Origin of the sequence: Winslowiella arboricola, from assembly GCF_025527015.1 — a bacterium.
In the GTDB taxonomy this organism is placed as follows: Bacteria; Pseudomonadota; Gammaproteobacteria; order Enterobacterales; family Enterobacteriaceae; genus Erwinia; species Erwinia arboricola.
The window spans coordinates 1,375,516-1,433,186 of the sequence record NZ_JAODIM010000043.1 but is presented as its reverse complement, the minus strand read 5'-3'; the positions used below and the strand labels follow the sequence as shown (position 1 = coordinate 1,433,186).

Here is a 57,671-nt window from a genome sequence, read left to right as displayed (position 1 = left end):
CGCCAACCTTTAAACCGCAAATGACGCCAACCGACGCGCAACGTCAGGGCTATCTGCAGGATATCTGGACGCCGTATCACCAGAAGCTGCAGCAGGAGCTGGCGCGGCTGAAACAGCAGTTTGGCTACGTGCTGCTGTTTGATGCCCACTCCATCGCCTCGGTGATCCCGCGTCTGTTTGATGGCCGTCTGCCGGATCTTAATCTTGGCACCAACAGCGGTGAAAGCTGTCCGCCAGCGATGAGTGCCGCGTTACAGCAGGTTTGTGAAGCGCAGTCACGTTTTAGCTGGATTATAAACGGGCGCTTTAAGGGCGGTTATATTACCCGCGCTTACGGTAAACCGGCAGAGCAGCAGTATGCGCTGCAACTGGAGCTGGCGCAGTGCAACTATATGGATGAGCAACCGCCGTTTGGCTGGCGTGGTGACCGGGCGGCAGAACTGCAACCACTGTTAAAACAGCTGATTGAAGTGATGCTGGCGCAGGGAAGGGGGCTTTAATTGTAGGGGCGGCGTTATCGCCGCCCGTGACCGCCGTGTTTCGGCAGCCGAAAACGGCTCCCCTGCAATAGCCTTCGGTCTTATGTAGGGGCGGCGTTATCGCAGCCCGTGACCGTCGTGTTTCGGCAGCCGACGGATTCAGCTCTGCTGCTGAAAACGGCCAAACATTTTATAACGTGCGCCGGGGTAGAGCAGGCGCGCCGCTGTCACCACCGCTTCATGATGCCAGGTGCGCCGCTGAATTTGCAGGCAGGGCTCGGTGTTATCGATATGCAATAACTGCTGCTCTTCGGCACTGGCATTGACCGCTTCCACCACATGCTCGCCAGCAGTTAGCGGTGCAATCTGCGTCAGGTAAGCAAAGGGCGTACTGCGGGTAAAATCCTGCGCCAGATAGAGCGGCGCCACCCGTGGATTGACCAGTCGATCCTCCAGCTGCACCGGCACATCATTCTCAAAATGCACCATCCGCGAGTGAAACAGCTGCGCACCGGTTTGCAGGCCAAAAGCCTGCGCGGAAGCCGTACTGGCCTGCTCGCTGCGTAACAGCAATACCTGACTGGTATGCCGGTGGCCGCGATTCTCAATCTCATCAGCAATATTGTGTACTTCCAGCATCGGCGTAAAAGCTTTGATCTCGGCGACAAAGGTGCCGACCCCCTGTAAGCGCAACAAATAGCCTTCGCTGGTCAGTTCACGCAGCGCACGGTTAATCGTCATACGGCTGACGCCCAGCTCATTCACCAGGTCGCTCTCCGAAGGCATACGCTGATTCGGCTGCCAGTGGCCGGTGCGAATAAGATTGATAATGCCCAGTTTTAGCTGCTGATAGAGGGGAGCAGGTTCGTCGCTGGCGAGGCGAATCATTTCGGATAATTTTTGCGATTCAGACACTGCGTTAACCTTTTCAGCGGGTTTGTTACAGAGTCTACACCAGATGCGCAGTCTGTATATGTCTATACAACAGCGGCGTGATAAAACATTCAGCGTGATTTATTGTGGGGCAGAACGCCTGTTTCTGCTGCAACGGTAAGCGGGAACGGGCCGTTTTACGGGCAACAGCCAGCTGTCGCGCAACACCCTGCTCAGTCATGCCTGGGGCGATGGTGGCCGATTCGCTGGCGATGGGGCAGGCGCTGGACTTTTATGGTGCCGAAACTGCGCGAGCAGGTAGCGAACTGGCAGGAAGAACGCTGGCTGGCGCCGGAAATCGCTAAGGCGGCAGCGATAATCAAATCCGAACGAATTGAGTAGCAGATCACTTCCCACGGGAGCCCGTTGCGGCTTCCAACCCCTGCATTGCGATCCCCTTCCAGAAACGACGATTTTAACGCTACTCTCTCTTTAAAAATATAAACTGTAGTTTATATTCTGCGTGGTATAAACTACAGTTTATGGAGAATATCGTGGATACATGGAAAGTAGATACCACCGAACATTTTGATCAGTGGTTGGATGAACAGGATGACGACATGATTGATGATGTGCTGGCCAGCCTGAAAGTGCTTGAGCAGTTTGGGCCGATGTTGGGCAGGCCAGATGTTGACCAGGTAAAAGGATCGGAATTTCATCATATGAAGGAACTGAGAGTGCAAAGCAATGGGCGGCCGGTGAGAGCTTTTTTTGCATTCGATCCTGAAAGGCAGGCCATCGTATTATGCGCCGCCGATAAAACCGGCCGTAACCAAAAGCGATTTTACGCTGAGATGATTAAAAAAGCTGATGCGGAATACAGACAACATCTGGAAGGGGTTAAAAAATGAGTAAACTCAATGAGCTGATTGCAAAACGTTCTCCGGCCTCGCAGGCGCGTATTCAGCAAAAAGCGGAGGCGATGATCCTTGAAGTTCGCTTGCGTAAGCTGCGCGAAGAGCTGGCGCTGTCGCAGACCGAGCTGGCGGGGATCATGGGGATCAGTCAGCCTGCGGTTGCCGCTATCGAAGCGCGCGGTGAGGAGATAAAACTGTCCAGCCTCAAAAAATATATTGAGGCGCTGGGTGGCAAACTGAGCCTGAATGTGGAAATGCCGACAGGCTCAGGTCGCATCTATTACATCTGAGTATTATCGTGACCGCGCATCCGGTCGCACCATATCAAAGCGCAGATCTTCACTGATCGCGTAATAGGCGCTCGGGCCACCAGCGCGTAAAATCGGCTGCGCTTTGGCGGTTTGATAGATGCCCTGTTCCAGCAGTTCGCTGTCGATATGAATCGCCACCACTTCGCCCAGTACCAGCCAGGTGGGAATCTCACCGCCATCGGCATCCAGCAACTGAATACACTGGGTTAGTTTGCACTCAAAGTTAACCGGACTTTCCGCCACCATACTGGCTTTGACATAGCTGGCAGCCAGCGGCGTCAGACCGGCAAAGCTGAACTCATCTTCACCATGGGGCAGCGAGGCGGAACTTTCATTCATTGCCTCTGCCAGCGGGCGAGTGGCGAGATTCCAGACAAACTCGCCGGTTTGCGTGATATTTTGCACACTATCCTTCCAGCCACTGCTGGCAAAACCAATAATCGGCGGATGGTAGTTAAAGCAGTTAAAGAAACTGTAGGGCGCCAGATTACGCTCACCGTCTGCACTGACCGAACTGATCCAGCCAATCGGGCGTGGTCCGATAATCGCATTCAGCGGGTCATGCGGCAGCCCGTGACCGGCCCTTGGTTGGTACGAATAACGCTGGCGAGACATAGTATTCCTTGATTAAGAGATATTTTCTTTATCGTAAATGGTTTACGCCTTTTGTCACAACGAGTATCTTACGCGCCGACTAACCTGGGATAAATCGATGAAAAAGCCTGCTGAGAAAAACGTTCTTCACCCGCGCAACCGCCACCGCGGACGCTACGACTTTGACGCGCTGCAAGCGTGCCACCCTGCGCTGGCCCCTTTTGTGCAGGTAAATCAGTATGGCGATGAGTCGGTTGATTTTGCCGATCCGGCGGCAGTAAAGATGCTGAACCAGGCGCTGCTGCATCACTACTATCAGATTGAACACTGGGCGATCCCGGACGGTTTTCTGACCCCGCCAGTACCGGGTCGCGCGGATTATCTGCACCATCTGGCCGATCTGCTGGCCGAAGACCATCAGTCAGTGATCCCGCGCAACAATATTAACGTGCTGGATATTGGCTGCGGCGCAAACTGTATCTATCCGCTGATTGGCCACCGTGAATATGAGTGGCGCTTTACCGGTACCGAGAGCAATGAGCAGGCTATGAAGGCCGCTAATGCGATTATTGAATCTAACCCGGGGCTGAATCGCGGCATTCGTTTGCGTCGCCAGAAAGAGAGCACAGCTATCTTCCGTGGCGTGGTGCATAAAAATGATTTCTACCATGTCAGCATCTGTAATCCGCCGTTCCATGCCTCTGCCAGCGATGCGCGCCAGGGCAGCCAGCGTAAGCTGCGCAATCTCGGTCTGGATCGCAATGGCCCGCTAAACTTTGGTGGCCAGCAGGATGAATTATGGTGTGAAGGCGGCGAGACTGCCTTTATCAGCCAGATGATTAACGAGAGTATCGATTTCGCCCGTCAGTTCGTCTGGTTTACCTCGCTGGTGTCGCGCAAGGAGAATCTCCCCGCGCTGCGTGATGCGCTGGAAGAAGCTGGCGCGGTGCAGGTGCGGATTGTCGATATGGCGCAGGGTCAGAAACAGAGCCGGTTTATCGCCTGGAGCTTTTACGATAAACCGGCGCGCAGCCGTCTGTTAACGAAGTAAGTCATTCAGGGGCGGCTAATGCCTGCATACCCGCCGCGCCGTCAACATCACTGCCGGTTTGCAGTACCTGCACCGTCTGGCGCGGCGGCTGAATACCGGCAGCATCAAAGTGTTTCTTCACCATATCATCCAGTGCAAAGCGCACCGTCCACTGCTTCAGCGGTTGTGTGGTAAAAGAGACGCGCACGGTAAATGACTGATTAGTCAGACCGACCAGCCCGGCAAATGCCGGTTCCCCGATCACCATGCTGCGAATCTCTTTATTCTCCATCAACTCTTTCACTGCCGCCTGTAAAGTGGCGTTAACTTTTTCACTCTCTTCATTGCGATCAACATCGTAGTTGGCGACAAACGAGCCGATGCCACGCACAAAGTTGGCGAAAGTGGTGATCGATGACCACGGGATAATATGATAAGCGCCGGTATCCTGGCGCACCCCGACTGAGCGAATCGACATCCGTTCCACGGTGCCGGTAATCGGGCCGATGGTCACCAGGTCGCCGGTATTCATGCCGTTTTCAAACTGAATAAAGATGCCGGTAATAATATCTTTTACCAGCGTCTGCGAACCAAAGGATACCGCCAGTCCCAGTGCCCCGGCGCCAGCCAGCAGCGGCGCGATATTGACGCCAATTTCCGACAGCAAAATCATAATCGTGATGGTGCTGATCACTACCGCCAGCGCGTTACGGAACAGGGTCAGCAGGGTGCGGGTACGCGCGCTCGGCATGGCGCGACCATGGGAATCCGAAGCGAGCCGGCTCTCAATCAGACTCGCCAGCAGCGTCCAGCCTACCGCTGAGAACAGCAGGATCACCAGAATACGGATCAGAATATCCACCATCTTCTCGCCCGCGCCAACCGTCAGCCAGTGCCATAAGTCGAATAAATTCCATGCGTTAAGCAGCAGCAGGGTAACGGCGAACACCGTGATAATGCGCGCCAGTTTCAGCAGGCCGGAAACCCAGGCATTAACCCGTTTTTGCAGCTCCGGATAGTGTCTGCGTAGCTCCGGCGACAGCACAATAGTTTTCGCAATCCAGCGGCTCAGTGTGCCCGAGATCAGCGCCCCGATGCCGATAATCGCCAGGCTGCGCACTGTTGCCGACATCATAAATTTCAGGCTGTCGCCAGGATTAAACATCGAGAAGAAGAACAGCACGATAAAATAGGCGCAGGCCAGCCAGTGCCAGATTAGCGCAAAAGCGCGGATAAACAGGGCGAAAAACGACATGCTGCGATCGGCGAGCGTCACCAGCTCCTGCTGGATATTGCGTTTATTATGGAAAATCAGATACAGCGCCCACAATGTAATCAGGCTCATCACCACCACATTCACCAGCGCGCCGACCTGTAAATTTACCTGATTACTGACAATCGGCACGATCACCAGCAAACCGTAACCAATCAGGCCGCTTAGCCAGCTAAGGCGGGTGTTCCAGTAGTTGGCGCGGTTATCGGCAATACGAAACGGGCGTAAATCCGGCACCGTGGGGCAGAAGATCAGGCGTAAAATCGCTTTAAAAAACTCAATAAGCGCAAAGGCATTCAGAAACAGTCCCTGCTGGCGTGCGATGGTGCGACTGCCAGCATTCAGATAGTCACTCATAATCTGGCCGGCAAACAGCGCCAGTGCCAGTAGCGCCAGGTCAATAACAAAAGCGGCCATAATCATTGCGGGCAGATGCAGCCAGCTGGAGCGGTCGCGGTTTTTACTGCGGCCCCAGCGCCCCATACGGCGATAAAGCGGCCTTGCCAGCCAGCGAATCAGCCACCAGAAAGCAAACAGCGCTGCAGCCAGCATCAAAAAGTGGCTGACGGCATTGTAAAAGGTGTCCGGATTAAAGGTCTTATGCGGTGCGGAAAAAATATTATGCTGCAGCGTGGAAAAGCGTGAAGCAAAGGCGCCGCCAAACTGGCGGCTGACATCGGTCAGACCCTGCAATACCGTAGTATCTTCCTGCTCTTCATCAGGCGGCGTCAGCACCGGCTGGCCATTCTCCGCCGGAGCCGCAGCGGCATTGCGCAGTTGTTCGATGAGCTCGCCGCGTGACTGGTCATTTTGCAGGATATTAGCCAGCGCCGCATAAGCCGATTTTTTATCTTCCACACTGGGTTGTGTGGTGGCAGGTTCCTCACTGGCCTGGGTTTTTTGGGCCGCCACGGCTGCCGCAGGAAGGGAGACCGCCAGCGCCTGGTGAGTGAATCCGGTAAAAAGGGTGAATACCAGTAACCACCGAAAGATACATCGTCGCGGTAAGGCCAAAGCCAACATCATATTCTCCTGAAGCGACGCGAAATTTGCGTCGATCAGCAAGTATAGACGAACAGAATGACAGGAAAGTGAAAGCGGGGAATTTAGTCGGGGCGGCGTTATCGCCGCCCACAACATCATGAAACGTGTTGTAAAAACTCCTGCAGACGGGCGCTTGGCGGATTGCTGATCAGCGTATGCGGGTCACCATCTTCAGCAATGCGGCCTTTGTCGATAAAGATCAGGCGCGATGCTACTTTCTGCGCGAAGCCCACTTCATGGGTCACGATTACCATGGTCATGCCTTCTTCGGCCAGATCCTGCATCACTTTCAGGACTTCATGGCGCAGTTCCGGATCCAGTGCTGAGGTTGGCTCATCAAACAGCATCAGTTTTGGCTTCACCGCCAGCGCACGGGCAATCGCCACGCGCTGCTGCTGACCACCGGAGAGTTCAGACGGGAAATGGTGTGCGCGTTCAGCAAGACCGACTTTGCCCAGCAGCTCTTTCGCCAGTTTATGCGCCTCGGCTTTCTTCACGCCACGCACGCGAATCGGACCAAAGGCGACGTTATCCAGCGCGTTCATTTGTGGGAACAGATGAAACTGCTGGAACACCATGCCAGCTTCCTGGCGGATCAGGCGCTCATCCACCTTCGGGTCGTTCACTTTCAGGCCATCAACAATCAGCTCACCGCTGGTAATCTCTTCCAGCTTGTTGATGCAGCGCAACAGGGTTGATTTGCCGGAGCCGCTTGGCCCGATAATCACCACCACTTCGCCCTGTTTAATGTTCAGGTCAATATTGTGCAGTACTTGGGTTTGACCAAAATGTTTGGAGACGTTTTTAAATTCAATCACAGGATTTTCATCCTTTTCTCAATGCGACGCAGAACGAAACTCAGCACCAGCGTAATAAACAGATAGATAACCGCAACCGCACTCCAGATCTCCAGCGCACGGAAGTTACCAGCAATAATTTCCTGTCCCTGACGCGTCAGTTCCGCTACGCCAATCACGATAAACAGTGAGGTATCCTTGATGCTGACAATCCACTGGTTACCCAATGGTGGCAGCATACGGCGCAGCGCCAGCGGCATAATCACGTAGCGCAGGGTTTCACGACGCGACAGGCCCAGCGCCAGTCCCGCCTCACGGAAACCGTTATGAATTGACAGTACCGCGCCACGGGTGATCTCGGCGATATAGGCGCCGGAGTTGATGATAATGGTCACCACCGCCGCGCTAAACGGATCGATGCGCAGGTCAGTAAACGCCATCGGCAGGGCGAAGTAGATAAACATCACCTGCACCACAATTGGCGTACCGCGAATCAGCTCAATAAACACCAGCGCGATATTGCTGGAAAGCCAGCCGCCATAGGCGCGGGCAAAACCGGCAATCAGGCCGATAATCAGGCCGCCAACCAGACCGAGGACCGAAATCCACAGCGTCATTTTGGCGCCTTCAAGCAGAATAGGAAGAGCTGGCCAGATGGCGCTCCAGTCGAACTGCATAATACTTTCTCCCGAACGAAAACACTTTTGTTGAAATGGAAAAACGCAGAGACGCAAAGCCGTCTCTGACGTTAATGGTTCTGCATGGTAACGGGCGGCGATAACGCCGCCGCTACGGAATGAAGAACCACGGGATCACAGATGTTTATTATTTAGGTTCGCTGCCGAACCATTTTTTATAAATTGTGTTGTAAGTACCGTTATCACGCAGGGTTTTCAGCGCGCCGTTGATTTTCACGCGCAGGTCATCGCTGCCTTTCGGGAAGGCGATACCATACTGCTGAGCTTCAATCGATTCGCCGACCGCTTTAAACTGACCTTTACCGGCGGTATTGATAAAGTAGAGAATATTTGGCGTGTCGTGCAGCACGGCGTCAGCACGGTTAGTGCCTAACTCCATATAGGCGTTATCGATATTCGGGAACTGACGCAGGTCTTTGGTTTTGATGTGCTGTTTCGCATAATCAACTGAACCGGTGCCGCTTTTCACTGCCACCACTTTACCGTTCAGATCATCAATGCCTTTCACTTCGTCGTTATTCGCTTTGACCATCACCAGCAGGCCGCTTTTGTAGTAGCCGTCGGAGAATTCAATCGCCTTTTTACGCTCTTCGGTAATGGTGATACCTGCCAGCGCGAGGTCAATATTGCGCGTCTGCAGGGCAGGAATGATGCCGCTGAAATCCATTGGCTTCAGGGTATATTCAATGTTCAGCTGTTTAGCGATGGCATCCCACAGATCGATATCAAAACCGACATACTTATCACCCTGTTTAAATTCAAACGGGACGAACGCAGTATCAGTGGCGACGATCAGTTTCTTTTCAGCAGCCGTGGAAGAGACAGCAAATGCCAGCGCCAGCGCGGCAAGGGAAACCTTAAAAATCGACTTCATCATCTTATCCTTATCATTGAATCGGGGAGCTCCCCGTTGTTGTGATGCCCGCTGCCATATGAAAAATCTATGCCAACTTTTCATTTTGTTTAAAAACAGCAGGTTAATCCATCCTTTGGACAACAATTATTTAGCTTTGCGTGCTGCGCACCATGATGGGGCACCAAGATGGTGCGTTGCGATCATTGTGGTGCATCAGCGGACGCTTAACTAAAACATTAAATCGGGTAATCAATGAACAAGATAGTTAGAAATATGTTAACAGGCTCATATTTCTGCATTATAAATTGAAATTAGCGCAGCTGGCTGTCTTTACTGCCACGACGGTTATACAGTGCGGCGCTCTGTTGGTTATCGTGCAACTGCTGACAACTGACGCAATATTGCACGCCGGGCAGGGCAATACGTCGTGCTTCGGGGATGGGCTCGCCACACTCGAGGCAAAATTCTGCACTTGCGCCTGCATGCAGCTGTTTACGCGCCCGCTGCACTGCATCATCAATAGTGGAATCAATTTGCTGTTGAACAGCATCGTCAGATGCCCATCCGCTTGCCATTTTATTTACCTCCACAATGCAAAAAGCGAATGACTCAGAGTCATCCGCTTTCAGGGCTGTTTTAAAGGCGGCAGGGCTGCCGCCGGTAGTCGCTGTTATTCGATATTGGATTCGATAAACCACAGGAATTTATCGAGATCGCGAGATGCGGCGGTAAAGATATCCGCAGTATCTTCGTCTTCAACTTCTGTAATCGCTTTACGTGTATCGTTAGCCACGACCGCGTAACGATCGGCCAGCGCTTTCAGATGGTCCTGTACGCTGTGAATATTCAGCGGATAGCTTTTCAACGGTGTGCGGTCATTAACAATCTGGGTCGTACCCAGCGCCACACCACCCAGCTGCACCACACGCTCGGCAATGGTATCCTGGTGATCGGTAATTGCGGTGCGGAAACCATCCAGCATTTCATGCACACCAATAAAGTTCGCGCCACGCATGTTCCAGTGCGCCTGCTTGGTAATCAACGACAGATCGATAAACTCAGTAACCAGACGATTAAGCACCTCGATGGTGGCTTTTTTGTCATCTTCGGCCACGTCATTACGGGTAAAAATAAGATCTGAAGATTTTGCTTTAACCAGTTTTGCGGTACTCATCATTAATATCCTCTTAATGGGTTTGTCCTGAATCGTATGGCAATAAGTATAGCACCGGTTATTTAGCTTGCAGGAAAGTTACTGCCTGTTAGTCCGATAGCCGCAGCCTGTTGCTTAACAACATTATTATCTGACCTGATAAATATAAATGCTAATGAAGCTGATAATATTTATCATTCGCAATGGGTTGCTTATTGTCATGATTTTACTGGGTTTTTATATTAACAGTTCGCCAGCCAGATGAAGGTTGATTTATTTAATGTTGAATGGTGACAGAATATGACTGCCACCCTAATTTCACTAAACAATAAAGATGATTCATCTTTTTCTGCGCAACTGCTGATTATTCAGCCCCCTCAGCGAGGCTGAGTCAGAATATTCTCAGATAAAGTTATTCCCGCAGTTCGCTTACCGGGTCAATCGGCTTTTTTTGCGGGCGCATGGTGAGGGTGGAGCCTATTGACGCGCCGATAATTGCCAGCAGCGCCAGCCACTGTACCAGCGTCAGCACTTCTCCGAGGAACAGCATGCCGGAGACGGCGGCCATTGCCGGCTCCAGACTCATCATGGTGCCAAAGGTGCGCGCTGGCAGACGCGTCAGCGCCACCATCTCCAGCGAGTAGGGCAGCGCACTCGACAGCACCGCAATCGCCAGCGCCAGCGGAATCAGCGACAGCTGCCAGATGCCGCTGGCGGCGAAACCCAGACCAATCGGCACAAACACGATGGAAGCGATAATTGAACCTACTGCCACTGTCGCCGGGCCATGCTCAGCGCCAGCTTTTTGTCCGGCAAGAATATACAGCGCCCAGCAGGCGCCAGCGCCGACCGCCAGCGCCGCGCCTTGTGGATCAACACTGGAGATATCATGGCCCAGCGGTAATAAAAACCATAAACCCAACACCGCCAGTACTACCCAGACAAAATCCAGCGCCCGGCGTGAGCCAATCAGCGCCAGCGTTAATGGCCCGGTAAACTCCAGGGCGACCGCAATGCCCAGCGGCACCGTGCGTAGCGCAAGATAGAACAGATAATTCATCGCCCCCAGCGCCAGACCATAGACGATCAGCGGACCAAGCTGCTGACGGCTGAAGCGCAGACGCCAGGGTTTAAAGATAGCGCACAGAATAAGCGTGCCCAGCCCGAGACGCAGCGCGGTGATCCCCGGCGCACCCACCAGCGGAAACAGGGTTTTCGCCAGCGCTGCGCCGCCCTGAATCGAGGTCATGGCGATAAGCAAAACGAAAATGGGAAGCCAGACGGGTGACTGCGTCTGCGGTTGAGGTGACGACATCCTGAAAACCTACCTTTAAATCCATTGGTTTAAGCAAATAAGAGCGTCAGTGTAATAGAGCAGACAGATAAAAAATGCGTTGGCGGCGAAAAAAATGTCGGCCGCAGGGGCGAAAACAGGGCCATTTCAGTAAAGAAGTGTCAGGTTTAATTAAGATTTATCTCAATGAACCTTTTTTTACACTGGGGATTAATCCGGGTTATACTGTGATTAATATAAGCAAAAAGAATGACATACGAACACCCATTAACTTTCTGTTACAGCAAACATTCTGTTAGACAACAATTATCAGGCAGAGTTTCTCTCTGTTTTTTGTTATATTTTCAGCGTTGTCAGGAGAGAAGTACTTTCACATTTGAGGTGGTTATGAAAAAAATTGCATGTCTTTCAGCACTGGCTTGTGTACTGGCTGTATCCGCAGGTTCTGCCATGGCGCAGAGCACTGTTACCGGTGGTTACGCACAGAGCGACTACCAGGGTGTGGCTAACAAGGCCAACGGTTTCAACCTGAAATATCGCTACGAAAATGGCAGCGATGCGCTGGGTTGGATCGGTTCTTTCACCTATACCGAAAAAGATACCACTACTGATGGTTTCTATAACAAAGGTCATTACTACGGTGTGACTGCAGGTCCTGCATTCCGTCTGAATGACTGGGCAAGCATCTACGGTGTGGTTGGTGTTGGTTACGGTAAAGTTAACGTTAACGACAAAACCACGCGTAACACTGCTGACGGCAGCGATTACGGCTTCTCCTACGGTGCTGGTCTGCAGTTTAACCCAATCCAGAACGTTGCTCTGGATGTTGGTTACGAGCAGAGCCGTATCCGCAGTGTAGACGTTGGCACCTGGATCGTTGGTGCAGGTTACAGCTTCTAATCGAGCTGAACCTTTCCGGCTCTGACCGGACTGCAAAAAAATCCGCCCCTGTGGCGGATTTTTTTATGGGCGCAATTAAGCATGGCAAGGTCATCCTCGCTTTGCCGAAAGGCGCTCAATCGTAAATCAGTTTGCGGTAAGGCGGGAGATAAATTTAACGCAGCGGCGAACAGGCAGGATCAGGAAGCCTTATTTTCAGGTTTCTTTGGTGCGGTCAGCATCTCCAGCAGCATCAGGCGCAGAGTAAATGGTGAACGACAAAACAGCCGTAATAGTAAGGGCGCTTTCATGGTGGTGACCTCCTGTGACGGCCAGACGTGCATCACTTTATTACTGATATGCATACCGGTTCCTCAGGCTTAACGGCGGCTGAACAGCAGACAGAGTCCAGCGACGAACAGCAGAAACATCATTAACAGCAGGAAGGGTTCATTCATGATATTGACCTCCACAGTGAGCTGATGACATGGTTGCTTTATAGACAGGTATAGCACAGGCTATACCCCATAGCCAGTGCTATTTATCGGAATATTTGTGCTTCTTTGAGCTTCGTTTACAATGTGGCACCAACAGACCTGCACGGCAGTCAAAAACGCAGGCTAATAAGAAGAGGAAGTTTATGAGTCGTCGCGCCAAACCCACAGTTGCCACCCTTAACGGGCCGCTGAAAGATATCGAAGAACATGTCGAAGGCTTTCGTCAGGTTCGCGAGGCGCATCGCCGCGAGCTGATTGATGACTATGTTGAATTGATCTCCGATCTGATCCGCGAGTTTGGTGAAGCACGCCAGGTTGATATGGCGGCGCGTCTCGGCGTGTCGCAGCCGACGGTGGCGAAAATGCTGAAGCGCCTGGCTACTGGCGGACTGGTGGAACAGGTACCTTATCGCGGCGTATTCCTGACCGCAGAGGGCGAGAAGCTGGCGGAAGAGAGTCGTCAACGTCACCATATTGTCGAAACCTTTTTACTGGCGCTGGGCATCAGTCCTGACACCGCGCGCCGGGATGCGGAAGGTATTGAGCATCATGTCAGCGATGAAACGCTGGCGATTTTTCAGCAATTTTACCAAAACCGGGGTTAATTCCCGTTACCCCTGAACTGTGAGCCGCTATGGCAATATTGCTGAAGCCGTTTCTGCACGACCGTTTTCTTCATCTGTTAGTGGTTCTTGGGGCGGTGTTAGCCTGTTTCGCCCCGTTTAAACTGCATCAGCTGCCGCAGGCGGTCGACTGGAATACCATTATTACGCTGTGTGGCTTGCTGATGCTGACCAAAGGCATCGAAGCCAGCGGCTATTTCGAGGTACTGGGTCGTCGTCTGATCCATCGTTTTCAGCATGAGCGCACGCTGGCGCTGTTTATGGTGGCGGGCGCGGCGCTGTTGTCGACCTTTCTGACCAATGATGTGGCGCTGTTTATCCTTGTGCCGCTGACACTGACGTTACGTAAATTCTCCAGCCTGCCGATTTCACGGCTGATTATCTTTGAAGCGCTGGCGGTGAATGCCGGCTCGTTATTAACCCCGATCGGTAATCCGCAAAATATCCTGTTATGGAGCCATGGCGAAGCCAGCTTCGGCGGTTTTATTCTGCAGATGTTGCCGCTGGCGTTGCTGCTGACCGGCAGCTTACTGCTACTGACCTGGTTCAGCTTTAGCAAAAAGAAGATCCAGCGCCATGCTGAAGATCAGGTTAACGGCTGGCAGCGGCGGCTGCTGTTTAGCGCGCTGGCGCTGTATGTGCTGTTTGTTTTGGCGCTGGAGTTAAAGCTGGCGATCTGGGGATTGCTGCTGGTGCTGGTGGCATTTCTGTTTCTCGCCCGCCGGATACTGCTGACCATCGACTGGAGCTTGCTGGCGGTGTTTATCGCCATGTTTATCGATGTGTTTCTGATCACCCGCTTACCGGTGTTGCAGGCGCCGCTGCACCATATCTCGCAGTTGGGCGAGGGCGGCACTTATTTGCTGGCGATGGGTCTGTCGCAGGTGATCAGCAATGTGCCAGCGACCATTCTGCTGCTGAATACCTTGCCCGCCAGTACGCTATTTGCCTGGGCAGTCAATATCGGCGGTTTTGGTCTGTTGCCCGGTTCACTGGCGAATCTGATCGCGCTGCGCATGGCGAAAGACCGCAGGATCTGGTGGCGCTTCCATCTGTTTTCCGTACCGATGTTATTGTGGTCTGCGCTGCTCGGTTGGGGGCTTTTTTTGCTTATCAATGCGATCTAGTCTCAGGCTAATCCGGAAGTGTCAATAAATCCTGGCATTTGTCAGTTTTCTTTCTATTGTTAGTAGCAGTTGGTCTTAACGGGCTCGGCTTGAGCCTGCGGTAAACTGTGAGAACTATGACAACTTCAGAGAACAATCCGTCAGAAAATGACGCGCGTCAGCCGGATGACAGTCAGCATTCCCCCTCCGATACGCAAGATAATGAGCCAGCGCGTAAGCGTCCAGGCAAAAAGCCACTGATTATTCTGGCAATAGTGGTAGTGGTGATGCTGATTGTCGCACTGTGGTTCTGGCTGGCCAATCGCAATATCGAAACCACCGATGACGCCTTTACCGAAGGCAACGCCGTGACTATCGCGCCCAAAGCCTCCGGTTACGTGGTCAAATTACTGGTCAATGACAACCAGCGAGTGAAGAAAGGCGACCTGCTGGCGCAGATTGATCCTCGTGACAGTACGGCGCAGCGCGACCAGGCGAAAGCGCAGTTAGGGCTGGCCACCGCGCAACTGCACCAGTCGCAGGCGCAGCTGGAGCTGTCGCGGGTACAATATCCGGCGCAGCGCGATCAGGCGCTGGCCGACCAGGCGAAAGCCGAAGCCAATCTGCTGAATGCCCAGGCGGAATATCGTCGTTTACGCGGCGTCGATCCGCGTGCCACCTCACAACGTAATATTGATAGCGCCAGTGCTCAGCTGCGTGCCGCACAGGCGCAGTTGCAGAGCGCCAAAGCTCAGGTGGAAGTGGCCTCGCAGGTGCAGTTACAGGTGCGTCAGCAGGAAACCAATGTAGAAGCACGCCAGCAGCAGGTTGAGCAGGCGCGGGCGCAGCTGGCGACCGCTGAACTGAATCTCTCGTGGAGTGATGTGCGCGCACCTTATGATGGTTTTGTCACCAAACGTAATGTGCAGCTGGGTACGCTGGTGCAGGCGGGCAGTGCGCTGTTCTCGCTGGTCTCCAGCGATGTCTGGGTCAACGCCAACTTTAAAGAGTCACAGCTGGAACGGATGCGGCCGGGTAACCGGGTAGAGATCTCGATTGACGCCTGGCCGGATATAAAGCTGGAAGGGCATGTCGACAGCGTGCAGATGGGCTCCGGCTCGCGCTTCTCCACCTTCCCGGCGGAAAATGCCACCGGCAACTTTGTGAAAATTGTGCAGCGCGTCCCGGTGAAAATCGTGATCGACAAAGGTCTGGATGCTAACCGACCGCTGCCGCTGGGTCTGTCTGTTGAGCCGAAGGTTCATCTGGAATGAGTCAGAGCGAAAGCTGGAAACCGGCCAGTAATCCCTGGCTGGTAGCCATTACCGTCACCCTGGCGGTATTTATGGAGATCCTCGACACCACCATTGTCAATGTGGCGCTGCCGCACGTCGCCGGGTCGCTCTCCTCCAGCTACAGCGAATCGACCTGGGTGCTGACCTCCTATCTGGTGGCGAACGGCATTGTGCTGCCGATCTCGGCATTTCTCAGCCGGGTGTTTGGCCGCAAGCAGTTCTTTCTGATCTGCATCGTGATGTTTACCCTCTGCTCCTTCCTGTGCGGTATTGCGACCGAGCTGTGGCAAATCATTCTGTTCCGCGTATTGCAGGGCTTTTTTGGCGGTGGTTTGCAGCCGGTGCAGCAGTCGGTGCTGCTGGACTATTTTAAAGCGGAAGATCGCGGTAAAGCCTTTGGTCTGTCGTCGATTGCGATTATTGTCGCGCCGATTGTCGGCCCGACGCTGGGCGGCTGGATCACCGATAACTACAGCTGGCGCTGGGTGTTCTTTATCAATATTCCGGTCGGTATCCTGACGGTGCTGGCGATCTACCAGCTGCTGGAAGATCCGCCGTGGGAACGCAAATGGGCGAAAGGCAAACTGCGTATCGACTATATCGGCATCAGTCTGATTACGCTGGGTCTCGGCTGTCTGCAGGTAATGCTCGATCGCGGTGAAGACGATGACTGGTTCTCCTCGGGCTTTATCCAGCTGTTCGCCGTGCTGACTGCGATTGGTCTGGTCGGCGCGATTTACTGGCTGATATATGCGAAGAAACCCGTGGTAGATATCCATTGCCTGAAAGATCGTAACTTTGCTATCTCCTGTCTGCTGATGGCGGGGATGGCGATGATTCTGTACGGCAGTTCAGTGGTTCTGCCGCAGCTGGCGCAGCAGGATTTAGGCTATACCGCCACCTGGTCGGGACTGGTGCTGTCACCCGGCGCGGTGCTGGTGGTGATGACCATTCCGCTGGTGCTGAAACTGATGCCGATCGTGCAGACTCGCTGGATTATCGCTTTTGGCTTTACCTGCCTGTGCGTATCGATGTTCTATTCGGCGCGGCTGACGCCGGATGTCGATTTCGCCACCCTGTGCATTATGCGTAGCGCGCAGTCCCTTGGGCTGGGTTTCCTGTTTGTGCCGCTGACCACTATCGCTTTTGTCTCGATACCACAACGGCTAAATGCCGATGCCGCCGCGCTGTTTACCATGTTTCGTAACGTGGCTGGCTCGATTGGCATCTCGCTTTCCACTGCGGCGATCACCGATCGCGCCCAGGTGCGCAGCGCCAGCATGGTACATAATATGTCGCCGCTGAATGAGCAATTTAATCTCACCGTCGAGCGCTGGGCGCAGGCGATCCGCGATTTTACCAGCGCGGTGGGTGATCCGGTCACCCTTGCCACCGGCCAGCTCTACCAGCAGATGATCGCGCAGGCGCGCATCCTCGCGTACGTCGATGTGTTTATCGGACTGGGTATTGTGGCGCTGATTTTGATTCCATTTTGTTTGCTGCTTTCGCCGATTAAGAGCGAAGGCAGTGCAGGAGCACACTGATATGAACGTTTTTTCGCTGGCGCGCGCAGGGGGAGTGATGGCACTGAGTGCGGCTATTGCGGCCTGCTCGGTTGGCCCCGACTGGCAGGCGCCAAAAAGTGACGCTGACGCCAGCTATCAGGCGATGAATGCGGGCGAACGTTCCGCGCCGCAGGCCGCCGCTATTCAGCCGCAGTGGTGGAAATCGTTTAAGGATCCGCAACTGGATAGCCTGATTGAACGGGCCATCGCCGGCAATTTATCGCTACAACAGGCGGTGCTGCGCATTGCCGGGGCGCGCGAGCAGCTGGGCCAGGCGCGCGGCGGCTGGTTTCCTTCGCTCAATGCCAAAGCAGGCGTCACCCGTCAGCAGCTGGGGCTGAAAGGGGAGCTGGAGTCAAACGGCGCGTATGACAGTGCCGGTGAGGTCGATCCGCAGCTGCGTTCCGCGCTGGATGGACTCACCAGGCCGGTTACCCTTTATCAGGGCAGCTTTGACGCCTCCTGGGAGCTGGATTTATGGGGTAAAGTTCGGCGTCAGGTTGAGATGGCCAATGCGCAGCAGCAGGAGTCGATTGAGAGCCGCAATGATGCGCTGGTTTCATTGCAGGCCGAAGTGGCGCGCGCGTATCTGCAATTGCGCGGCGCACAGTCCATCAGCCAGACGCTACAAACCCAGATCGATGTGGCGCAGCAGACGCTGGAACTGACTGAAAGCCAGCAGCGTAACGGCCTTGCGGCGCAAATGGATGTGGAAAATGCCCGCGCTCAGCTGAGTTCATTGCAGGCGCAGCTGCCGCAATATCAGGCGCAGGCGCAACAGGCCATCAATGGTCTGTCGGTACTGACTGGCAAAGCGCCGGGCGCGCTGGATGCTGAGCTGCATACCCGCAAAGCGCTACCGCTGCTGCCGGCACTGGTGCCGGTTGGCGTGCCGTCAACGCTGGCGCGTCGGCGTCCGGATGTACGTCAGGCAGAAGCCTCGCTGCATGCTGCTACCGCCAATATTGGCGTCTCGGTGGCGCAGCTGTTCCCAAGTTTCTCGCTGACCGGTGAGTTTGGTATGCGCAATACGCATCCTGGCTATCTGGATAACTGGAGCAGCAACTTTTACAGCTTCGGTCCGGGGATTTCGATTCCTGTTTTCCAGGGTGGCCGTTTAGTCTCCGGCGTTAAACTGGCGCGCGCGCAGCAGGCCAGCGCGGCGCTCGGCTATCGTCAGACGGTGCTGACGGCGTTGCAGGATGTGGAAAATGCGCTGGTGAGTTACCGCACCGATCAGCAGCGATCCGGTCATCTTGATGAAACGGTATCGTCCCTGCAAAATGCGTTTGATCTGGCTAATGACAGCTATCGTCAGGGCATCTCTACCTTTATCGATGTGCTGGATACCCAACGTCAGCTGGCGCAGGCGAAACAGCAGGCCGAGCAGTCGCGGGTACAAACCAGTCTTGACCTGGTGGCGCTGTATAAAGCGCTGGGTGGCGGCTGGGAGCCATATCAGCAAGTCAGTCTGCCGCAATATCCGGTATTTGGCCCGGCCCCTTGAAACACCAGTAAGACTGCTAATCGACAGCACGGGCGGCGTTTTCGCCGCCCGTGCTGTCGATTAGCACTATCCTCATTTTCTGATATACCCGCCTTTCATTTAAAGTGAAATAAAAAATCCTAAATTTCAAATAGTGAAATTATTGGTAATTTGCCCGGAGCAATAATTACTTCATGAAACAACCCTGCAAAGCCAATAATGTGTGCCTTGTCACAAAGTAAGCCGTGGAGTATGACCGCTGCCACAAAATTTAATTTTCATTGTTAATAAAAATGAAAATATCAGTCTAAATTAAGGCTCGCATCAGGCGATTTTTTAACATTTTGTATCGCATTGATGGTTTCTTTTAACCGGGTACCGGAGACTGAGCCACCATGGCAAAAGAACAATATCTCTCGCAAAGCAGAGCGTCTGGCCCGAACAGCAGCGCGCGAACCGAACCTTTTGTGAAGGTTATCGCCGCCATCGCCACGCTGGGCGGTTTGCTGTTCGGGTATGATACCGGCGTTATTTCAGGCGCACTGCTGTTTATGGGCGATGAACTGCATCTCACCCCGTTTACCACCGGGCTGGTAACCAGTTCCTTACTGTTTGGCGCCGCTTTCGGCGCACTGGCGTCAGGCCATTTTGCGGCCGCTGCCGGACGAAAAAAAATCATCGTGATCCTGGCGATTATCTTTGCCACCGGGGCGCTCGGCACTGCACTGGCGCCGGATGTCAACTGGATGATTTTCTTCCGTCTGGTATTGGGTGTTGCCGTGGGCGGAGCCGCCGCGACCGTACCGGTCTATATTGCGGAGATTGCCCCTGCCAATAAGCGCGGTCAGCTGGTGACCTTGCAGGAGCTAATGATTGTTTCCGGCCAGATGCTGGCCTATATCTCCAACGCCGGTTTCCATGAAATCTGGGGTGGCGAGCAGACCTGGCGCTGGATGCTGGCGATTGCCACCGTACCGGCGGTGCTGCTGTGGTTTGGCATGATGTTTATGCCGGATACGCCGCGCTGGTATGCGATGAAAGGGCGTCTGGCGGAAGCGCGCGCGGTGCTGGAGCGTACGCGCGCCAAAGAGGATGTGGAGTGGGAACTGACTGAGATCGAAGAGACGCTGGAAGAGCAGCGCGACCTCGGTAAACCCCGCCTGCGCGATCTGAAAACTCCGTGGTTGTTTAAACTGTTTCTGATTGGTATTGGCGTGGCGGTGATCCAGCAGCTGACCGGCGTCAATACCATTATGTACTACGCGCCAACCATGCTGACGGCGGTGGGGATGAGCACCGATGCCGCGCTGACCGCCACCATCGCCAACGGCGTGATTTCAGTGCTGATGACCTTTGTTGGTATCTGGCTGTTAGGCAAAATTGGTCGCCGCACCATGGTGAAAATCGGCCAGTTTGGCTGTACCGCCTGTCTGTTCTTTATTGGCGCGGTCAGTTTTCTGATGCCGGAAACGGTTAACGGCCAGCCTGATGTATTGCGCGGCTATATGGTGCTGCTTGGCATGCTGATGTTTCTCAGCTTCCAGCAGGGCGCACTGTCGCCGGTCACCTGGTTGCTGCTGTCGGAGATCTTCCCGACCCGGATGCGTGGCATCTTTATGGGCGGCGCGGTGTTTTCCATGTGGATTGCTAACTTTGCGATTTCAATGGCGTTCCCGCTGCTGCTGGCCAGCGTCGGACTGGCGGGCACTTTCTTTATCTTCGGTGTCGTTGGCGTATTTGGCGCAATATTTGTGGTGAAATGTATTCCTGAAACGCGCAACCGCAGTCTGGAGCAGATCGAACACTATCTGCACGACTGGTTAAGTGATGATGTGGAAACCACGCCGATGGCGGCGCCGGTTAAACAGAAAGCGTAATAGTTGTTTCTGATAATAAATTGCACCTTATTAAATAAGGTGCAATTTATTTTGCATTATAATACCTTTATTTAAGATGTTTCTTTTAAGTTATTTAATAATGTTTTATATCATTTATTTTTTTAAAAGTGTTTCGGTGTTTTATATCGCTGGGATTGTTATTGTTGATTTTTATGTTGTTACCTGAAGCTGATTGCCATTGTCGCGATCTGCATATGGAGTTAGGAATGGCGTAATTATCTGTTTTTAACTGCCTTGATCGCTTTTACTTTTGATAGCCTCAGTTTATTGATACTGTAATTATAGTGAGGATATTTTCTGATATCCTTATGATGAATATCAATTAATTATTCTGAGGTGATTTATCATGACAAAGGATTGTAATGGGGCGCTAAAAAAATCAATTCTGGCGATAGTCGTTGCGATGATACCTGGATTTGTCGCTGCGCAACAAACGGCGACATTGCAAGTTCAGGGCCGAATTATACCCAGTGCCTGTGGTATTACCTTAAGCGATGCCGGGCTGGTGACGTTCGATGATATTATCCCGGATCCGACAGAAGATCGTCAGCTGGGGAATAAAAATCTTACCATGACCATCTCCTGCGGTGCGCCAACCCATATAGCCTGGGCTGCTCAGGATGAAAATTTTAGCTCCCTGTATGTCGGGCGGGTCGAGGATGCCACGGAGAATGGGGCGCCAGTAGTTGATAAAAGAGGGATGTTTGGCCTTGGCTGGGCGGACAGCGCGCAAACCAGCAAACTGGGCGCTTTTACCATCGCCTCGATTCCATCCGGCATTCAGTCTGATGCTACAGGCGATACCGCCGTGGGGCATTTACGTCAGGAAGGCGACTGGGTATTCAGCAACGGGTTGATGTTTAATGGCCGGGACGAGGTACGCTGGCAGACCATTATTGATCAAACTACCCGACAACCTGCTGCTTTCAGAATGGCGACGTTCCCGCTGCGCATAAGTGCTTTGTTGCAGAAGCTGGATGGCAGCACTGTCGCTGATGATATTCAGCTGGCGGGTCGCGCAACATTGAGTCTGGTCTATCTCTGAACTGTCACTCATATTTAGCGAGAGTTAAATTATCTTCGTTGCTGATAATGATTTTTCCGCCTGGCGGTGAGGATGCATAATTGCAGTAATTAGCGCCGTCAGTTTTTTTATTTCTGTTGCGATAGTATTTAAAAAATCATGTTGATAACAAAATTATTCTTAGGCGGTTTGTTTCGTCTGCGTAGTGTTTTATTTTTTAGTTATCTGCTGTTTTCCGCTCGGGTTTTAGCGACCGGTATGCAACCTGAAACTTCGTTGTTATTAATTCACGCTGCTGAGCAGGGCGGTGTGATGAATGTAAAAAATACGGATAATTATCCGGCATTACTCTACACACGTATTCAGAATCTGCCGGATGAAGCGGAGGGCGTAACGTTGCTGGTAACCCAACCGGTGGTGCGGGTGGAAGCGGGGCATACCCAGCAGGTACGATTTATTCTGAAAACAGCGGCGCCGCTGGTGCAACAACATCTTATGCGCGTCACTTTTGAAGGCATTCCACCGAAAACGCCCGGCAGCCATAAAGTGGGTATCACTATTCGCCAGGATCTGCCGGTACTGATTCATCCCGCGACGCTGCCGGAGGTTCAGGATGCCTGGACGCGCCTGCAGTGGCGACGGGATCACACTCGCCTGCAGGTCACTAACCCCAGCCCTTATGTGGTGCGGCTGGCGAGCCAGGTGATGACGCTGCCTTCCCGAGCGCAGGCCGATCTTGGTAAAAGCTATATCCTGCCGGGACAAACCCTGACGTTGCAGATGAATAAATCGCCAGCTGCCGATCGGCAGGTGCGAATTGCACCCGTCAGCCGTTACGGCGTGGCGATGCCTGAATACGTCGCGGCGCTTGATTAACAGGTGCAACGTGAAGTGGCGAATAGTGAACGTGCTTATGGCTGTCCTGCGCCATATTCAAGGGATTTTTGTACTGCTGTGGATAGTGTGCGCGCCATTTTACGGTAACCTCGCGCGGGCAACTACAGAGATATTGTTTGATGAAACGCGACTGAAAAATCGCGGGCTGAATGAGGGGCTGAGCCACTATTTTTCCCGCCAGGCGCGTTTTACGCCAGGGATCCAGCAGGTAGAGCTAATGGTGAATGGGGAAAATCTCGGCATCGTGGATGCCCGCTTTAGTCCGCAAAGCGAACTCTGCTTCGATAAGGCTTTTTTACAGATTGCCGGGTTGCAACCAGCGGCGGGACAGACGGATAACCGCTGCGCGGACTATCGCCATTATTATACTGGTACGCGAGTCACACTGTTGCCCGAGCAACAGCGGGTCACTATTGTGGTGCCACACTCTGCTCTGGCACCGCGCGATAACTTCGATCGGCGTGGACTGGTGCGGGGCGGAACTTCTGCTTCGGTTAGCTATCAGCTACAAACTGCCGCCAGCCGCCACTCGGGCAATGAGCATACGACAGCCATTGCAACCCTTGAAACGGGAGTTAATACGCACGACTGGCTATTACGCAGCCGCCATATTTTTTCCGACTATGGCGGGCGCCAGACGTATAACGTGCTCTACAGCTATCTTCAGCACAGTATTATTTCTTTGCGCCGGACATTGCAGCTTGGCGAAATTCATACCCGTCATTCTCTGCTGGCGGTTCCACCGTTACTGGGAGCGCAGTTATATGCGGACAGCGGGCTGTCTGTTGAGGGCAGCGGAGTTGACGTTCGGGGTGTGGCGCAGTTTGAACAGACCCGGGTTGAGGTTGAGCAGGCGGGGCAGCGGGTATTCTCTACTATCGTGCCTGCCGGGCCTTTTGTGTTTGCCGACCTGCCGGTGGTCAGCCGCACGATGCCTCTGCGGGTTACGCTGACCGGACTGGATGGGGAGATGTCCGTTTTTGACATTCCTGCAACTGAGTTGAATGCTCCCGTTAGCCAGCCTGCGGGCTGGTCGCTTAGCGTCGGGCAGATGCGTAATCAACTGGCAGATGACGGGCATCGACCTGCTTTACTGACAGCCAGCCAGGGCTGGCGCCTCACGCCACGCAGAACGCTGGACAGCAGCGCACTGATATCTTCGCGCTATCAGTCTGCTGCATGGGCAACCGGCTACACACCGCTTCCACAAACGACGTTGTCATTGCAGGGCAGTGCCGCCAGCGAGCAATACTATGGGCGCCGCGGCGTGCGGCTTAGCGTCGCGGCGAATGTGAGTCCCAGTGAGCGTACGCAATTAAATGCCGCAATCGCGGAGAGCCGGGCCGGGTATCGGGAGATGCCCGAGGCGGCGCAGCCATCAGTCACTACAGGCAGCAGGCGTTACAGCCTGGGGGGTAGTGTTGCACATCCGCTGATCGGGAGTCTGGCACTTAACCTCTCATTAGACCGTCAGCCGCAACCGGCGGCATTTAATCTTAGCTGGAGTAAGTCGATACAGTGGCTGAGCAACCAGCAGCTTAAGTTATCCGCTTACTGGCAGCGGCAGCGTACGGTGATGATGGGCGAAACCGGCGCCAGCGTAAATGAGGATGTGATCTTTTGTCAGCTGACCGCCCCGCTTGGCAGGCAAAGTCTCAGCACTACCGTGCGTAATCAGGGAAAGCGCCGCTGGGGGAGTCAGCAAATTGGCGGCGCATTCAATGAAGATATCACTTACAGCTTGTCTGCGGGGCGGGCGTTACACTCTGCAGAGAACAGTTTTAGTGGTTCTCTGCATAACAACCTGCACTATACGCAACTGGATACTTTTGTCAGCCGTGCCGGACTGACCAGCAGCTACGGTCTCGGGCTGAACGGCAGTATGGCGATAAACAAAGAAGGGATACTGTTTGCCCCCTACGCGATTCAGGATACCTATGGCGTGCTGGCACTCGATGAGCCAATTGCGGGCGTTAAAGTTGCCACGCCTCAAGGCGGGGTATGGACAGATTTTCGGGGTAAAGTGCTGATTGCTGGCTTACAACCCTGGGGATCATCACAGCTTGAAGTCAATGTGAACTCGCTGCCACAGAACCTTGAGTTAACCAACGGTACCCGCGTCGTGCGGGCAGGGCGTGGCGCAGTCGCTTTTATGCAGTTAAAGGTTGCCTCGTCATTACGGGTATTGCTGCATATCCGTATGCCGGACGGCGCACCTTTGCCTGCGGGGTATGCGGTTATGGATCAACAAAATCAGTACGTCACTAACACGCTGGAAAACGGCCAGGTTTTTTTACAGCAGGCAGAAATCGGCGGCACGCTGTCGGTGATCAATGATGATGGCAGCCCACTTTGCCAGTTGTTTTATCCGTTACCCCCGCCCGCAGCGCTGGATGTGCTTTATCAGGATATTGATGGAGAGTGTCGATGATCGGCTGCAACCCAGGGATAAAAGCGTGGGGTGAAGGGATGCTGGTTGTCCTGTTGCTGGCAACCAGTAATGTTAATGCGCAATGCAATCTTAGCTCTGCCCCGGCATCCGTGGATTACGGTGTGGTGCGGGCGCTATCCGCAGGTACTTCCGCCGATGGCTACCTGTTGAGCGAAAGGTTGGTGACGCTGAGTGTGAATTGCAGTACTCCCCAGCCTGTGATTCTGCAGTTCCGTGCGGAACTGCCGCAGGATGCCACCTTCCGGTTTGCCCGGCACGGCGCGCTAAGGATTAACCTGATTGATGCGCAGCATGCGGGTAAAGCATTACAGCTACAGCGTCGCAATTCACAACGTGGAACAGACGCAGTGGTCAGCTCGCAGATAAATAATGTACATAACGGCGATATTATTCAGTTTTATGAGGGCCAGAATCCGGCATCAGGTCGCCGCTTTACGCTGGTGATGGCGATTCAGCCTCGACTTCACCAGCAGGATTTTCAGGTTCGCGATAAAACCTCAACTGCCACCCCGCTTTATATCTCCCTCCATCCCTGACCCGGAATCGTTGCCATGTCATTACACTATAATGGTTTGTTCTGTGTTTTGATGATTGTTCAGCCGGTAGTGGCCGATACAACAATCCGGCTGATGATCGCGGCGGAAGTGCAGCCATCGGCTTGCCAGCTGTTATTGGATAATAGCGGTGTGGTGAATTTTGGTCAGTATGCGCTGGAAAGGTTGAACAGCGATGCCCCCAGCCTGCTGGGAAGCCGTGATATCAATCTGCATATACAGTGTGAATCACCGCGTCAGGTCGCATGGAGCATCATTGATGAAAGGGCTGACACCCTCGATCATTCTCTGTCATTCAGCGGGGTAATCAGTGACAGCGGCCAGAGGATAGTTGCGGCGGATAGTCTGTATGGGCTTGGATTAAGCCGTACTGGCAGGCCATTGGGGGCGTACCGTGTTGAGGCACGCTTTGCCCACGCCCAGGTTGATGGCCAGCATGTAAGCTGGTCCTGGATAACGGCGCAAAAAGCTGGGCAACACTGGCAGGGAACCGGCGGAGATATGTTTACCCAGCCGGGCAGGCAGTGGTTTACCCCGACACATCACAACCAGCCGCTGGCCTTTAGCCGCGCCACGGTGCCGCTACGGGTAATGGCCATTATCGCACCGGGGCAAATGCTGGCGTCGGGTGATATTACCTGGCTGGCGGGAAAGGCAACCATAACCCTGACTTATCTGTGAGCGGAAAGAGATGAATACCGGCTTTGCACAAGCCATACCGATATCTTTTTTGCGCATCAATATCCACTGCCAGTAACATGCGTATTAACGTAATGAATACCTGTTAATAACGTGCTGCTTCCTGCTTCTCTTTATATCAAGTGATTTTTAAAGTTAGAGCCAGCAGGCATTTTTTGTAAAAAGTATGTATTTTTATGCTGTGTTTAAGGTGGAAGTCATAATTATCTCCGGGACGTCCGGTATTACGCATATTATTACTAACGGAATTATCAGCTTACATCGCTGCAGAGGATAAAGTGTCGGGCTTGAAAATATAAAAAAACGAACCAGGCTTAAATCTCGTTTTATCCGGCAGAGAATGATGCTGTTATATGACTCTGCTACAGATAGGTAATAAGTGATAATTATGGAACAAAGATAAATATCTGATTGTTTATCCACCCGATATCCAGACGGGAGCATGCTATGAAAAAAATACGTAATGACTCGCCTTTTCGCTCTACAGGAAACTATTCTCTGAAAAAACATCGCACTGGAGAATGTTGTTGTCATGAGAATAATGATGAAGAGCCGACAGATGATGGCAGTGAATTTTCAGTTAATACGGAAATATCGCAAGAATCCCTTAACAATCTTTTTAGTCACTGGCTGGATATGCAGGAACAACGAGACGGAAACAGTTTATTTCAGTCTGGCAAAGCCTGGCATAGCGCGGCCGAAAAACTCAACCGACTCCTTAACGGCAGCTTATCCAGGGAGTCCGCTGGCGAGAATAAAGCGCATCATCAGGCCAGCAGGCAACTGGATAAGCTGGAGAAAGCGTTTCTGCAACTGCGCCGAAACGTGGCTGATCAGCGCGCAGGCGGCGTGAGACAGAGAAGGGCGCTGGCATCGGTTAACCATGCGCTTGAGCAATTAAGTGAAGCCGAAATGGTATTACATCACCCCGAGGGTGAGGCCAGTTATAAAACCTTGCCGCATTTCCCGCGTTATCTCTATCTGTTAACCGAAATATTGCAGGAGGGGATGCGGCTTGGCGCACTGGAAGAAGGTGATGAGCGGGTGGATGATTACTATTCCCATGCGGAGGCCTATCTTTCTGCTGTAATGAACAGTGCGTTTGATGAGCGTCGTATACAAATCCGCTGGAATCAAAGCGGGGCGAATCTGGATCAGGTTTATATTATCGATCGGCAAAATCAGGAATCATTAACTTACTGGGTGCCACTCACTAATGAGTTATCCGGCAATATGCTGCTGGCGCGAGATGTGTTGCGCGATCGTATTGCTGATGCTTTTGTCGAAGCCCTTGAGATTGAAAAAATACAGGCGGTTCTGACGCAAATTTCCTTGCCCAAGCACCCGCTGGAATCATGGGCTGTGCGGCGAGAGCAACGTATTTATCTGGAGAAATATCTTAATCATCCGCAGCCCGCATCTGCGGCGCTTGAGAATGAATCTGCTACGCCAGTGGTGGATATGAAAGTGGTTTACGGCCTGATTTTGCCTCAGGTGCGCGATCGCTATTTACCCGGCGTGCAATACAGCGAAATAAATCTCAGGCAGTCTCAACCAATCAATGACTATAGCATCTTCCCGGGTAATGGAGAGGAACTGGTTCGCATTCAGATTGCAGAACAGTTAAAACGACTGCTTAACCTGAAATTAGGGCCTGATTTTGCTAAAACTATTCTGGGTTCCTCGTTGCTTGGCGCGATTGCCCCTTTTCTGCATTTAATTCTTGACCTTTTTTGGCCCAAACCCAAACCCATCACCATCGAGGATGTCAGGGCTGAGATTGATAAGCGCTTAACCGAAGTATTGACGCAACAACATATTAATAATCTAAAGACGCGTTTTCAAACCGTCATTCAGGCGTACGAACTGCGCATGGAAGTGGTTGAAAATGCTAACCGCAATGAGCCGGATAAAACCAAATGGGATATGGGAAGAACCTCAGAATGGGAATCCGTATTAAATAATTTCAATGAACTCAGTGCTTATTTTTTTACCGATGAATTTCGCGTGCAGTACCAGGTGAGTCCAATGTTTGTTGTTTTTGCCACTATGTATATTGGCGTGCTTAACGCGACGATGATTACTTATAAGGCCGGAGACAGATATAGTGTCATTATGAGTTATTTTGAGCGATTTTTTAATGGCTGGTATCATTTTACGCAGCAGATGAGCGATATGGCCTGGTGGGAGGTCAACAGAATTGACTGGGATAATGTTGATCGTGTCAGAGGATTGCCCAATCAGTATTATGTTGTCGATCTTTATTCAGAGAAGCGTCTCGGTGGCGTCATCATGCAATATAATTTGACCGGGTATGATAAATTCGACCGGATGGCAGATCCGATGGATATGCTTAAAGGACGGGTTCGGATGTATATTACCGCTAATACGCAGCTGCGCCAGCTGGCGCAACTTTATGATGATACGGTTAAAGAATTTAACGCCACCTGGCAAACCGCGCATCGGGCTGATCTTATCAGTACGCTGGTTGACAGAAATATTGGCGATCTTCATTATGCCGCGCATATGAATTACCATCAGTCGCGCAATCCTTACAGTAATGGTGGCGCCTATTTCAATCTTCTGTTGCCGGGCTTGCAGCAGAGCTATGCCATCGGCGGTCAGCAGTTTGCACGCAATGATTGTTTTGTCGGTATCCGCACAAACCAGGGGCAGAAATGGTATGGCCCCGGCGATTATGTCGATTTAACCACGCGTAATAAGGTGGGTGAAACCGAGAGGGAGTGGATCGGTTATGACTTTACCCTGCCACGTGGATTCCGCCTGGTACTGTATTCGGACATAAACTTTGGCGAATACACCGATCCAGACAGCACTTTGTTAAAATATCGGGGCACCTCAACACAGTTGCCCGCAGATGGAGAAACGCCGTGGCTGACAGGGAGTTTCCCGCAAGGATTAAAAGCGGTCAGCATGAGAATACGTATTGATCCCAGCGTCTGGTTCCCGGGACTGGCAAATGGCCGGCTGGCGCGCGTGCAGCGACTTACTGGCCGCTATGTGACCACTACTGATGGGCATCGGCTGGCGGTGTGGGATGATATTCCGGCTGCGGATATGGATAACTGGGAGTGACCAGATAACGAGATGTTAATCTTTATTGCCTTGCGTCCGGTATTGCCTGCTTATTACCGGACGCTCTGGCTGCGCAATGGCAGTACACGCCACTGCCGGTTTCATGATATTATCTGCGCTAAATCACATTTCAGTATACCAACCGTAAGGCAATTTCTGTGCTAGTTTCCAGCAACGTCACCATGCAGTTTGGCAGTAAGCCGCTGTTCGAAAACATCTCTGTCAAATTTGGCGGCGGTAACCGCTACGGCCTGATTGGCGCTAACGGCAGCGGCAAATCAACCTTTATGAAAATCCTCGGCGGCGATCTGGTGCCATCCGGCGGTAATATTTCCCTCGATCCTAACGAACGCATCGGTAAGCTGCGCCAGGATCAGTTCGCCTTTGAAAAATACAGCGTGCTCGACACGGTGATTATGGGCCATCACGAACTGTGGGAAGTGAAGGAAGAGCGCGACCGTATCTATGCACTGCCAGAAATGAGCGAAGCAGACGGCTATAAAGTGGCCGATCTGGAAGTGAAATATGGCGAGATGGACGGTTACACCGCGGAAGCGCGTGCCGGTGAGCTGCTGCTTGGCGTGGGTATTCCGCTGGAACAGCATTACGGTCCGATGAGTGAAGTAGCGCCAGGCTGGAAACTGCGTGTGCTGCTGGCGCAGGCGTTGTTCTCTAACCCGGAAATCCTGCTGCTCGACGAACCAACCAACAACCTCGACATCGATACGATTCGCTGGCTGGAGCAGGTGCTGAACGAACGTAACAGCACCATGATTATCATTTCGCATGACCGTCACTTCCTCAATATGGTGTGTACGCATATGGCGGATCTGGATTACGGCGAGCTGCGCGTTTATCCGGGTAATTACGACGAATATATGACCGCCGCTACCCAGGCGCGCGATCGTCTGCTGTCGGATAACGCCAAGAAGAAAGCGCAGATTAACGAACTGCAGTCGTTTGTCAGCCGCTTCAGTGCTAACGCCTCGAAATCGCGTCAGGCAACTTCCCGCGCCAAGCAGATCGATAAGATCAAACTGGACGAAGTGAAAGCGTCCAGCCGTCAGAACCCGTTTATCCGTTTCGAGCAGGATAAGAAGCTGTTCCGTAACGCGCTGGAGCTGGCAACCCTGACTAAAGGCTTTGATAACGGTCCGCTGTTTAAAAACGTTAACCTGCTGCTGGAAGTGGGCGAGAAAGTGGCGATTATCGGTCCGAACGGTATCGGTAAAACCACCTTACTGAAAACGCTGGTTGGCGAAGCGCTGCCGGATACCGGTACGGTGAAGTGGTCAGAGAATGCGCGTATTGGCTATTTCGCGCAGGAACATACCCACGATTTCGATAACAACCTGAATGTCTTCGACTGGATGAGCCAGTGGATGCAGGGTAACGATGACGAGCAGGTGGTGCGCGGAATTCTCGGTCGTCTGCTGTTCAGCCAGGACGATATCAAGAAACCCGCTAAAGTGCTGTCCGGTGGTGAAAAAGGCCGCATGATGTTTGGTAAGCTGATGATGGAGCGTCCAAATATCCTGATTATGGATGAGCCAACCAACCACCTTGATATGGAATCGATCGAAGCGCTGAATATGGCGCTGGAGATGTACGAAGGGACGCTGGTATTCGTTTCCCATGACCGTGAGTTTGTCAGTTCACTGGCCAGCCGCGTCATCGAAATCACGCCAACCCGTCTGATCGACTTTACCGGCAACTACGAAGATTATCTGCGTAGTAAAGGTGTTGATAACTAATCGATGTGTTGTTGCGGGCGGCGATAACGCCGCCCCTACATTCATACCGGCGTAGGGGCGGCGTTTTCGCCGCCCGTGCTGCTGATATCTACCGCGCTTTATCATTTTCCTGCAAAATATGCTGCGTAATTAACGTCGCTAACCGCTGTTCATCCTTCTGCGCAATCGCCTCTACCATGGCAAAATGCTCCTGCGACGACTGCACAATACGTGCATGCGAACTCCACTGGCCGAGAGCCGCGGACGGCACCCGGCTGCGCAGATCAAAGATCAACTCCACCATCTCCTGATTAGCGCAAGGCGCGAGCAGCGCGCGATGAAAGGCCATATTGGCTTCATACTGCTGCAAGATATTGCCGTGCAGAGTGAAATGCTCAAACTTATCGGCACAGGCCTGCAGCATCGCCAAATCTTCGGCGCTGGTATTGGCGATAATATCTTTGGCTGAAGCGCTCTCCAGAATTGCGCGGATCGCTGAGATATTGCGCCGTTGCTGCACATTGGGCGCATAAACGTGATAACCGCGATTCGGGACATGTTGCACCAGACGCTCGATAACCAGCTGATCCAGCGCGCGGCGCACTTCACTGCGGGTACAACGGTAGCGCTCCGCCAGCTCAACCTGCTTAAGCCACATACCGGCAGTAAATTCACCGGTATTGATATCCGTCGCCAGGCTGTTGGCGACATCCACCAGTAGCACGCTTTTACGATGTTTCATTGTCGGTTCCTTTCCTTAAGCCGCCGGGAAAACAGTGCGTATTTTAGTGCCGTCTGGCAACAGTTACATCGCTATCATTGCAAAACGATCTGCCGTCCTGTGATGGAATTTTCGCTGATTCCCGTTAAAAAACAGAATGCTATAGCGAAAGTCTCATGTCTTCGTGCAGCCGAATTAACAGAATTGTGACACAAGCCATAGGTTTTGTGAATAAATTGTCATAAAAATTGGCGCCAATTTTGGTTCTGTGATTGAATCAAATTCGAACGTTACTTAGCCAATCGGAACAGAAGATGACCACAGCCGAAGTTCAGTCCGCTGCGCAGCGCAGTCAGGCCCTCTACTATCGCGGCAGCACCACGATTTTCTCCTGCCGTTTCGACAGCCGTTTTCAGTACTGCATGTATGTGCCGCCCAGTTTTGATGCCGATCCGCAGGGGCACAAGCTGGTGGTGGTTATGCACGGCACCGGGCGATCGATGACCCAGTATCGCGATGCCTTTACCGAGTTCGCCCGTTATAACCGCTGCGTGGTGCTGGCGCCGCTGTTTGCGGTGGGGCCGCTGGGTGACGGCAATTCACATGGCTTTAAATACATTATTGAACAGCAGATCCGCTACGACCTGGTGCTGCTGGAGATGATCGCTGAGGTCAGCGCCTCACTACAGGCGGATTTCGCCAGGTTTCTGCTGTTTGGCTACTCCGGCGGTGGTCACTTTGTGCATCGTTTTCTGTTTATTCACCCGGAAAAACTGCTGGGCGTGTCCATCGGCGCACCAGGTTCGGTGACGCTGCTGGATAACCAGAAAGAGTGGTGGGTGGGGGTGAAGAACTTCGAATCCCTGTTTGGTAAACCGCTTAACTATGCCGCGCTGCGCAAGGTGCCGGTGCATCTGGTGGTCGGCAAAGTGGATATTGAAACCTGGGAGATCACCCATCAGCCGGGCGGAAAATATTATCTGCCGGGATGCAACGATAGCGGCGAGACACGCGTAGCGCGCAACACTTCACTGCTTAACAGCCTGCGGGCGAATGGCGTCAGCGCGACCCAGGATATTGTGCCGAATGTCGGTCATGACGGCATGAAAGTACTGGATGAAGTGAAAGATTTCTTTGTGCAGATTCTTAACCAGACGCGCTGAAGCCCGGGAGCCATTGTGAAAAACGTTATTCCCTTTCCACTGATTGAAATCTCCGGTTCACCACACGAACGTGGCCGGCAGTATGGTGAAGCCGCTCGTGAACGAATTCATGCCGGCGTGGCGATCTACGGCGATCAGCTTAGTGAACTGGTCAGCGTGCAGCAGAAAAGCCGCATTCTCGATGATTTTTCTGCCATCGTGCGCCAGTTTGACGCCGACTATCTGGCGGAAATGGAGGGCATTGCCGCTGGCGCCAGTGTGCCGCTGGAAGCCATCGTGATGATCAATGCACGTACCGAAGTGGTTGCCAAAGCGCGGCTGCTAAGCGAGCAGCGTGAAATCCACGATGACAGTATTGAAGATGGCTGTAGTGGCGCGGTGATCCTGCCGCAGCGCAGTTCACATGGCAAACTGATTCACGGTCAGAACTGGGACTGGCGCGCCGAATGTGCCGAAACCTCGGTGGTAGTGAAGATCCGCCGTGATGACGGGCCGGACGTGCTGACCTTTGTCGAGGCCGGTGGCCTGGCGCGCAGCGGCCTGAACAGCGCCGGGCTGGCGATCACCGCCAACTATCTGCGCTGTGAGCGCGACTATCGTAAATTCGGCGTGCCGATCTCGCTGATCCGCCGTAAAGCGCTGGAACAGCAACATATGGCACTGGCGATGCGCGTGGTCGCCACCACCGCCAAATCCTGCTCCAACAATATGATCCTCAGCACGGCGGAAGGCTTTGCCATCGATTTTGAGTGCGCGCCCGATGAGGCTTTTGCCCTCTATCCACAACAGGGCGTGCTGGTGCATGCCAACCACTGGGAGAGTGAAAGCGCGAAGGTGAAAGTGCGCGAAGAGGGCATTGGCACCTCGCCGGATTCGCTGTATCGCAGCTGGCGCGTCAGTCAGTTGCTGGCGGGCAAGCCACTGCTGAATGAAGAAGATATGAAAGCCGCCTTTTTTGACAACTTTGGTGCGCCTTACTCCGTTTGTCGTCCGCCGCGTCCCGGCTTTAACAGCGATCTCTCCGCCACGGTGGCGATGATCGTGATGACGCCAGCCGATGGCGTGATGGATGTGGCGCCGTTACCGGCAATTAACCAGACCTTTACGCGCTACACACTCGACTAACCCACTCTGAGGACGGTATGAAAAAACTTATAACAGGTGCCGCAGTTGTTCTGCCGATGATCGTCGCGCTGTCGGGCTATGCCGCCGACAGTAGCGTAATACGCTTCGCGCTAAACCAGGATATCCGCAGCAGCCAGCCGGGCGTCAACCGCGATGGCAATACCGATGACGTACTGATGCATGTGGTGGAAGGGCTGGTGGGTTATCGCGAAGATGGCACCGTCGGGCCAATGCTGGCGTCGTCGTGGCAGGTCAGCGATGAGGGGAAAACTTATACTTTCCAGCTGCGCGACGGGGTGACATTTCACAACGGCAAGGCGATGACGGCAAAAGATGTGGTCTGGAGCTGGCAGCACTGGAATGACCCGAAAACTCAGTGGCGCTGCGTGCGTGAGTTTGATGGCAGCGGGCTGATTGATGTCACTGCGGTCAGTGCGCCGGATGATCATACCGTGGTGATGCAGCTGGCGAAACCGGTCGCGTTGTTCCTCGATACCTTAGCACGTACTGACTGCGGCGCGGCGGCGGTAATCAGCTCTGATTCGCTGGATGCCGACGGCAAATGGCTGAAACCGATTGGCACCGGTCCGTTTAGCTTTGATAACTGGAAACATGGCGAGTATGTCTCGCTGAAACGCTTTGCCGCTTATGCTTCGCTGCCGGGCAAACCGGATGGCTTTGTCGGCGGTAAACAGGCGCTGGTGGATGAAGTACGCTTTATGGCGGTGCCGGACGCCGCCACGGTAAAAGCCGGACTCAGTTCCGCTGCGGTGGATCTGGCGCAGGTCAGTCCTATTGACGCCGCCGACCTGAAAAAAGACCCGAATATCGCGGTGGAGGTGGCGGCGAACGCCCAGCGCCACGGCATTCTGATCCAGACCGATGACCCGCTACTGAAAAACGTCAAACTGCGCCAGGCGATTGCCTCGGCGATGGACACGCAACAGATTGCGCTGGGCACCAGCCAGGGTCTGGCGACAGCGAGTAATGCCAATATTTCCACCTCTTCGGCGTTTTACGGTGAGGTCGAAAAACAGGGCTTCCATTACGATCCGGCGCGCACCGCCCGCCTGCTGAAAGAGGCCGGTTATCAAGGTGAAACCATCGAAATTATCGCCAATAAGCGTTCGACGGTGCCGAGCTTTGATATGGCGATTATCGCCCAGGCGATGCTGCAGGCAGCGGGGATTAACGCCAAAGTCACCACTATGGAGTGGGCGACCCAGCTGGAACGTTATCAGGCCGGGCGCTACCAGATGATGGCCTTTACTTACTCAGCGCGCTTTAACCCGGCGCTGGCTTTTGAGCAGATCGTCGGAGACAAGAGCAAAGAGAAACGCAAGGTATGGGGCGATCCTGAGGCGATTAAACTGACCGACAGCCTCGGCTATCTCGACGATCAGGCTGAGATCCAGAAAACTGTCGATCAGCTGCATAAGATGATGATCGATCAGGTGCCGCTGATGTTCTTCTATCCGGGGCTGGATATTGTGGCGCATCGTAAAGCGATTGAGGGTTACAGAGCCTGGCTGGCAGCATCGGCCCGCTTGTGGAACGTCTCGCTGAAATCCTGATGCTAAGGAGCCGCTATGCTGCAGTTTCTGATTAAACGCGTGCTGTCAGCGATCCCGACGCTGTTTCTGGTGACGGTGCTGGTATTTCTGCTGACACGGCTGGTGCCGGGAGACCCGGCATTGCTGATGCTCGGCGATCTGGCGAACGAGTCGAGCCTCGCCGATCTGCGCCACAGTATGGGGCTGGATAAGAGCCTGCCCGAGCAGTTTATTATCTGGTTCAGCCAGATGATTCAGGGCGATTTTGGCCAGTCGATTCAGAGTGGTCAGCAGGTGTTGCCGCTGATCTTTACCCGTTTTGGCGTCACCCTCAGCGTGGTGCTGGCCGCGATTATTATCGCCTCGCTGCTGGCGGTGCCTTTCGGCATGCTGGCGGCGTGGAAACAGAACTCGACGCTGGATGTCGGGCTGGTAATGTTCTCCACCTTTTTACTGTCTATCCCCAGTTTCTGGATGGGGTTGCTGATTCTGCTTGCTTTTGGTCTTAACCTCGGCTGGCTGCCGGTGGTGGGCTATGTTTCAGTCGGCGACAATCTGCAACAGGGGCTTTTCTATCTGCTGATGCCGGTGCTGACGCTGGTGCTGGTGGAAGTCGGGGCACTGGTGCGCATGATGCGCGCCAGCACGCTGGAGGTACTGCGGCTGGATTATGTCGCGCATGCCAGAGCCAAAGGGCTGAAGGAGCATACGGTGCTGTCGCGCCATGTCTTCCCCAACGCCTTTGGCCCCACCTGGACGCTGATTGGCCTGACGCTCGGCAATCTGCTTAGCGGAGTGGCGGTGACCGAAACGGTATTCAGTCTGCCGGGTCTGGGACGTCTGCTGGTGGATGCTATCTATGCGCGCGACTATCCGGTGATTCAGGGCTGTATGATCTTTATTGCCGCGATTTACGTGCTGACCAATTTACTGATCGATGCACTTTATCCGCTGTTTAATCCGAGGGTCGCTGCATCATGAAACCACGTATGGCGTTAGCGCCGAATGCGCTGTTGGGACTGATTTTAATTGGTGTGATTGTCGCCGCCGGATTAGTCGGTTTTTTCTGGACCCCTTACGATCCGTCACGCATCAATATCCTGGCGCGCTTGCAGGGGCCGGATGCCGCCCACTGGTTTGGCACCGATGAGTATGGCCGCGACGTGCTCAGTCGCCTGCTGCTGGGCGCCAGCGCCAGCCTGACCATCTCGCTGACGACCGTTACGTTTGCTCTGTTGTGCGGGGTGCTGCTTGGACTGATCAGCGGCTATCTGCGCGGTATTGTTGATCGGCTGATTATGATGGTCACCGACACTCTGCTGGCCTTTCCCGGTATTCTGCTGGCGCTGGGTCTGCTCAGCATTCTCGGCAATAACCGTTACGGCATTATTCTGGCGCTTGGCCTTGCCTATACCCCGGCGGTGGTACGTATTGTGCGGGGCACGGTGCTCGGATTACGTGAGGCGGATTTTGTTGAAGCCTCGCGTGTAATGGGCCATCACGAACGCTATATCCTGACGCACCATGTCTTACCTAATTGCATTGCACCGTTAACGGTGCTGGCCACCTCAATGCTCGGCTGGGTGCTGATTTCGGAAAGCGCGCTGTCGTTTCTCGGCCTGGGGGTACCGCCGCCAGAGCCGACCTGGGGCAATATGCTGGCCGCCAGCCGGACGTATCTGTCACAGGCACCTTACCTGGCGCTGCTGCCTGGCGCCTGCATTTCGATTGCGTTACTTGGCGTCAACCTGGTGGGCGACGCACTCCGTGATTATCTTGACCCGAGGATGCACTGATGAATCCACAAGCCAAAGCGTTACTGGAAGTGCGTAACCTGCAGGTCAGTGTCGGCGATCGCCTGGTGGTTAAAGGCATCTCATTTGCGCTGGCGGAACGCGAAGTGCTGGCGGTGGTGGGGGAATCCGGCAGCGGCAAAACCCTGGCGATGCGTGCGTTAATCGGTCTGCTGCCAGCCAATATCGGCTGGCGCGCCGATGCGATGCAGTTTGCCGGTGGCAGCCTGCTCAATCTTAGCGCCGGACAGCTGCGTGAAGTGCGTGGCGCCGGGATTGGCATGGTATTTCAGGAGCCAATGACGTCGCTGAATCCGGCGATGAGTATTGGTCGTCAGCTTGATGAAGGGCTGGTGTTGCATACGACGCTGACGGCACCGCAGCGTAAAGCCAAAATTATCGCCATGCTGGAGCGTGTCGGACTGAATAATGCCGCCTCGCTGCTAACCCGTTTTCCGCACGAATTTTCCGGTGGCATGCGCCAGCGCGTGATGATTGCTTCAGTGATGCTATTGGAGCCGAAGCTGATCATTGCCGATGAACCTACTACCGCGCTGGATGTGCTGGTACAGCACGAGGTGATGGAGCTGATGCTGGCGCTGACGGCGGAAAAGGGCAGTGCGGTGATTCTGATTAGCCACGATCTGTCAATGGTGGCCAACTATGCCTCGCGCATTATGGTGATGGAGCAGGGCGAACTGGTGGAGCAGAACAGCAGTCATACGCTACTCGCCAGTCCGCAACATCCCTATACCCGCCGGTTGCTGGATGCGCTGCCAACCCGTAAAGCCGCGCCGGATCGTCAGACGCTGTTTGCCGCGCAACCGGTAATTGGCCTGCAGGATATCGTGATCGACTACGAGGGGCGTAAAGGCTGGTTTAAGCCACGCACGCTGACGCGGGCAGTCAATGGCGTCAGCTTTAATGTGCGTGCCGGAGAGACGGTGGCGCTGGTCGGCGCCAGCGGTTCCGGTAAGACCACCATTGGCAAACTGATTGCTGGTATGGTTCAGGCCAGCGCTGGATCGCTGACGTTTATGGGCCAGCCGCTGGAGAACGCCAGCAGAGCGCAGCGTCAGAGCTGGCGCATGGCCTGTCAGATGATTCAGCAGGATCCTTACTCTTCGCTGAACCCACGCATGAAGGTGGCGCAGCTGCTGGAAGAGCCGCTGCTGCTGCTGGCGCAGATGAACCGGCGTGCGCGGCTGGATCGGATTAAGCAGGTGCTGGAGGAGGTCGGCCTCGATGCGATGTTTCTGGCGCGCTACCCGCACCAGCTGTCCGGTGGCCAGCGTCAGCGTGTGGCGATTGCCCGGGCGATAATTCGCCGACCGGCCTTTATTATCGCCGATGAACCGACCTCGGCGCTGGATATGACGGTGCAAAAGCAGATCATCCTGCTGCTGAAAAAACTGCAGCAGAGCTACGGTTTCGCCTGCCTGTTTATTACTCATGATCTGGGGGCGGTTGAGCAGATTGCCGATCGGATTATGGTGATGGAGCAGGGGCTGCTGGTTGAGAGTGGCTGGAGTGATGATGTACTCGATCAGCCGCAGCATGACTATACCCGGCGGCTGCTCTCCTGTTTGCCTCGGTTAACACCGCTGGCGAACGGAGGATATCAGTGTCAGGAAGCCGTTTTCGGCTCCCGTATTGCCACGGGTACCGAGTAAATCAATAACACGGGCGGCGAGAACGCCGTCATTAAGGCTGGTGCAAATTATTGACAGGGGCGGCGAGAACGCCGTCATTAAGGTTGGTGCAAATTATTGACACGGGCGGCGAGAACGCCGCCCCTACATCTATACGAGCGTAGGGGCGGCGTTCTCGCCGCCCGTGGGTATTAATGATTCTGCCCGCAAACCTCGCAGTTCGGATCCTGCGCCACGTTCAGCTGGCGAAACTCCAGCGTCATCGCATCATACATCAGCAACTTACCCGCCACGCTGCTGCCATAGGCGGTCAGGGCGCGAATCGCTTCCATCGCCTGTAATCCACCAATCACTCCGACCAGCGGCGCCATCACGCCAGCTTCGACGCAGGTCAACGCGCTGGCGCCAAACAGGCGGCTGATACAGCGATAGCAAGGCTCGTTCTGCTGCCAGCTAAACACGCTGATCTGACCTTCCATACGGATTGCTGCGCCCGACACCAGCGGGATCCTGGTGGCAAAACAGAGGCGATTAAGCTGTTCACGGGTATCGAGATTATCACTACAGTCGAGCACCAGATCGCAGACTTTCAGGCGTTTTTTCAGTGCGGCGTCGTCAAGTCGGGCATTAACCGCGTCGATAGCAATCAGCGGATTGATCGCCGTCAGCCGCTGACGTGCCGATTCAACTTTTGCCATGCCCACTTCGGCATCGGTATGCAAAATCTGACGTTGCAGGTTGGAGCGTGACACGTTATCGAAATCAAGCAGCGTCAGCGAGCCGACGCCCGCCGAAGCCAGATACTGTGCGGCGGCGCAACCGAGGCCGCCAAGACCGACAATCAGCACACGCGAGGCTTTCAGTTTCTCCTGGCCATCAAAATCAAAGTCACGCAGTACAATCTGACGGTTATAGCGCAGGGTCTCCTCGTCGCTCAGTGCACTCTGCATCTCAGCCTCCCAGCAGCGCGTTAAAAGGTTCGATCTCTACCCATTCGCCCGGCTGTACCGTTGCCCGCTCGCGCTCCAGCACGATAAAGCAGTTGGCCTGGCTAAAAGAGCTAAACACATGTGAACCCTGATGGCCGGTGCTGCGCACCTGCAGATCGCCTGTGGCATCGCGGCTGAAGACGCCGCGCTGAAAGTCGAGACGGCCGGGGGACTTTTTCAGCACTTCGCTGGCGCGTGCGCGCATCCGTGGCGGCAGCGCGTCGGCCTGCTGGCCGGTAAGATGCGCCAGTAACGGCTGCACCAGCTGATAAAAGGTCACGGCGGCGGAAACCGGATTACCCGGCAGGCCACAGAACCAGCTGTCAGGCAGGCGGCCAAAGGCAAAAGGTTTGCCCGGTTTCATCGCCAGTTTCCAGAAGCCAATCTCACCCAGCTCATCCAGCATCTGTTTGGTGTAATCCGCTTCGCCGACCGACACGCCGCCGCTGCTAATCACCACATCGGCCTGCGCATCAGCCTGCCGGAAGGCGGCGCGCAGTGCGGCAGGATCATCTTTAATAATGCCAAGATCGAGCACCTCGCAACCCAGCGCATCCAGCATCAGATGGACGGCAAAGCGGTTAGTATCGTAGATTTGCCCGGCAGCCAGTGGCTCACCGACGGGTTGCAGCTCATCGCCGGTGGAGAACACTGCCACCCGCAGCTTGCGCACTACGCTGACCTGGCTAATACCAAGCGACGCCAGTAATGGCAGCTCGCCGACGCCAAGTTTAACCCCGGCGGCCAGTACGCTGGCGCCCTGGCGGATATCTTCACCTGCCAGACGAATATTCTGCCCTTTTTTGACCGGCGCAAGGATGCGTACTCCCTGACCGCTACTTTCGGTCTGCTCCTGCATCACCACCGCATCGGCGCCCGGCGGGATCGGCGCACCGGTCATAATCCGAATGCAGCTGCCTGCTGGCCATTCACCCTGATATGGCGCGCCCGCAAAGGCTTTACCCGCGACAGCCAGTGGCAGGTCACGGGTGAAATCAGCCTCACGCAGGGCATAACCATCCATTGCCGAGTTGGCAAACGAAGGGACATTAAGTGGGGAGATCACCGCTTCGGCGGTAATGCGGCCAGCTGCGGCGGTGATAGCCACCGTCTCACTGTCGCTGAGGGGGGAAACCTGCGCCAGCATATTGCGGCGTGCGTCTTCCAGGGAGATCAGTCCCGCAGTAAAGAGTTCCATTATGTCTCCAGATCGGGCCAGCCAGCAGCCCGGTAATGACTCAGATACCGGCTATTATGGCGCGAATTAACAGGTGGGTCACGCCCGCTTAACGCGGTGGCGACTTAGCCAGAACAGATCGTTATTATCAGTCAGCAAACATTCCGCTTTACATCGCTTTACAGGCTACCTATAGTCGAAAATCGCTGAAATTTTGCTATACCTCAGCTAACTCAGTGTTTTTCATGCTGATTTAACGCACAGGGCAACGGGATTATGAGCAGAGCAGTAATCGCCATTCACGGCGGTGCCGGCGCGATTTCACGCGCGGCAATGAGTGCAGAAAAAGAACAATACTATATTCAGGCGCTTTCGCAGATTGTGAACAGTGGTCAGGCAATTCTGGCGGCAGGCGGCAGTGCGCTGGACGCGGTCACCGAAGCGGTGCGCCTGCTCGAAGAGTGTCCGTTGTTCAACGCCGGTAAAGGCTCAGTATTTACCCATCAGGGCACCCATGAACTGGATGCCTGCGTGATGGATGGCAGCTCGCTGGACGCGGGGGCGGTGGCCGGTGTTTCACGCATTCGCAATCCGGTGCTGGCGGCGCGTGCGGTGCTGGAACACAGTCCGCATGTGCTGTTTATTGGCGCTGGCGCTGAAGCCTTTGCCGCGCAACATCAGCTGGAAGCGGTGGAACCGGACTTTTTCTCCACCCCTGAACGCCGGGAACAGCTGCAACGCGCGTTAGCCAGTAACCAGACGCTGCTCGATCACGACGGCGCCGCGCAGAGTGGCGGTGACGATCCGCTGGATAACGATCGTAAATTTGGCACCGTGGGCGCGGTGGCGCTCGATCTGCATGGCAATCTGGCGGCGGCCACTTCGACGGGCGGCATGACCAATAAACAGGCCGGACGCGTTGGCGATTCGCCGCTGGTCGGCGCCGGTTGCTACGCCAATAATGCCAATGTGGCGGTCTCCTGTACCGGCACCGGTGAAGTGTTTATGCGCACGCTGGCGGCCTACGATATTGCGGCGCTGATGGAGTACGGTGGTTTATCGCTGAAACAGGCCAGCGACCGGGTGGTGATGGAAAAAATTCCGGTATTGGGCGGTAGCGGTGGCATTGTGGCGGTCGACCGTGACGGCAATGTGGCGCTGCCGTTTAACAGCGAAGGCATGTATCGCGGCTTTGGCTATGTCGGTGATGATGCGGTTGTGGGTATTTATCGCGCAGAATAAGGAGAGAGCATGACCGGAACACCAGCAGAGATGCAGCTGTCGCCAGAGCAGGTGCTTGCGGTACGTAATCTTAGCGTCAGCTTTACCCAGGATGGGGTGACCACCCAGGCGGTGCGTCAGCTGTCGCTGGAAGTAAAGCGCGGCGAAACGCTGGCGATTGTCGGTGAGTCTGGATCAGGTAAGTCGGTCACCTCGCTGGCGTTAATGCGCCTGATTGAGCAGGGCGGCGGCAGGATGGACAGCGGTGAAATCTGGCTGCGCCGCCGCAATGGCGCAGTGGTCGATCTGGCGCGCAGCCGTCAGTCGCAGATGCGCGGCATTCGCGGCGCCGATATGGCAATGATTTTCCAGGAGCCGATGACCTCACTCAATCCGGTGTTTCCGGTAGGTGAGCAGATTGCCGAGTCTATTCGCCTGCATCAGGGACTTAATCATCGTCAGGCGCTGGCGGAAGCGCAGCGTATGCTCGATTTAGTGCGGATTCCTGAAGCGAAAAATGTGCTGACACGCTTTCCGCATCAGCTTTCCGGCGGTATGCGCCAGCGGGTGATGATTGCGATGGCACTCTGCTGTAAACCGGCGCTGCTGATTGCCGACGAACCGACTACCGCGCTGGATGTCACCATTCAGGCGCAGATTTTGCAGCTGATCCGCGTGCTGCAAAAAGAGATGGAAATGGCGGTGATCTTTATCACCCACGATATGGGCGTGGTGGCGGAAATGGCCGATCGCGTGCAGGTAATGTATCGCGGTGAAGTAGTGGAGACTGCGCCGGTCAATGATATTTTCCGTCAGCCGCAGCAGGCGTATACCCGTGCACTGCTGGCGGCGGTGCCGAAACTCGGCTCAATGAGCGGTCAGCCGTTCCCGGCGAAATTCCCGCTGGTCAACGCCGATAACACACAACCCCAGTTGCCGCAGGATACCGTGGCGCAGCAGGCGGAGCCGATTCTGCAGGTGCGCGATCTGGTGACGCGCTTTGATATACGCAGCGGCGTTTTTAATCGCGTCAGACGTCGGGTGCATGCGGTGGAAAAGGTCAGTTTTGACCTGCGGCCGGGCGAGACGCTGGCGCTGGTGGGCGAGTCGGGCTGCGGCAAGTCGACCACCGGCCGTTCGCTGTTGCGGCTGGTCGAGAGCCAGAGCGGCACTATCACTTTTGCCGGTAAGCGTATCGACCAGCTGAAAAACAGCGAGCTGTCGCATTTACGCCGTGATATTCAGTTTATTTTTCAGGATCCCTATGCGTCACTCGATCCGCGTCTGACCGTCGGTTTCTCGATTATGGAGCCGCTGCTGGTTCATGGCGTGATGAAGGGGCGCGAAGCAGAAGCACGCGTTGCCTGGCTGCTGGAGAGAGTGGGGCTGCTGCCGGAACATGCCCGGCGTTACCCGCACGAGTTTTCCGGTGGCCAGCGCCAGCGTATCTGTATTGCGCGCGCGCTGGCGCTGAATCCGAAAGTGGTGATTGCCGATGAGTCGGTGTCGGCGCTGGATGTGTCGATTCAGGCGCAGATTATCAACCTGATGCTCGATTTGCAGCGTGAGTTCGGCATCGCGTTTCTGTTTATTTCACATGATATGGCGGTGGTGGAGCGAATCAGCCATCGCGTGGCGGTGATGTATCTCGGGCAGATTGTTGAGATTGGCCCGCGACAGGCGGTCTTTGAGCGCCCTCAGCACCCCTACACCCGTAAACTGATGTCGGCGGTGCCGGTGGCCGATCCGGGCCATCGCCGCCGTGAGCGCGCCTTACTGGTCGATGAAATGCCCAGCCCGATTCGCGAGCTGGGTGATGAGCCGGATGTCGCACCGCTGGTGGAAGTCGGCGCCGGACATTTTGTCGCGCGCCATGCGATTAGCGGCACCTGAATCTGTATTTGCCAAAATACCCCAACAAGGGACTACAGGAGATAAATGCAACATGACGATTCCACACACGCGTAAATGGCTGGTTACCGCGGGCCTGATCGGCAGTTTCGCTGCAGTTCCGGCCTGGGCGGCAAAGGATGCGGTGATTGCTGTCGCCTCCAACTTCACCACCCTCGATCCTTATGATGCCAATGACACGCTGTCGCAGGCGGTGGCCAAGTCTTTCTATCAGGGACTGTTTGGTTTTGATAAGGATATGAAACTGACCAATGTGCTGGCGGAAAGCTATCAGGCCAGCAGCGATGGTCTGACTTACACCATTAAGCTGCGTCCCGGCGTTAAGTTCCAGGATGGTAGCGACTTTAATGCCGCAGCGGTAAAAGCCAACCTCGATCGCGCCAGTAATCCCGACAATCATCTGAAGCGCTATAACCTGTTTAAATATATCGCCTCCACGGCAGCGGTCGATGCGACAACGGTTAAAATTACCCTGAAACAGCCATTCTCGGCGTTTATCAATAACCTGGCGCATCCGGCGGCGGCGATGATCTCTCCTGCCGCGCTGAAACAGTATGGCAAGGATATTGGCTTCCACCCGGTTGGCACCGGCCCTTATCAGTTTGTCACCTGGAACCAGACCGACTTTGTCAAAGTGAAGAAGTGGGACGGTTACTGGAAGAAGGGCTATCCGAAGCTCGACAGCATTACCTGGCGTCCGGTGGTCGATAACAACACCCGTGCAGCGATGATGCAGACCGGTGAAGCAAATTTCGCTTTCCCGATACCGTTTGAGCAGGCGAAAGTGTTGCAGGGCAACAGCAAGCTGGATCTGGTGACCTCGCCATCGATTATGCAGCGCTATATCAGCTTTAACGTTACCCAGAAGCCATTTGATAATCCAAAAGTGCGTGAGGCGATTAACTACGCGATTAACCGTCAGGCGCTGGTAAAAGTGGCGTTTAGCGGTTACGCCACGCCAGCTACCGGCATCGTGCCGCCATCTATCGACTTTGCGCAAACCTATCCGAAGATTGAATACAATCCGGCCAAAGCGCGCGAATTGTTAAAAGAAGCGGGCTATCCGAATGGCTTCACCACCACCCTGTGGTCATCGCATAACCACAGCACCGCGCAGAAAGTGCTGCAGTTTACCCAGCAGCAGCTGGCGCAGGTTGGCATTAAAGTGCAGGTGACGGCGATGGATGCCGGCCAGCGTGCGGCCGAAGTGGAAGGTAAAGGTCAGAAAGAGAGCGGTGTGCGTATGTTCTACACCGGCTGGTCGGCCTCTACCGGTGAAGCAGACTGGGCGCTGACGCCGCTGTTTGCCACCGCCTCCTGGCCGCCAGCGATCTTTAATACTGCCTTCTACAGCAATCCGCAGGTGGATAAAGATCTGGCCGGTGCGTTGCAGACCACCGATCGCACTGCAAAAGCCAAATTGTATAAAGATGCACAGGATCGTATCTGGAACGATCACGCGTGGGCGCCGCTGGTGGTTGAACAGTTAGTTTCGGCCAACAGCAAAACGCTGACCGGTTTCTATGTAATGCCGGATACCTCATTTAGCTTCGATGAAGCCGATCTGAAGTAATGCCGCACCCTGTCAGCCGTCCGCGGCTGGCAGGGCAACGCGCAGGATGATGCATGCTTAATTATTTTATTAAACGCTTACTGGGGCTGATTCCCACGCTGCTGATTGTGGCGGTGCTGGTGTTCCTGTTTGTCCATATGCTACCGGGCGATCCGGCGCGGCTGATTGCCGGGCAGGATGCGGATGCGACGGTGGTGGCGATGGTGCGTCAGCAACTGGGGCTGGATCAGCCATTACCCCAGCAGTTCTGGCGGTTTATCCTCAATGTGGTGCAGGGCGATTTTGGCCACTCGATGGTGTCAAAGCGGCCGGTGGCGGATGAGATTGCTTCGCGCTTTATGCCGACGTTATGGCTGACGCTCTCCAGCATGGTGTGGGCAGTGATTTTTGGTATGGCGATTGGCGTGGTTTCTGCCGTCTGGCGTAACCGCTGGCCGGATCGTATTGGTATGACGCTGGCGGTTTCCGGTATCTCCTTTCCCGCCTTTGCGCTGGGGATGCTGCTGATGCAGGTGTTCTCGGTTGAGCTGGGCTGGTTGCCGACTATCGGCGCGGATAGCTGGAAACACTATATTTTACCCTCCATCACCCTTGGCGCTGCGGTGGCGGCGGTGATGGCGCGCTTTACCCGCGCCTCCTTTGTCGAGGTGATGCAGGAAGATTATATGCGCACCGCGCGCGCTAAAGGGGTCAGTGAAACGCTGGTGGTGGTCAAACATGGCCTGCGCAATGCGATGATCCCGGTAGTCACCATGATGGGTCTGCAGTTTGGCTTTTTGCTCGGCGGCTCGATTGTGGTCGAAGTGGTGTTTAACTGGCCGGGTCTTGGACGCCTGCTGGTAGATTCGGTGGCAATGCGCGACTATCCGGTGATTCAGGCCGAAGTGCTGCTGTTTTCGCTGGAGTTTATTCTGATCAATCTGATCGTCGATATGTTGTATGCCGCAATCAATCCGGCTATTCGTTACAAATAAGGAATCGCAATGAAAAACTGGCGACGTGAAGCGGCGCTTAAAGCGATGCCGACCCTGGAGGCCAATCGCGTACGCACGCCGTGGCGGGAGTTCTGGCGGCGTTTTCGCCGTCAGCATGTGGCGATGATTGCCGGGCTGTTTGTTCTGCTGTTACTGGTACTGGCGTTTGTCGCGCCGTGGATTGCTCCGTTTGATGCGGAAAACTATTTTGATTACGACCGGCTGAATGAAGGGCCGTCGGTGATGCACTGGCTCGGTGTTGATTCGCTGGGGCGTGATATTTTCAGTCGGGTGCTGGTCGGCACGCGTATTTCACTGATTGCCGGTTTCTTCTCGGTGGCGATTGGCGCGCTTATTGGCACGCTGCTCGGCTTACTGGCTGGTTATTATGAAGGCTGGTGGGATCGGGTGATTATGCGTATCTGCGACGTGCTGTTTGCCTTTCCCGGCATACTGCTGGCGATTGCGGTAGTGGCGATTATGGGCAGCGGCATGTCCAACGTGATCGTGGCGGTGGCGATCTTCAGTATTCCGGCCTTTGCCCGCCTGGTGCGCGGCAATACGCTGGTGATTAAGCACCAGACCTTTATTGAATCGGCGCGTAGTATTGGCGCATCCGATATCACCATTATTTTGCGGCATATTCTGCCGGGCACCGTGTCGTCGATTGTGGTCTATTTCACCATGCGTATCGGCACCTCGATTATCACTGCCGCCAGTCTCTCGTTCCTTGGCCTCGGTGCGCAACCGCCGACACCGGAGTGGGGAGCGATGCTGAACGAAGCGCGCGCCGATATGGTGATGGCGCCGCATGTGGCGATTTTCCCCAGTCTGGCGATCTTCCTCACGGTGCTGGCGTTTAACTTGTTAGGCGATGGCTTGCGCGATGCGCTGGATCCGAAATTAAAAAACTGAACCCTTTGCTGCTGTGCCAGGCTTATTATTTTCCGCCAGGAGCAGGCCGTGAAGGAATTTGATTACCAGCAGGATTTTAAACATATCGATTTTCGCCAGCACCCCGAACGCTATCAGGTCGGGCGGGGTGAGCAGGGCGTACTGATGGTTGAACCCTATAAAAGTGAAATTCTGCCACACTGGCGCTTTAAAACTGCCGCAGTTGCTGAAGTCTCAGCTAACAAAATTATGCAGCTGTATGAACAGTATCGCGCGCAGGACGATTTTGTCGGGATGGATATGGCGCGTAAATTTATTCAGATGGGCTATACCCGCGCCCGGCGCTATGCCAATCATAAAGGCGGACGCAAATATGATGCGAATCGCCAGATTCTGCCTTATCAGGTTAATGAAGAGAAAGCCAGGGCGGCGGCGATTTTCAAAGCGCACTGGGATCATATCCGCGCCGATAACGACTATTTAGCACGCAAAAAGCAGCATCAGGCCCGTTATGGCTGAGGGCTGCCGGCCCGTTTCTCGCGACATCAGGTTACGCCACGTCAATCCCCTTCATTCTTTTCTGCCGTTCACTGCTGGTTAGTTCGCATGGAAATTATGTGAGAGTTATCACTTTTTGCTCACCCTGAGATGGATGTCGGCAATAATATCAGCCATTATCACTGAATAAATAATCTTTAGTGAATATATATTCAGGTGGCATTAAAACAGGGTCAACCGTTTTTTCGACCCTCTTTCATTGCAACCATAATCTTCAATGATAACAGGCTGATCTGGAGAACATCTCACTATGAGTACCTACAATTATCCCAAGTTCGGTGCCGGTTTATGGCACTTCGCCAACTATATCGATCGTTATGCTGTTGATGGTTATGGTCCGGCGCTCAGCACTATCGATCAGATTATGCAGGCGAAGCAGGTGGAAGATTTATCCTATGTCGATTTGCCTTATCCGTTTACGCCGGGCGTCAGCCTGAGCGAAGTCAAAGACGCGCTGCAACAGGCCGGATTAAAGGCCATTGGCATTACCCCGGAAATTTATCTGCGTAAATTCTCGCGTGGTGCATTTACCAACCCGGATCCGCGTGCGCGCGCCGAGGCGTTTACGTTGATGAATGAAGCGGCTGAGGTGGTGCGCGAAATCGGGGCGAATTACGTTAAAGTCTGGCCGGGACAGGATGGCTGGGACTATCCGTTCCAGGTTGACCATAAAAATTTATGGAAACTGGCGGTAGATGGCATGCGCGATCTGGCCGGCGCCAATCCGGATGTGAAATTTGCCATTGAATATAAACCGCGTGAACCGCGGGTAAAAATGACCTGGGATTCTGCTGCGCGCACTCTGCTGGGGATTGATGATATTGGTCTGGATAACGTTGGGGTATTGCTCGACTTTGGCCATGCGCTGTTTGCCGGTGAATCGCCAGCGGACTCCGCGCAGCTGATACTCGATCGTGGTCGTCTGTTTGGTATGGATGTTAACGATAATCTGCGCGGCTGGGATGATGACCTGGTGGTCGGTACGGTGCATATGACGGAGATTTTTGAATTCTTCTACGTACTGAAGATTAATAACTGGGATGGTGTCTGGCAGCTGGATCAGTTCCCGTTCCGTGAAGATCATATCGATGCTGCGAATTTATCGATTCGCTTTCTGAAACATATTTATCGCGCGCTGGATAAACTGGATATCGCTGCGCTACAGGCTGCCCAGGCGGAACAAAACCCTCTGGCAGCCCAGCGTATTGTGCAGAATGCGTTACTGACTTCGATTCAGGAGTAGTTTTTGGCTATATTTCCTTCGCCTGGAGGGGCGAAGGAAATAACTATACCAAAGCGGAAGTCAGCATAGGGTTGAAATAATGCCCCAGTACATCGTTATATACCACCCTACCAGTTGCCTTCAGCAATTCCAGTGTCGAGGGCTCACTGTCATTATGCTGGAAAATAGCGGCATGGTTGCCATCACCGTTACGAAAATCGTAGATTTTTGTTGGCACACCCAGTCCAATAGCATGGGTGATCTCATGTTCGGCAACTTTTCCACCACCACCTCCGACCACGACAGCATCGTACTTTTTACCGAGTAACCCGAGCCATTCGATGCCGAAGGCTTCGCTGCTGGTGCTCCAGCCATATCCCCGCCCAGCAGTGTTTGGCACCTCAATCACGTCCGCCTTCGATACGATTAATGATCGCTCCGTACTCTGGTCAAGCCCTGACTTCGTTAACATGGCAATAACCGGAACATACATTAGTTCAGCTACAGCGCTGACCTCAGCGCCAATGCCTTGACTGGCTGCACCGCTGACAAAAACCGCAACTTTACCTTCTAATCTGGCATTGTCCACTTCTGCTACAATGGCGGCTCTTAATTGATTCAGGTCTTCATAACCTTGTTTGCAAAAACCCACAGTGCAAATTAATTTCACGTTGTTATAAATGACCTCATTGCAATAACTCGGCATTAATGTTTGTAGCTGCTGATGGAAGCGATTTATAACCGCTTCATCCTTTTCATTAAGGTTAAATGCTTTTACAAAGGCTTCATGTCTGAGAGCGTGCGTGCTTTTATCAGCAACGTGATAACTTTGGATATCTGTCGTATGAGAATCAATTGCTTTCCATGAATCTCGTTGCGCTAATATTTTCTTCGCTGCATTGCAGGAAAGATTATTATTGAGTTGAACATCACTGGCTGTTATATGTACGCTGCTGATTGAGTCCATATTTTACTTCTCCTGGTTGTTATCAAGAATCTATGTGCACTTTTATGAGTATTCTGTACGGAGAGGGTAAATAATATTACCGCTAATAAATTCAATAATTCGCTCAAAATATATTTTAATATTAATTAATATCCTGTTATCGTTCTGATGAAACCTGATAGTCAGATAATGGAGATGTGAAAATGCATACAGCCGTTTTATCTATGCTATTTAATTTCCTGTAATAAGTTACTTAACCCTTCCTGATTTATCTGTCGCGCTATCACGCAAAAGCGTGCCAGCTAACTGGTTAATTTCTGCCATGTTTCCTATGCTAAAAGCGTTACGGACTCCCCTCAAATGCTCTTTGGTCACTAAGGAAAACTATCATGTCCATTCGGTGCAAATGGCTTCTGGCAGGTGTAGTGGTATTGAGTGTGGCGCTCTCTGGCTGTACGTCAAAAGTGGCCGACAGTGCCCACTATTCCGGCTTTCTTCCCGACTACAGCAAGCTGCGACCTGAGCAGTCGGCAAGCGGCAATCAGACTTTGCGCTGGGTTTCGCCAGATTATAAATCTTCTGACTATCACGGTATTGTCTATACCCCGGTGATCTACTATCCCCGTGCGGCGCCCAATGCCCGTGTCAGTCAGCAGACGCTGGACCAAATCAGAACCTATACCGACCAGCAAATGAAGGCCGCGGTGGCCAAACGTAAACCGCTGGTCACTCAGCCCGGTCCTGGCGTATTGGTGATGAAAACCGCGATTACGGCAGTCAGCGCAGAAAATCAGGGTGTACAGTTCTATGAAGTGGTGCCGGTGGCGGCGGTGATTGCCGGAACCATGGCAGCTTCGGGCCATCGTACGCAAGAGAGTTCCCTGTTTCTTGAGGTGCAGCTGATTGATTCCCGGACAGGAAAACCGGTGATTGAAGTGGTGCGTAAAGGGATTGGCAAAAATGTTGCCAACAGCAATGCACCCATTAACTTTGACGATCTGAAAACGCCGATCAATCTGATGGTTGAAGATACGGTTAATTTCAGTGCCACGCCCTGACGACACGGGCGGCGATAACGCCGCCCCTGCAACACCGTAGGGGAGCCGTTTTCGGCTCCCGTATTTTCTCAAGCCTGAAACCTGAATGACTTACATTATGGGGATTCTATGTCACGCCTGTTACCGACACTGCTTGTCAGCATATCACTGCTTAGCTCCGCGCCGCTGCTGGCGGCCGGGGTGAAGGTTGAACAGCTTCAGGATGGGCTGGATCATCCCTGGTCGCTGGCGTTTTTGCCTGATAATCAACATCTGTTGATTACTGAACGTTCCGGACAGCTGCGCCTGTGGAGCCAGCAGAGCGGCTTATCGCAGCCAATTAGCGGCGTGCCAAAGGTATGGTCGCAGAGGCAGGGCGGACTGCTTGATGTGGTTCTGGCGCCGGATTTTGCCCGCAGCCGTCGTGTCTGGCTGAGCTATACCGAGGGCAGTGAACAGGGGGCGGGCGGCGCTTCGGTAGGGTACGGTGTGTTAAGCGCCGATAACCGCCAGTTGCAGAACTTTAAAAAGGTGCTGGGTCAGCAACCCCTCTCCGGTGGCGCCAACGTTGGCACCCGCATGGCATTTGATGCCGAAGGCTATCTGTATATCGTTTTTGGCGACAACTTTAACAGTTCCACCGCTCAGGATCTGGATAAGCTGCAGGGCAAAATCGTGCGGCTGACGGCGGATGGCGCTATCCCGCCAGATAATCCGTTTGTCGGCCATAATAACGCTCGCGCCGAGATTTGGGCTTCAGGTTTACGCAATCCACAAGGCGTGGCGTTTAATCCCTGGACGAGGCAGATCTGGGAAAGCGAGCACGGCCCGCGCGGTGGGGATGAAGTGAATATTATTGCGAAGGGTAAAAACTACGGCTGGCCGCTGGCGACCTGGGGCATTGATTACAGCGGTGCGAAGGTGCCGGAGTCAAAAGGCAGTGAGGTGGAGGGCACCGAGCAGCCAATCTTTTACTGGAAAGTATCACCCGCTATCAGTGGCATGGCGTTTTATAACAGCGCCCGTTTCCCGGTGTGGAAAAACTCGCTATTTATCGGCGCACTCAAACAGCAGAGCCTGATCCGGCTGACGATTAACGGCGACAAAGTGATTGAGCAGGAGCGATTACTGGAAGATCGTAAAGAGCGTATTCGTGATGTACGTGTCGGACCGGATGGTTTTCTCTATGTGTTAACCGATGAGCGTGACGGCAAGCTACTGAAGCTGGCTGCCGAATAGTTGCGGCGGTGGCCAGCGCTGGCTGGCCATCTGCAGGCTTATCTCACCCAGCGGCACACTTCCCAGCCGCGATTAAGCGCTTCCTGATGCAGCAGTTCATCCGGGTTGATCACATGCGCATGGTCGGCATGTTCCAGCATCGGCATATCATTCATCGAGTCGCTGTAAGCCCAGGTGCGATCGAACGCCTGGTCAGTTTGCAGCGCTTTCCAGTCGCTGAGGCGGCTGACTTTGCCCTCTTTGTAAGTCATGGTGCCATAAGTCGCGCCACTGTAGCGGTCATCGACAATTTCCACGCCAATTGCCAGCGCGCCGTGCGCGCCCAGTTGCTGCGCAATCGGCACCACCAGGTGTTCGCCGCTGGCGGAAATTATCATGACGGTATCGCCGCGTTGCTGATGCCATGTCATGCGCTCGCGCGCTAAGGGGTAAACGCGCGGCAGAATATCGCGCTGAATAAAGCGGCGAATCCAGCCAGAGACGGTAAGCGTCGCCATTCCGGTTAACGGCGCAAGGGTAGTGCTCATATACTCTTCCATTGAGAGCGCGCCCTGGTAGTACTGCGCCATTAATGCCCGCTCCTGTTCGATCAATGCTTCCGGCGCGAAGCCCTGGGATACCAGCCAGCGCAGCCACAGACCGGTACTGTCTTCGCAAATCAGGGTTTCATCAAGGTCGAAAAGGGCTAAATCCATGGTGGTTCTCCTGTGGCAAACTCAAATCAGGTTAGCGGATTTTTGTGACGGACTTAACTTTTCTGCGAAAAATCGGAATTTCACCCAGTTCTGCTGACGGCATTGCGAGGCAGAAAAATCAGGGGCATGGGGCGGCAAAGCCCAGAATTATCTAATAAACTCTAAAAAACTTTACCCTCATACTGTTTTTTTTACCCAGCCAAAAGGTTAGCGTATTGGGTTAAGTGCTGTTTGATAACACCTTGAAACCTTTATTTTTTATATGGATACCCTGGTCTCGCCATGAATAAAACTCGCCTCTCTGTCAGTGTTCGGGCACTGGCTGCCAGCACCACCTTACTACTGGTGACCTCTTCAGTTGCCATCGCCGAAGAGGCCCCGGCAGCGCCGCAAATTGACGCCAAGGCATGGATTTTAATGGATTTTGCCAGCGGAAAAGTGCTGGCCGAATCGAAAGCCGATGAGCGTCTGGATCCCGCCAGTCTGACCAAAATGATGGCCAGCTATGTTACCGGGCAGGCGATTAAGTCGGGCAAAATTACGAACGACGATATGGTCACCGTGGGCAAAGACGCATGGGCCACCGGTAACCCGATTCTGCAAGGTTCGTCGCTGATGTTTCTGAAGCCGGGCGACCGTATTCCGGTTTCTGAGCTGAATAAAGGTATCGTCATCCAGTCCGGTAACGATGCCAGTATCGCGCTGGCGGACTATGTCGCTGGCAGTCAGGACTCGTTTGTCGGCCTGATGAATAACTATGTTAAAGCCCTTGGCTTACAAAACACCCACTTTAAAACCGTCCATGGCCTCGACTCTGAAGGACAGTATAGTACCGCGCGTGATATGGCGCTTATTGGCCAGGCGCTGATCCGCGATGTGCCGGAAGAGTATGCGCTGCATAAAGAAAAAGAGTTTACCTTCAACAATATCCGTCAGCATAACCGCAACCGTCTGTTGTGGAGCAGCAACCTGAAGGTGGATGGCATCAAAACCGGCCACACCTCCGGCGCTGGCAATAATCTGGTTGCCTCCGCCACGGAGGGTGATATGCGCCTGATTTCGGTGGTGCTGGGTGCCGCAACGGACGGTATTCGTTTCCGCGAAAGTGAAAAGCTGCTGACCTGGGGTTTCCGCTTTTATGAAACCGTGACGCCAATTAAAGCCAATACGGCATTCTCCACCCAGCGCGTCTGGTTTGGCGACCGTCAGCAGGTCAATCTTGGTGTCGATAAAGATGCGGCTATCACCATTCCAAAAGGACAGATGAAGAATCTGAAGGCCAGCTTTACGCTGACATCGCCGCAGTTGCAGGCGCCGTTAAAGAAATATCAGCCAGTCGGAACCATTGATTTCCAGTTAAACGGTAAAGTGATTGAGCAGCGGCCGCTGGTAGTGCTCGACGAAGTGCCGGAAGGGGGCTTCTTTAGCCGCATCTGGGATTTTGTGATGATGAAGATTGATGGGTTATTTGGTAAGTGGTTCTCGTAATCATCAGGGCGGCGTTTGCGCCGCCCTGATCCTGTCTTAAACGACCAGATTAAACATAATGCCGGAGATGGCGACCAGACCAACCAGCACCACAAACAGGTTGCTGGCTGCGCCGCTGTACTTGCGCATCGCCGGAACTTTATTAATCGCGTACATCGGCATCAGGAACAGCAGTACGGCGATAATCGGGCCGCCCAGCGTCTCAATCATACCAAGGATACTTGGGTTCAGACTGGCGACAATCCAGGTAGTGACCAGCATAAACAGCGCGGTATAGCGATTCAGTTTTGCTTCAGCAATCTGCTTGCCACGGCCACGCAGTGATTTCACTACCAGACCATTAAAGCCTTCACGCGCGCCAAGATAGTGGCCAAGGAAGGATTTAGTAATCGCGACAATGGCGATAATCGGCGCCAGCCATGCCATCATCGGCGTATCAAAGTGGTTAGCCAGGTAAGAGAGAATCGAAATGTTTTGCGCTTTCGCTTCCGCCAGGTTTTCCGGCGTCAGGCTGAGCACGCAGCTGAAGACAAAAAACATTACGGTAATCACCATCATCAGATGGCTAAAGGCCAGAATCCGTGAGCACTTTGCATCTGCGGCGTCACCGTACTCTTCACGTTTGGCGACCGCAAAGGCGGAAATGATCGGTGAATGGTTAAAGGAGAACACCATGACCGGGATTGCCAGCCACAGCGTCATCAGCAGCCCATGACCACTGCCCGCCAGCGACACATGGTTAAAGATTGCGCTGCTCCAGTTCGGGATCAACCACAGCGCCAGCAGCATCAGCACGCCGACAAAAGGAAACACCAGCAGACTCATGGTTTTCACAATCATCTCTTTACCAAAGCGCACGATAGTCATCAGGCCAACCAGCAGAATCAGCGCCAGCAAAGCGCGGGGCGGTGACTGCAGATGCAGCTGGTGGGTGATAAAGCTGTCGACGGTATTGGTGATCGCCACGCTGTACACCAGCAGGATTGGGTAGATCGCCATAAAGTAGAGCAGGGTAATCAGTTTACCGGCGCCGACGCCGAAATGTTCTTCCACGACCTCAGTAATATCCGCACCAGGTTTGCTGCCAGACAGCACAAAGCGGCATAAGCCACGGTGGGCGAAAAAGGTCATCGGGAAAGCCAGCAGCGCCATAATCACCAGCGGAATCAGTCCACCAATACCGGCATTAATCGGCAGAAACAGTACGCCAGCGCCAATCGCGGTGCCGTATAAACCTAACATCCACATGGTGTCGCTTTTGCGCCACGTCATCACGCTTTGCTGCTTATCACCCGCCAGAACAGCGGTTTGAGATGATTCCATTATCTTCTCCAGTTTTGTCCATAACAGAAAAAAATTAATCAATGACCGACGATTTATTCAGACAGGATCCTGTCGAAATAATCGTTAACAGCAGAAGTGATTACCCATAACGCTTTTTTATGGCGCACACTCTACCATCGGAATAAGCAGATAGCAGCGTTAGTTTAGTTATATCAGGTGATCAGGATCACAACTGCGTTAACAAAATTAGGCCATTAATCTGCCATTGCGACAATTAGATTGTTCTATATGCTGCTATGGATTTGTTTGGCAGTGATAATGACTGTATTTGCAATGATTGCACGCTACTCTGATTGGCGTTTTTTTAGGCTGTAAAGAAATTAAGTTGATGAAAATCAATGCACTATTATAAGAATAAGATATGAGTGTTTAAATAATAAGCAAATTGCGCAACGAGAGATTAATAACCACCTGCGTAATCGATTTATTGCGCAAGTATTAATAGTTACGCGAAAGGATATTATTTAACAGAGAGTTGTAACCGGAATGAAGGGAATTTAATAAGCGGGAAAATAGCCGGCCCGCCTGATAGCGGGCCGCTAATATTAATGACGCACCCAGCCTTTACGGATGGGGAAAGCGAACAGCGTGCGGTACAGCTTGCTGCACAATTGCAGTAGCGCTGCACCGTAGAACTGCCACGCCACTTGTGAGAACAGGCAACCAAGGATGCCGACCAGCAGGCCACCGAGCATATCCATTGGCCAGTGTACGCCAAGATAGACGCGTGACCAGGCGATGGCGAGGCCGGTGATCATTAATACCGCTCCGGACCAGCGACGGTGCCAGAGTAAAAACGCCAGCGCAAAGGTGAAGATAGTGGTGCCATGGTCGCTTGGATAGGAGTAGTCCGGCGCATGCGCAAGGAACTGATAGCCGAAACCCAGGGTAAATGGACGCGGATGAGGAAACAGTGCGCCAATACAGAAGGAGATAGCCAGCGCATACAGCAGCGCGATGCCGGTTTTTAGTACCAGTTCACGTTGCGAATGTACGTGCTCTTTTGGCCCCCAGAACCACAATGCGACAATCAGTAACGGCACAATGGCAATCAGATCCTTTGCCAGAAAAGTGGCGAGTGATATCAGCCACTGTGGCGACGCCGGGGTGGCGTTAATCCAGAGAAACAATGCGCGATTAAGCGTTTCCATTATCAATTTTCCTCTTCCTGTTAAGCAGATACGAAACGCATCCGAAAGTTAAAAGTTGTACCAGCCAAACCCACCACCCCGACCACAGGTTGTGGGAAAAAAAGTGCGCGCCGCGCATCACC

52 protein-coding genes (2 of these 52 only partly in view) are annotated in these 57,671 nt (G+C 53.7%); 34 read left to right on the top strand and 18 right to left on the bottom strand.

The window, feature by feature from the left end:
* Window positions 1–500, top strand: partial view of an N-formylglutamate deformylase gene (gene hutG, locus N5923_RS24305; protein ID WP_267142319.1) — the 3' portion only. Its footprint begins 292 nt before the window's first position; only the last 500 of its 792 coding nucleotides appear in the window; its start codon lies off the left edge, out of view; its stop codon occupies window positions 498–500.
* Between the two features lie 138 nt (window positions 501–638).
* Here the strand turns inward: hutG and hutC are convergent, their stop codons facing one another.
* Entirely contained in the window at window positions 639–1,394 is a 756-nt protein-coding gene (gene hutC, locus N5923_RS24300) for a histidine utilization repressor (protein ID WP_267142320.1), read from the bottom strand.
* A gap of 512 nt (window positions 1,395–1,906) precedes the next feature.
* Between hutC and N5923_RS24295 the strand changes: the two genes are divergently transcribed.
* Window positions 1,907–2,263, top strand: a complete 357-nt coding sequence (locus N5923_RS24295) for a type II toxin-antitoxin system RelE/ParE family toxin (protein WP_267145278.1) — start codon at window positions 1,907–1,909, stop codon at window positions 2,261–2,263.
* A complete protein-coding gene (locus tag N5923_RS24290; RefSeq protein WP_267142322.1) occupies window positions 2,260–2,559 on the top strand; it encodes a helix-turn-helix domain-containing protein in 300 nt (99 codons plus the stop codon). The genes N5923_RS24295 and N5923_RS24290 overlap by 4 nt, the downstream gene beginning before the upstream one ends.
* A gap of 3 nt (window positions 2,560–2,562) precedes the next feature.
* Here N5923_RS24290 and N5923_RS24285 read toward each other — a convergent pair whose 3' ends face one another.
* The gene (locus N5923_RS24285) at window positions 2,563–3,195 is read right to left on the bottom strand and encodes a flavin reductase family protein (RefSeq protein ID WP_267142323.1); all 633 of its coding nucleotides are present in this window, start codon (window positions 3,193–3,195) and stop codon (window positions 2,563–2,565) included.
* 97 nt (window positions 3,196–3,292) lie between these two features.
* Here N5923_RS24285 and rlmF point away from each other — a divergent pair, with 97 nt between their 5' ends.
* Window positions 3,293–4,225, top strand: coding sequence for a 23S rRNA (adenine(1618)-N(6))-methyltransferase RlmF (gene rlmF / locus N5923_RS24280; RefSeq protein WP_267142324.1), 933 nt, complete (start codon window positions 3,293–3,295; stop codon window positions 4,223–4,225).
* Window position 4,226: 1 nt separating this feature from the next.
* On the opposite strand, the gene ybiO is transcribed toward rlmF, so the two are convergent.
* The 7 genes from ybiO to rhtA all read right to left on the bottom strand — a co-directional run bounded on the left by ybiO (window position 4,227) and on the right by rhtA (window position 11,340).
* Window positions 4,227–6,500 carry a mechanosensitive channel protein gene (gene ybiO / locus N5923_RS24275; RefSeq protein ID WP_267142353.1) on the bottom strand — a complete coding sequence of 758 codons (2,274 nt, stop codon included), beginning with the start codon at window positions 6,498–6,500 and terminating at the stop codon, window positions 4,227–4,229.
* A 116-nt stretch (window positions 6,501–6,616) separates the two neighbouring features.
* Complete coding sequence (glnQ, locus tag N5923_RS24270) at window positions 6,617–7,339, bottom strand: glutamine ABC transporter ATP-binding protein GlnQ (RefSeq protein WP_267142325.1); 723 nt, start codon at window positions 7,337–7,339, stop codon at window positions 6,617–6,619.
* Entirely contained in the window at window positions 7,336–7,995 is a 660-nt protein-coding gene (gene glnP, locus N5923_RS24265; protein WP_017799165.1) for a glutamine ABC transporter permease GlnP, read from the bottom strand. Before glnP ends, glnQ begins: the two co-directional genes overlap by 4 nt.
* Window positions 7,996–8,143: 148 nt before the next feature.
* Window positions 8,144–8,890: a glutamine ABC transporter substrate-binding protein GlnH gene (gene glnH, locus N5923_RS24260; protein WP_267142354.1), complete on the bottom strand. Its 747-nt coding sequence runs from the start codon at window positions 8,888–8,890 to the stop codon at window positions 8,144–8,146.
* A gap of 293 nt (window positions 8,891–9,183) precedes the next feature.
* A complete protein-coding gene (locus N5923_RS24255; RefSeq protein WP_267142326.1) occupies window positions 9,184–9,447 on the bottom strand; it encodes a DksA/TraR family C4-type zinc finger protein in 264 nt (87 codons plus the stop codon).
* Window positions 9,448–9,542: 95 nt separating this feature from the next.
* The gene (gene dps / locus N5923_RS24250; RefSeq protein WP_267142355.1) at window positions 9,543–10,046 is read right to left on the bottom strand and encodes a DNA starvation/stationary phase protection protein Dps; all 504 of its coding nucleotides are present in this window, start codon (window positions 10,044–10,046) and stop codon (window positions 9,543–9,545) included.
* Between the two features lie 391 nt (window positions 10,047–10,437).
* A complete protein-coding gene (gene rhtA / locus N5923_RS24245) occupies window positions 10,438–11,340 on the bottom strand; it encodes a threonine/homoserine exporter RhtA (RefSeq protein ID WP_267142327.1) in 903 nt (300 codons plus the stop codon).
* A 366-nt stretch (window positions 11,341–11,706) separates the two neighbouring features.
* On the opposite strand from rhtA, the gene ompX reads away from it, so the two are divergent.
* Entirely contained in the window at window positions 11,707–12,219 is a 513-nt protein-coding gene (gene ompX, locus N5923_RS24240; RefSeq protein ID WP_017799170.1) for an outer membrane protein OmpX, read from the top strand.
* Window positions 12,220–12,398: 179 nt separating this feature from the next.
* Here ompX and N5923_RS24235 read toward each other — a convergent pair whose 3' ends face one another.
* Window positions 12,399–12,563: a hypothetical protein gene (locus tag N5923_RS24235; protein ID WP_267142328.1), complete on the bottom strand. Its 165-nt coding sequence runs from the start codon at window positions 12,561–12,563 to the stop codon at window positions 12,399–12,401.
* Window positions 12,564–12,838: 275 nt separating this feature from the next.
* Between N5923_RS24235 and mntR the strand changes: the two genes are divergently transcribed.
* The 13 genes from mntR (at window position 12,839) to N5923_RS24170 (ending at window position 31,144) form a co-directional block, all read left to right on the top strand.
* Window positions 12,839–13,300 (top strand): manganese-binding transcriptional regulator MntR, encoded by a 462-nt coding sequence (gene mntR / locus N5923_RS24230; RefSeq protein WP_017799173.1) that lies wholly within the window; start codon window positions 12,839–12,841, stop codon window positions 13,298–13,300.
* Between the two features lie 29 nt (window positions 13,301–13,329).
* The gene (locus tag N5923_RS24225) at window positions 13,330–14,445 is read left to right on the top strand and encodes an SLC13 family permease (protein WP_267142329.1); all 1,116 of its coding nucleotides are present in this window, start codon (window positions 13,330–13,332) and stop codon (window positions 14,443–14,445) included.
* Window positions 14,446–14,561: 116 nt separating this feature from the next.
* Window positions 14,562–15,698, top strand: a complete 1,137-nt coding sequence (locus N5923_RS24220; protein WP_267142330.1) for an HlyD family secretion protein — start codon at window positions 14,562–14,564, stop codon at window positions 15,696–15,698.
* Window positions 15,695–17,263: a DHA2 family efflux MFS transporter permease subunit gene (locus N5923_RS24215; RefSeq protein WP_267142331.1), complete on the top strand. Its 1,569-nt coding sequence runs from the start codon at window positions 15,695–15,697 to the stop codon at window positions 17,261–17,263. Before N5923_RS24220 ends, N5923_RS24215 begins: the two co-directional genes overlap by 4 nt.
* A gap of 1 nt (window position 17,264) precedes the next feature.
* Entirely contained in the window at window positions 17,265–18,791 is a 1,527-nt protein-coding gene (locus N5923_RS24210; RefSeq protein WP_267142332.1) for an efflux transporter outer membrane subunit, read from the top strand.
* A 374-nt stretch (window positions 18,792–19,165) separates the two neighbouring features.
* A complete protein-coding gene (locus N5923_RS24205) occupies window positions 19,166–20,647 on the top strand; it encodes a sugar porter family MFS transporter (protein WP_267142333.1) in 1,482 nt (493 codons plus the stop codon).
* Between the two features lie 367 nt (window positions 20,648–21,014).
* Window positions 21,015–21,713 (top strand): DUF1120 domain-containing protein, encoded by a 699-nt coding sequence (locus N5923_RS24200; RefSeq protein ID WP_267142334.1) that lies wholly within the window; start codon window positions 21,015–21,017, stop codon window positions 21,711–21,713.
* A gap of 138 nt (window positions 21,714–21,851) precedes the next feature.
* Window positions 21,852–22,568: a fimbria/pilus chaperone family protein gene (locus tag N5923_RS24195; RefSeq protein ID WP_267142335.1), complete on the top strand. Its 717-nt coding sequence runs from the start codon at window positions 21,852–21,854 to the stop codon at window positions 22,566–22,568.
* A gap of 37 nt (window positions 22,569–22,605) precedes the next feature.
* Window positions 22,606–25,020, top strand: a complete 2,415-nt coding sequence (locus N5923_RS24190) for a fimbria/pilus outer membrane usher protein (RefSeq protein WP_267142336.1) — start codon at window positions 22,606–22,608, stop codon at window positions 25,018–25,020.
* Window positions 25,017–25,577: a DUF1120 domain-containing protein gene (locus N5923_RS24185; RefSeq protein ID WP_267142337.1), complete on the top strand. Its 561-nt coding sequence runs from the start codon at window positions 25,017–25,019 to the stop codon at window positions 25,575–25,577. The genes N5923_RS24190 and N5923_RS24185 overlap by 4 nt, the downstream gene beginning before the upstream one ends.
* Window positions 25,578–25,592: 15 nt before the next feature.
* The gene (locus N5923_RS24180) at window positions 25,593–26,276 is read left to right on the top strand and encodes a DUF1120 domain-containing protein (RefSeq protein WP_267142338.1); all 684 of its coding nucleotides are present in this window, start codon (window positions 25,593–25,595) and stop codon (window positions 26,274–26,276) included.
* Between the two features lie 465 nt (window positions 26,277–26,741).
* Window positions 26,742–29,390, top strand: coding sequence for a hypothetical protein (locus tag N5923_RS24175; RefSeq protein ID WP_267145277.1), 2,649 nt, complete (start codon window positions 26,742–26,744; stop codon window positions 29,388–29,390).
* 158 nt (window positions 29,391–29,548) lie between these two features.
* Entirely contained in the window at window positions 29,549–31,144 is a 1,596-nt protein-coding gene (locus tag N5923_RS24170; protein WP_267142340.1) for an ABC-F family ATPase, read from the top strand.
* 88 nt (window positions 31,145–31,232) lie between these two features.
* On the opposite strand, the gene N5923_RS24165 is transcribed toward N5923_RS24170, so the two are convergent.
* Entirely contained in the window at window positions 31,233–31,865 is a 633-nt protein-coding gene (locus N5923_RS24165) for a GntR family transcriptional regulator (RefSeq protein ID WP_267142341.1), read from the bottom strand.
* Between the two features lie 293 nt (window positions 31,866–32,158).
* On the opposite strand from N5923_RS24165, the gene N5923_RS24160 reads away from it, so the two are divergent.
* Genes N5923_RS24160 through N5923_RS24135 form a run of 6 tightly spaced genes read left to right on the top strand, consistent with a single transcriptional unit; the run spans window position 32,159 to window position 39,151 of the window.
* Window positions 32,159–33,007, top strand: coding sequence for an alpha/beta hydrolase (locus N5923_RS24160; protein ID WP_267142342.1), 849 nt, complete (start codon window positions 32,159–32,161; stop codon window positions 33,005–33,007).
* A 15-nt stretch (window positions 33,008–33,022) separates the two neighbouring features.
* Entirely contained in the window at window positions 33,023–34,132 is a 1,110-nt protein-coding gene (locus N5923_RS24155; protein ID WP_267142343.1) for a C45 family autoproteolytic acyltransferase/hydolase, read from the top strand.
* Between the two features lie 17 nt (window positions 34,133–34,149).
* On the top strand, window positions 34,150–35,706 hold the full coding sequence (locus N5923_RS24150) for an ABC transporter substrate-binding protein (RefSeq protein ID WP_267142344.1): 1,557 nt from the start codon (window positions 34,150–34,152) through the stop codon (window positions 35,704–35,706).
* Window positions 35,707–35,721: 15 nt separating this feature from the next.
* Entirely contained in the window at window positions 35,722–36,666 is a 945-nt protein-coding gene (locus N5923_RS24145; protein ID WP_267142345.1) for an ABC transporter permease, read from the top strand.
* Complete coding sequence (locus tag N5923_RS24140; protein ID WP_267142346.1) at window positions 36,663–37,481, top strand: ABC transporter permease; 819 nt, start codon at window positions 36,663–36,665, stop codon at window positions 37,479–37,481. The genes N5923_RS24145 and N5923_RS24140 overlap by 4 nt, the downstream gene beginning before the upstream one ends.
* A complete protein-coding gene (locus N5923_RS24135) occupies window positions 37,481–39,151 on the top strand; it encodes a dipeptide ABC transporter ATP-binding protein (RefSeq protein ID WP_267142347.1) in 1,671 nt (556 codons plus the stop codon). The genes N5923_RS24140 and N5923_RS24135 overlap by 1 nt, the downstream gene beginning before the upstream one ends.
* 170 nt (window positions 39,152–39,321) lie before the next feature.
* Here N5923_RS24135 and moeB read toward each other — a convergent pair whose 3' ends face one another.
* Together moeB and moeA are read right to left on the bottom strand one after the other, a co-directional pair.
* Window positions 39,322–40,080, bottom strand: coding sequence for a molybdopterin-synthase adenylyltransferase MoeB (moeB, locus tag N5923_RS24130; RefSeq protein WP_267144224.1), 759 nt, complete (start codon window positions 40,078–40,080; stop codon window positions 39,322–39,324).
* Window position 40,081: 1 nt separating this feature from the next.
* Window positions 40,082–41,317 carry a molybdopterin molybdotransferase MoeA gene (gene moeA / locus N5923_RS24125; RefSeq protein ID WP_267144225.1) on the bottom strand — a complete coding sequence of 412 codons (1,236 nt, stop codon included), beginning with the start codon at window positions 41,315–41,317 and terminating at the stop codon, window positions 40,082–40,084.
* A gap of 255 nt (window positions 41,318–41,572) precedes the next feature.
* Between moeA and N5923_RS24120 the strand changes: the two genes are divergently transcribed.
* The 7 genes from N5923_RS24120 (at window position 41,573) to N5923_RS24090 (ending at window position 49,670) form a co-directional block, all read left to right on the top strand.
* Complete coding sequence (locus N5923_RS24120; RefSeq protein ID WP_267144226.1) at window positions 41,573–42,538, top strand: isoaspartyl peptidase/L-asparaginase; 966 nt, start codon at window positions 41,573–41,575, stop codon at window positions 42,536–42,538.
* Between the two features lie 9 nt (window positions 42,539–42,547).
* Complete coding sequence (gene gsiA / locus N5923_RS24115) at window positions 42,548–44,410, top strand: glutathione ABC transporter ATP-binding protein GsiA (protein WP_267144227.1); 1,863 nt, start codon at window positions 42,548–42,550, stop codon at window positions 44,408–44,410.
* Between the two features lie 52 nt (window positions 44,411–44,462).
* Window positions 44,463–46,001 (top strand): glutathione ABC transporter substrate-binding protein GsiB, encoded by a 1,539-nt coding sequence (gene gsiB / locus N5923_RS24110; protein ID WP_267144228.1) that lies wholly within the window; start codon window positions 44,463–44,465, stop codon window positions 45,999–46,001.
* Window positions 46,002–46,054: 53 nt separating this feature from the next.
* The gene (gene gsiC, locus N5923_RS24105) at window positions 46,055–46,975 is read left to right on the top strand and encodes a glutathione ABC transporter permease GsiC (RefSeq protein ID WP_267144229.1); all 921 of its coding nucleotides are present in this window, start codon (window positions 46,055–46,057) and stop codon (window positions 46,973–46,975) included.
* 9 nt (window positions 46,976–46,984) lie between these two features.
* On the top strand, window positions 46,985–47,890 hold the full coding sequence (gene gsiD / locus N5923_RS24100) for a glutathione ABC transporter permease GsiD (RefSeq protein WP_267144230.1): 906 nt from the start codon (window positions 46,985–46,987) through the stop codon (window positions 47,888–47,890).
* A gap of 48 nt (window positions 47,891–47,938) precedes the next feature.
* Window positions 47,939–48,388, top strand: coding sequence for a DUF4385 domain-containing protein (locus N5923_RS24095; protein ID WP_267144231.1), 450 nt, complete (start codon window positions 47,939–47,941; stop codon window positions 48,386–48,388).
* A 289-nt stretch (window positions 48,389–48,677) separates the two neighbouring features.
* Window positions 48,678–49,670, top strand: a complete 993-nt coding sequence (locus tag N5923_RS24090) for a sugar phosphate isomerase/epimerase family protein (RefSeq protein WP_267144232.1) — start codon at window positions 48,678–48,680, stop codon at window positions 49,668–49,670.
* 43 nt (window positions 49,671–49,713) lie between these two features.
* Here N5923_RS24090 and N5923_RS24085 read toward each other — a convergent pair whose 3' ends face one another.
* Entirely contained in the window at window positions 49,714–50,616 is a 903-nt protein-coding gene (locus N5923_RS24085; RefSeq protein WP_267144233.1) for a hypothetical protein, read from the bottom strand.
* 368 nt (window positions 50,617–50,984) lie between these two features.
* Here N5923_RS24085 and N5923_RS24080 point away from each other — a divergent pair, with 368 nt between their 5' ends.
* Together N5923_RS24080 and N5923_RS24075 are read left to right on the top strand one after the other, a co-directional pair.
* Window positions 50,985–51,653 carry a DUF3313 domain-containing protein gene (locus N5923_RS24080; protein WP_267144234.1) on the top strand — a complete coding sequence of 223 codons (669 nt, stop codon included), beginning with the start codon at window positions 50,985–50,987 and terminating at the stop codon, window positions 51,651–51,653.
* A gap of 108 nt (window positions 51,654–51,761) precedes the next feature.
* Window positions 51,762–52,871 (top strand): PQQ-dependent sugar dehydrogenase, encoded by a 1,110-nt coding sequence (locus tag N5923_RS24075; protein WP_267144235.1) that lies wholly within the window; start codon window positions 51,762–51,764, stop codon window positions 52,869–52,871.
* 38 nt (window positions 52,872–52,909) lie between these two features.
* Here N5923_RS24075 and N5923_RS24070 read toward each other — a convergent pair whose 3' ends face one another.
* Window positions 52,910–53,566, bottom strand: a complete 657-nt coding sequence (locus N5923_RS24070) for an HAD family hydrolase (RefSeq protein WP_267144236.1) — start codon at window positions 53,564–53,566, stop codon at window positions 52,910–52,912.
* Between the two features lie 282 nt (window positions 53,567–53,848).
* On the opposite strand from N5923_RS24070, the gene N5923_RS24065 reads away from it, so the two are divergent.
* Complete coding sequence (locus tag N5923_RS24065) at window positions 53,849–55,054, top strand: serine hydrolase (RefSeq protein WP_267144237.1); 1,206 nt, start codon at window positions 53,849–53,851, stop codon at window positions 55,052–55,054.
* Between the two features lie 36 nt (window positions 55,055–55,090).
* On the opposite strand, the gene N5923_RS24060 is transcribed toward N5923_RS24065, so the two are convergent.
* The 3 genes from N5923_RS24060 to N5923_RS24050 form a co-directional block, all read right to left on the bottom strand.
* The gene (locus N5923_RS24060) at window positions 55,091–56,377 is read right to left on the bottom strand and encodes an HAAAP family serine/threonine permease (protein ID WP_267144238.1); all 1,287 of its coding nucleotides are present in this window, start codon (window positions 56,375–56,377) and stop codon (window positions 55,091–55,093) included.
* A gap of 566 nt (window positions 56,378–56,943) precedes the next feature.
* The gene (gene ybjG / locus N5923_RS24055; RefSeq protein ID WP_267144239.1) at window positions 56,944–57,549 is read right to left on the bottom strand and encodes an undecaprenyl-diphosphate phosphatase; all 606 of its coding nucleotides are present in this window, start codon (window positions 57,547–57,549) and stop codon (window positions 56,944–56,946) included.
* Window positions 57,536–57,671, bottom strand: partial view of a phosphatase PAP2 family protein gene (locus N5923_RS24050; protein WP_267144240.1) — the end only. The gene runs 617 nt beyond the window's last position; the window shows 136 of its 753 coding nt (coding positions 618–753); the start codon falls outside the window, past its right edge — the gene reads right to left on this strand; the stop codon is at window positions 57,536–57,538. Before N5923_RS24050 ends, ybjG begins: the two co-directional genes overlap by 14 nt.

Coding starts and splice junctions, on each gene's coding strand:
- gsiC (WP_267144229.1), top strand. CDS start 46,055: ATGCTTAATTATTTTATTAAACGCTTACTGGGGCTGATTCCCACGCTG.
- gsiB (WP_267144228.1), top strand. CDS start 44,463: ATGACGATTCCACACACGCGTAAATGGCTGGTTACCGCGGGCCTGATC.
- N5923_RS24080 (WP_267144234.1), top strand. CDS start 50,985: ATGTCCATTCGGTGCAAATGGCTTCTGGCAGGTGTAGTGGTATTGAGT.
- glnH (WP_267142354.1), bottom strand. CDS start 8,890: ATGAAGTCGATTTTTAAGGTTTCCCTTGCCGCGCTGGCGCTGGCATTT.
- N5923_RS24165 (WP_267142341.1), bottom strand. CDS start 31,865: ATGAAACATCGTAAAAGCGTGCTACTGGTGGATGTCGCCAACAGCCTG.
- N5923_RS24090 (WP_267144232.1), top strand. CDS start 48,678: ATGAGTACCTACAATTATCCCAAGTTCGGTGCCGGTTTATGGCACTTC.
- N5923_RS24145 (WP_267142345.1), top strand. CDS start 35,722: ATGCTGCAGTTTCTGATTAAACGCGTGCTGTCAGCGATCCCGACGCTG.
- gsiA (WP_267144227.1), top strand. CDS start 42,548: ATGACCGGAACACCAGCAGAGATGCAGCTGTCGCCAGAGCAGGTGCTT.
- N5923_RS24065 (WP_267144237.1), top strand. CDS start 53,849: ATGAATAAAACTCGCCTCTCTGTCAGTGTTCGGGCACTGGCTGCCAGC.
- N5923_RS24150 (WP_267142344.1), top strand. CDS start 34,150: ATGAAAAAACTTATAACAGGTGCCGCAGTTGTTCTGCCGATGATCGTC.
- N5923_RS24140 (WP_267142346.1), top strand. CDS start 36,663: ATGAAACCACGTATGGCGTTAGCGCCGAATGCGCTGTTGGGACTGATT.
- N5923_RS24200 (WP_267142334.1), top strand. CDS start 21,015: ATGACAAAGGATTGTAATGGGGCGCTAAAAAAATCAATTCTGGCGATA.
- N5923_RS24285 (WP_267142323.1), bottom strand. CDS start 3,195: ATGTCTCGCCAGCGTTATTCGTACCAACCAAGGGCCGGTCACGGGCTG.
- mntR (WP_017799173.1), top strand. CDS start 12,839: ATGAGTCGTCGCGCCAAACCCACAGTTGCCACCCTTAACGGGCCGCTG.
- rlmF (WP_267142324.1), top strand. CDS start 3,293: ATGAAAAAGCCTGCTGAGAAAAACGTTCTTCACCCGCGCAACCGCCAC.
- N5923_RS24120 (WP_267144226.1), top strand. CDS start 41,573: ATGAGCAGAGCAGTAATCGCCATTCACGGCGGTGCCGGCGCGATTTCA.
- ybiO (WP_267142353.1), bottom strand. CDS start 6,500: ATGTTGGCTTTGGCCTTACCGCGACGATGTATCTTTCGGTGGTTACTG.
- moeB (WP_267144224.1), bottom strand. CDS start 40,080: ATGCAGAGTGCACTGAGCGACGAGGAGACCCTGCGCTATAACCGTCAG.
- N5923_RS24225 (WP_267142329.1), top strand. CDS start 13,330: ATGGCAATATTGCTGAAGCCGTTTCTGCACGACCGTTTTCTTCATCTG.
- N5923_RS24160 (WP_267142342.1), top strand. CDS start 32,159: ATGACCACAGCCGAAGTTCAGTCCGCTGCGCAGCGCAGTCAGGCCCTC.
- N5923_RS24135 (WP_267142347.1), top strand. CDS start 37,481: ATGAATCCACAAGCCAAAGCGTTACTGGAAGTGCGTAACCTGCAGGTC.
- N5923_RS24195 (WP_267142335.1), top strand. CDS start 21,852: ATGTTGATAACAAAATTATTCTTAGGCGGTTTGTTTCGTCTGCGTAGT.
- ybjG (WP_267144239.1), bottom strand. CDS start 57,549: ATGGAAACGCTTAATCGCGCATTGTTTCTCTGGATTAACGCCACCCCG.
- N5923_RS24220 (WP_267142330.1), top strand. CDS start 14,562: ATGACAACTTCAGAGAACAATCCGTCAGAAAATGACGCGCGTCAGCCG.
- gsiD (WP_267144230.1), top strand. CDS start 46,985: ATGAAAAACTGGCGACGTGAAGCGGCGCTTAAAGCGATGCCGACCCTG.
- N5923_RS24085 (WP_267144233.1), bottom strand. CDS start 50,616: ATGGACTCAATCAGCAGCGTACATATAACAGCCAGTGATGTTCAACTC.
- N5923_RS24255 (WP_267142326.1), bottom strand. CDS start 9,447: ATGGCAAGCGGATGGGCATCTGACGATGCTGTTCAACAGCAAATTGAT.
- N5923_RS24070 (WP_267144236.1), bottom strand. CDS start 53,566: ATGGATTTAGCCCTTTTCGACCTTGATGAAACCCTGATTTGCGAAGAC.
- N5923_RS24215 (WP_267142331.1), top strand. CDS start 15,695: ATGAGTCAGAGCGAAAGCTGGAAACCGGCCAGTAATCCCTGGCTGGTA.
- N5923_RS24205 (WP_267142333.1), top strand. CDS start 19,166: ATGGCAAAAGAACAATATCTCTCGCAAAGCAGAGCGTCTGGCCCGAAC.
- N5923_RS24290 (WP_267142322.1), top strand. CDS start 2,260: ATGAGTAAACTCAATGAGCTGATTGCAAAACGTTCTCCGGCCTCGCAG.
- N5923_RS24175 (WP_267145277.1), top strand. CDS start 26,742: ATGAAAAAAATACGTAATGACTCGCCTTTTCGCTCTACAGGAAACTAT.
- N5923_RS24185 (WP_267142337.1), top strand. CDS start 25,017: ATGATCGGCTGCAACCCAGGGATAAAAGCGTGGGGTGAAGGGATGCTG.
- N5923_RS24210 (WP_267142332.1), top strand. CDS start 17,265: ATGAACGTTTTTTCGCTGGCGCGCGCAGGGGGAGTGATGGCACTGAGT.
- moeA (WP_267144225.1), bottom strand. CDS start 41,317: ATGGAACTCTTTACTGCGGGACTGATCTCCCTGGAAGACGCACGCCGC.
- glnP (WP_017799165.1), bottom strand. CDS start 7,995: ATGCAGTTCGACTGGAGCGCCATCTGGCCAGCTCTTCCTATTCTGCTT.
- N5923_RS24190 (WP_267142336.1), top strand. CDS start 22,606: ATGGCTGTCCTGCGCCATATTCAAGGGATTTTTGTACTGCTGTGGATA.
- N5923_RS24060 (WP_267144238.1), bottom strand. CDS start 56,377: ATGGAATCATCTCAAACCGCTGTTCTGGCGGGTGATAAGCAGCAAAGC.
- dps (WP_267142355.1), bottom strand. CDS start 10,046: ATGAGTACCGCAAAACTGGTTAAAGCAAAATCTTCAGATCTTATTTTT.
- N5923_RS24180 (WP_267142338.1), top strand. CDS start 25,593: ATGTCATTACACTATAATGGTTTGTTCTGTGTTTTGATGATTGTTCAG.
- ompX (WP_017799170.1), top strand. CDS start 11,707: ATGAAAAAAATTGCATGTCTTTCAGCACTGGCTTGTGTACTGGCTGTA.
- rhtA (WP_267142327.1), bottom strand. CDS start 11,340: ATGTCGTCACCTCAACCGCAGACGCAGTCACCCGTCTGGCTTCCCATT.
- N5923_RS24075 (WP_267144235.1), top strand. CDS start 51,762: ATGTCACGCCTGTTACCGACACTGCTTGTCAGCATATCACTGCTTAGC.
- N5923_RS24235 (WP_267142328.1), bottom strand. CDS start 12,563: ATGCATATCAGTAATAAAGTGATGCACGTCTGGCCGTCACAGGAGGTC.